The sequence below is a fragment of the Streptomyces sp. H27-H1 genome (assembly GCF_026627445.1).
Lineage (GTDB): Bacteria > Actinomycetota > Actinomycetes > Streptomycetales > Streptomycetaceae > Streptomyces.
In genome coordinates this window covers 56,789-111,932 of the sequence record NZ_JAPNLJ010000026.1, presented here as the reverse complement: position 1 = coordinate 111,932, position 55,144 = coordinate 56,789, and the positions used below count along the sequence as shown (strand labels likewise).

The following is a 55,144-nucleotide window of genomic DNA, read 5'->3' as shown; positions in this document are numbered from 1 at the left end:
GCGGACGGGTCAGGGCGTGAGCGTGATGCGGAAGACCGGGTGGTCGGGGGCGGCGGCCTGCAGCTCGGACTCCGAGGAGTTCACGGTGACTCCGTCGAAGAACCGGTTGACCTCCCAGCCCCACTTCTTCAGGTATCCGCGCAGGACCACGGCCTGCTCGGCGGGGTCGGTGAGCTCGGTGACCGTGAAGGCCTGCACCTTGCGGCCCAGCCGGAGCTCGCCGCCGCCCGCGGCGCGCATGTTGCGGACCCACTGGGAGTGGCCGCGGGCGGAAACGAGGTACTGGCTGCCGTCCTGGGTGTACGGGTTCACCGGGATCCGCTGCATCCGGCCGGAGGTGCGGCCGCGCACCGACAGTTCGGCCGTTCCGGCCAGGCTCATGCCGAAGCGGGCGAGCTTGCCGATGAGGGCGTTGAAGCGGATGCCGAGGGGGCTGCCCTGTACGTAGTACGGCTCGGGCGCGTTCATGGTGGCCTCCGAGGAGTTTGGGAGAGCACTGCTCTCGCTTGAGAACAGTGTGCACGGATCGCCGCTCCAAAACAAGAGCGGTGCTCTCGCACTGGATCGGCGCTCTTGTTGTTGGGCCGTGCTCTGCCCGCGTGGCACACTGACCTCCATGAGTACCGTGCGAGGGGCCAGGGAACGAGCCCGCATCGAAGTCACCGCCGCCATCAAGGACGAGGCGCGCCGCGCGCTCGCGGCCGAGGGCGCCGCCAAGCTCTCGCTGCGCGCCGTCGCCCGCGAACTGGGCATGGTCTCCTCCGCCCTCTACCGCTACTTCCCCAGCCGCGACGAGCTCCTCACGGCCCTCATCGTCGACGCCTACAACAGCGTCGGCGCCGCCGCCGAGGAGGCCGACGCCCGTTCGCTCGCCGCCGCCGGCGGTCCCCGCGCCCGCTGGGCCGCGGTCTGCGACCGCGTCCGCGGCTGGGCGCTGGAGCACCCGCACGAGTACGCCCTCATCTACGGCTCGCCCGTCCCCGGCTACACCGCCCCTCTCGACACCGTCGGCCCCGCCTCCCGGGTGGGCAACGCCCTCATCGGGATCGTCCGCGCCGCCTACGAGGGCCGTGGCATCGCGCTCCCGCCACTCCCCGCCGAGCTGCGCCCCGAAGCCGCCCGCATGGCCGCGGACTTCGCCGAAGGCCTGCCTCCCGAGGCCGCCGCGGCCCTGGTCGCCGCCTGGGCGCAGCTCGTCGGACTGATTTCCTTCGAGCTGTTCGGCCAGTTCGACCGGGTCGTCGAGGATCGTGCCGCCTTCTTCGCGCACGCTGCCGCACAGCTGGGGCAAGGGGTCGGCCTGCCCGCCGTGTAGGGCTGTACCGGGAGGGCGGTGGGACGGCCGTACGCGGGCCGTGCCGGCGGGGCGGGGAAAGGTCGCTTGTCAGTTCCTCCTATCGAAGCGCGGGAATCGTCCCTGGTGTGCACGGCCGCCCGTCTAGTGTTCCTCGGACCGGGCTCCCGCCCCGGTTGTCGTCCCCGGCGCCCGGCCATCGCCCCGGCGCCGCCCCGCCGTCGCCCCGAGGAGCAGTCATGACCCGCGCCGCGAAGGCCGTTTACGCCGTCCTGGCCATGCTCTTACTGGCCGCGCCGGCGCCCGCAGTCACCGCCTCGGCGAGCTCGGAGCCGGCGCGGGCCCGAACCGGGGGCCGTACCCCCGCCCCGGCCCCCGCCCCGACGCCCGAGGTGAGACCGACGCCCCGGGCTTCCGGCGTACGGGGCCTGGAGATAGCAGTCCCGGCCTATGTCTGGGCCGACGACCCGATGCTCGTCGACCTCACCGCCACCAGCCCGGCCACCTCGATCGTGGTCCTGAACCCGGGCAACGGCGACTCCCCGTTCGACGCCCCCTGGCGGGCCCGCGCCGACGTCCTGCGTACCGGCACCACCGCCACCGGCGAGAAGACCAAAGTGCTCGGCTACGTCCACACCGACCACGGCAACCGCGACATCGCCGCCGTCAAGGCCTCCGTGGACAACTACCTGAAGACTCCCGACGGGCGCCTCCACGTGGACGGCATCTTCTTCGACGTCGTCAGCCGCGACTGCGGCCCGGCCAACGCGGTCCGGGACTATTACGCGGAGCTGCGCCGCTACGTGCAGGACGCCATGGAAACGGCCGCGCCCGGCACGGCGGACCTGGTCGTCAACAACGCCGGTACGGCCATCGCCGATTGCTTCCTGGAGCCCGGTCGCCGCACCGCCGACGTCTTCGTCACCTTCGAGGACACCTACGCGGCGTACGCGGGCGGCGGCTGGCTCGGCGGCAATGTCTTCAACGAACTCACCGGCTACCGCTCCGGCGCCGAACTCGACCCGACCGGAACCGCGTTCTGGCACCTCGTGCACGACGTCCCGGACGTCGCCGCGATGCGTGCGACGCTCCGTACGGCGTTCGAGCGCGGCGCGGGCTACGCCTACGCCACCAGCGCGGAGATGCCGAACCCCTGGGACGCCCAGCCCAGTTGGAAGTACCGCGCCCAGACGGCGTACGCGTCGACCCTCGGGTGAACCGGTCCGTCGCGGACGGCTCCCGGGGACGATCGGCGAAGGAGACCGCGGCCTGGTTCCGCCGCCCGCGCTGACGGTGACGGCCGGGCACCGGTCACCGGCAACGACGGAAGCCCGACCGGGGCTACTTGCCGTCGTCCTGCGGGCGGCGGGCGAAGCGCCACAGGACGTGCGTGACCCGGAGCAGGAACACCGTCGCGGCCAGCACGCCGCCCACCGCCCACAGGATTCGGCCGGCGGCGGGGGAGAGGTCGAAGGCCCAGGCCGGGCCGTACACCGCCGCGAAGGCGATTCCGGCGGCGAAACCCCCGCTGACGAAGGCGTAGCCGATCTCGATGGTGATCGCGTCTCGGTCGGCCTGGCTGCGTGTCCCCATACGGGCAGTCTTGCCGCGGTGGCCGCACCACCGCAAGGATGCCGCCGGCACGCAGGGAGCGGGGTGCCCAGGGGTGCCGAGGGTGCCGAGGGGTGCCGAGGGGTGCCGAGGGGTGCCGAGGGGTGCCGAGGGGTCAGATCCCGGCCGTGTCCGCCCAGAGCCGGGCCAGTTCCGCATCGCCCGTGACGCCCGGACCGGTGAGCGGCCGCCGGTTCCACAGCGCCGAGTAGAGCCAGGAGGCCTCGCCCGTCAGCGTGCAGTCGGCCTCCTCGGCGTACGCGTCCCCGCGCACCGTACGCGCCGGCTCCTGGGACAGGTGCACGGTCCACACCGCGCCCGTGTCGGTGGCCCGTACGCGCATCACCCGCGGCTCCGCGGTCCGCACCCGGCTCTGCGGCCGCGCGTGGAACCCGGTCAGCAGTTCGTCGACCCCGTCCTGCGCGAGGTGGGGGTCCACCGCGCCGAAGGCCACGCCCAGCGCGGCTTCCGCGTCCATCCGGTGCACGGTGGTCTCGTGCGCCTGGCGCCGCGCCCAGAAGGCCAGCGGGGAGGACGGCGCGGTCGGCAGGAACGTCCAGCACCGCGCATCGGCCGGCGCCTCGCTCAGCGTCCGCACCAGCGTCGCGTGGCCCTCGCGGAACCAGGCCACCAGCTCCTCACCCGCCAGCTCCGGGGCGTCCGGGAAGGGAGTCCGCTCGCTCGGGCCCTGCGCCACGTACCCGGTCGCCCAGCGGTGCACGGAGCCGGTGTGGCGCAGCAGGTCGGCGACCCGCCACTCGGGGCAGGTGGGCACCAGGGCCTCCGTACCGGCCCGTTGTGCGGTGTCGGCGAGCTGCTCACCCTCGCGGGCCACGGTCTTCACGTAGCTGATGATCTCCATGCCGGGAGTCTCTCAGCCGCCCGTCGGGACGCACAACGGAGGATGATGGAGGCCATGGAGCACAGGGACGGCGAGCTCTTCCCACGGGAGCGGACCGAGATCGTACCCGGCGCCGTGCACGTGCCCGACTGGCTGGAGCCGGGCCGGCAGCGGGAGTTGGTGGAGGCCTGCCGGGGCTGGGCCCGGCCGCCCGCCGGGCTGCGCACGGTGCGTACGCCCGGCGGGGGGACGATGACCGCCCGGCAGGTGTGCCTGGGGCTGCACTGGTACCCGTACGGATACGCGTCCACCGCCGTGGACGGGGACGGCGCCCCGGTCAAGGCGATGCCCGACTGGCTCGCGCGGCTGGGACGCGGCGCCGTGGCCGCCGCGTACGGCCACGTTCCGGAGCGGGGCGTCGCCTACGACATCGCCTTGGTCAACTTCTACGAGGGCGACTCCCGCATGGGCATGCACCGGGACGCCGAGGAGCGCTCCGAAGCCCCCGTGGTCTCGCTGAGCCTGGGTGATTCCTGCCTCTTCCGCTTCGGCAACACCGCCTCGCGCGGGCGTCCGTATCGGGACGTCGAGCTGCGCAGCGGGGATCTGTTCGTCTTCGGCGGGCCGGTCCGACGGGCCTTTCACGGGGTGCCGAAAGTCCTGCCCGGCACCGCCCCGCCCGGCCTCGGGCTGACCGGACGGCTGAACATCACGTTGCGCGTCGGCGGGCTCGGCTAGCGGGCGGCGTCCGCGACGCTCCGATCATGCGAGGATCGCTGTCATGAACGGCAACGGGGCCCCGCGGCGGGTGGGGGATGCGACCACGGTGTCCGCTGGGACGGACAGGACAGGCGGGATGGACGGGGCGGGCGGGGTCGGCCGGACCGATGGGGAGTCGGCCTCGGCCACGGCATCCGCGTCAGTGTCCGCGTCCCCCTCCGCGTCCCCCTCCGCTTCCGCCGGCTCCGCGCGGACCAAGCTGGAACGGGGCCGCGGCGCGCTCGGGCCGGCCCTGGAGCTCGTCCACACCGGCCGGGCCCCGACCCGCGCCGTCCTGACGGCCGAACTCGGCGTCACCCGCGCCACCGCCGGCGCCGTCGCCGCCGAGCTGGAGGCGCTCGGCCTGATCCGCGTCGACTCCCGCCCCGGCGGGGCCGGCGGAGCCCAGGGGCGTCCCTCGCACCGGCTCTCCGTGGACGAGAACGGCCCGGTGGCGCTGGCCGCACAGGTGCACTCGGACGGGTTCCGGGCCGCGCTGGTCGGCCTCGGCGGCCGGATCGTCGCCACGGCCCCCGGCAGGGTCCCCGTGTCGGCCGACCCGGCGCAGGTGCTCCGCGCGGTCGTCGAAGCGGGGGCCGCGCTGCTCGCACAGACCGGCCGGCGCTGTGTGGGCGCGGGTCTGGCGGTGCCCTCGGCGGTCGCGGAGCCGGAGGGTACGGCCCTGAACCCGTTGCACCTGGCCTGGCCCGCCGGGTCCCCCGTTCGGGCCATCTTCGCCGACTGCGTGAAGGAGGCCGGCATCGACGGTCCGGCGCTGGCCGGCAACGACGTGAACCTCGCCGCGCTCGCCGAGCACCGCCACGGCGCCGGCCGCGGCGCGCAGCACCTGCTGTGCGTGGCCACAGGGCACCGCGGGGTCGGCGGGGCGCTCGTCCTGGACGGCCGCCTGCACAGCGGGAGTTCGGGCCTGGCCCTGGAGGTCGGCCACCTCACCGTGAACCCCGAGGGGCGCCCCTGCCACTGCGGCAGCCGCGGCTGCCTCGACGTGGAGGCCGACCCGCTGGCCTTCCTCACCGCCGCCGGGCGCATCCCGGGACCCGAGGTGTCCCTCCTCCAGCAAGCCCGTGACCTGTTGCGCGAGGAGTTCGCGGGCCCGGGGGTGCGGGCGGCCACCGAGGAGCTCATCGACCGGCTCGGCCTGGGTCTCGCGGGCCTGGTCAACATCCTGAATCCGGACCGGATCATCCTGGGCGGACTCCACCGCGAGCTGCTCTACGCCGACCCCGAGCGGCTGCGCGCGGTGGTCGCGGACCGCAGCCTGTGGGGGCGCAGCGGCGGCGTGCCGATCCTGCCGTGCACGCTCGACCACAACAGCCTGGTCGGCGCCGCCGAGCTGGCCTGGCAGCCGGTGCTGGACGACCCCCTCGGGGCCCTGGGCGCGGCGGCCTGACCTGTCGGCGGCCGCGCCGGGCGGATCCGGCGGCCGCGGGCTACCCGGGCCGGGCGCCGACCGAGGCCGTCACCGACAGGCCGGCGGAGACGCGCTCGAGGGGTACTGCCACGGGCGGGGCCGGGGCGAGGTCTCGTACCGGCTTCTCGGCCAGGAACACCGGGTGGTGTTCCGGCGCGGCCGGGCCCGGGGCGGCGCGCAGGGAGAACCACACCACCTTGCCCGGACAGTCTTCCTGCTGCCGCGCCCCCCAGGTCTCGCTGAGGGCCTCCACGAGCGCGAGCCCGCGTCCGGAGGTCTCCAGCGCGTCGATGCCGGAGATGCCGGCGGCCCGGATGGCCTCGGCGTCCCCGGAGGCCCGGAGCATCGGGAGGCGGGGGTCGCTGTCGTAGACGGAGACGGTCAGCCGGCCGAGGCGCAGCTCGATCTCGACCGTGCAGGTCTTGTCCGGCTGCGCGTGGCGGTGCACGTTGCTGAGCAGCTCGGTCACGCCGAGCGCGGCCCGGTCTATGAGCGGATCGAGCTGCCAGTGGCGCAGTTGCGCTGAAACGATTCGGCGGATCTGTCCGATCCGCATGGGCAGGGCCTGCAATTTGACCACGCAGTGCCTGCGGGAATGACTGATCACGGCTGCGACTCCCCGACATCAGTGTTACGGGTGCTGCACCCTCGGTGACGCCTCCCCAGGGTTACCCACTGTGCGCCGGTGCGCAACCGAACGCGACCGAAAGCGATCCGCATGGATCCCCAAAGTGACTGTTTGTGCAGGTGAGGGGGGTACATTGCGAAAGTGGGCGGCAAAGAGGCGATGCGGTGCGCCGCCCGCCGGGAACTCGGGACATCGGGAAGTACGAAGGAGCACGGCGCATGAGCACCACCGGTACGACCGCCACGACCATCGACGTCGACCGCAGTGACGCGGACTACCGCGCTTGGCTGAAGGAAGCCGTCCGCAAGGTGCAGGCGGACGCGAACCGCTCCGCTGACACCCACCTGCTGCGCTTCCCGCTCCCCGAGGCCTGGGGCATCGACCTCTACCTCAAGGACGAGTCCACCCACCCGACGGGGTCCCTCAAGCACCGCCTCGCCCGCTCCCTGTTCCTCTACGCCCTCTGCAATGGCTGGATCCGGCCCGGACGCCCCGTCATCGAGGCCTCGTCCGGCTCCACCGCCGTCTCGGAGGCGTACTTCGCCAAACTGATCGGCGTCCCGTTCATCGCCGTCATGCCGCGTACGACGAGCCCCGAGAAGTGCCGGCTCATCGAGTTCCACGGCGGCGAATGCCACTTCGTCGACGACTCGATGAAGATGTACGAGGAGTCGGCCGAACTCGCCGCCCGCACGGGCGGCCACTACATGGACCAGTTCACCTACGCGGAGCGGGCGACGGACTGGCGCGGCAACAACAACATCGCCGAATCGATCTACCAGCAGCTGCGCCTGGAGCGTTACCCGGAGCCCACCTGGATCGTGGCCACGGCCGGCACCGGCGGCACCTCCGCGACGATCGCGCGCTACGTGCACTACATGCAGCACGACACCCGCATCTGTGTCCCGGACCCGGAGAACTCCTGCTTCTTCGACGGCTGGACCCGCAGCGACCCGCACGCGACCAGCGACTGCGGCTCGCGCATCGAGGGCATCGGCCGGCCCCGGATGGAGCCGAGCTTCGTACCCGGGGCCATCGACCGGATGATGCGGGTCCCCGACGCCGCGAGCGTCGCCGCGTGCCGGGCGCTGGAGGGGGCGATCGGCCGCAAGGCGGGCGGTTCCACCGGTACCGGGGTGTGGAGCGCGCTGAAGATCATCTCGGAGATGGTGGCGGAGGGCCGCACGGGCAGCATCGTGACCCTGCTCTGCGACCCGGGCGACCGGTACCTCGACAAGTACTACTCCGACACGTGGCTGGCGGAGCAGGGGCTCGACATCGCCCCGTACACGCGGACGCTCGAGACGATGCTGGCGACCGGTGTGTGGAGCGAGCCCGTCGGCTGAACGCCTTCCCTCGGCCGAAGGTCGCCCCCGAAGGTTTTCCCTCGCCGGGGCCCGGTCCGCTGGCTACGCTGTGCGGACTTCGGGAATGGGCCGGGGCGGGGCGGGGCGGGGTCGAACGGGGCGGGGCGGGGAGCGATGGCGGAGAGCACGGACGGCGTTCGCGGTACCGGGAGCGAAGGCGCGGGCCCGGGTGGGCCGCCGGCCTGTCCCCGGTGCGGCCGGGAGGACGAGGTGCTCGGCGTGTCCGCCGCGTACCTGCGGGCCAAGGCCAAGATGAGGGTGGAGCGCACGCGCACCGAGGACGACAGCGTCACGATCCGCGAGGAGAACTCGGCGCTGGCCAAGGCCCTGGCGGTCGCCCCGGACGAGCCGGACAACGGCACCATCGGCTGCCTCGGGGCGGTGCTGGTCCTCGTGTCGATCGGCGCCTTCGTCTGGGGTGCGATCGAGGGGGAGTGGTTCGACGGCGACACGGCCCCGCGGCTCGGGGGCAGCGGCGACGGTGACATCTTGTTCGCGGCCGACGAGACCACGGGCTACCTGGGCTGGATCTCGGCCGTCTCGCTGCTCGTGGGCGTCGTCCTGTTCGCCCTGTCGGGCCGGGCCGTACGGACCTGGCGCCGCCGGACCGAACCGGGCCGGGTGGCCGCCGACCGCGTCTGGGCGGAGGGCTGGTATTGCGGCCGTTGCGGCACGGCCCACTTCGCGGGCGAACGGGCCCTGAGCCTGCAGGAGTTCCGGACCCGCGTCTGGTCGGCGGGCGGCTACGGGGACCTGGCCGTGCGACACCCCGCGATCTGAACCGCCTCGGAGCTGCCGCGACCGCCCCGACGGCCGGCCGCCGCGGCTCCGTGCGGACATCGACCACGGCGGAATCTCGGGGGAACCATGACGGGTGCCGGATACAGCAGACCGGAGCGGGACGCACGGACACGGGACCAGTTCCCGTCGTCCCCTTGGCGACCCCAGGAGGCGGACACGGGCGCGGGCGGCGGCTCCCTCCCCGTGTGTCCCAGTTGCGGCCGGGACGACGAAGTGCGGGCGGTTCAGGCGGTGTTCCTGGAGGGGCACCGACACGTCCGCATGCAGGAATGCGCCGGTGACCAGCGTCACGACGTCACCCGGGAGGTGGTTTCGCGCCTGGGGCGGGCCCTGGCGCCGGCGCCGCCCGCGCCGCGAGTCCAAGGGCGGGGAGGCCTGGGTGTGGTCCTGGCGCTGGTGGCGGTCGGCACCTTCCTGGCCGGCTCGCTGGCCGGGCACTGGTTCGGCAGGGATACGGGAGAGTTCCGGCCGGAGTATCCGTACCAGGGGTGGAACGAGGCCGCCCCGGCGCCCGAAGCCGACTTCCTGTTCCTCGGCGTGATCTCGGTGATCGCGCTGCTGGGCGCCGCCTGCCTCTTCGCGGCGGTGGCCAGGGCCAAGCGGGCGTACCGCGCGCGGACGCGGCCGGGCCTCGCCGCCGCCGAGCGGCTCTGGATCCGGGGCTGGTACTGCGGGCGTTGCGCCAGGGTGCGCTTCGATGGCGAGACCGCGGCCCTGACGCTGCAGGAGTTCCGGGTACGGGTGTGGACGGCCGGGGGGTACGGGGATCTGGCCGAAACGCATCCCGCGGTCGACCTGTTGGTCGCCCACAGGCCGGACGGGTCCTACTGATCGACTGCTGATCGGCTGCCGACCCGCTGTCGACCCATTGCCGACCCGCTGCGGATCCGCTGTCGACCCACTACGGATCCGCTACTGATCGGCCCCGCGGAGCCGCTCCGCCAGCCGGAGGTCCAGCGCACGGACCGCCGAGCGGAACGAGTGGCCGAGTCCCGGCCGGGCGGCGGTGAGGGCGAAGCGGACGGGGGCCGGGGCGTCCGCCGCGAAGGTCCACCGGACGTGGGTGCCGGAGCCGGAGGGAGCGAGCCGCCACTCCTCCAGCAGGGCCCGTATGCCGGGGGCGTTGGTCTCGTCGACGCGGTACGCGTAGCGCCGCTCCGGATCCGCGGCCATGATCGTCTCCTGGAACCGGACCCCGCCCGCGAGTTTGACCTCGCGTCCGGCGCCGCCGTGCGTGGGGCGGGCCAGGGTGACGGCCCGGAACCAGCTCGGCCAGCCCTCGACCTCCTCGGCCAGCGCCCGGTACACGTTCTCGGGAGCCGCCGTGGTCCGGGCGGTGAAGACCAGGCGCGTGGGGGCGACCTCGATGAAGTCCAGCCCCACGGGGCGGAGTCGGCGAGCCATGGCGGTACTCCCTCGGTTCGGCGGACTGCCGGCGGTGTACCCGGCGGGCGTGGGCTGCCACCCTAACTGTCGGACCGTCAGATGTCCGCCATGGGGCTCCACCGCATGACGCCACCGCATGACGCCACCGCATGACGCCACCGCATGACGCCGCCGCAAGACGCCGGCGCGTGACTCCGGCGCGGAGCGGCCAACCCGTTTCGCGGACCGGGCCCCGGCCGGGACAATGCCGCACATGCTTATCAGAGCAGCGCACATCGACGAGCTCTCCCTCCTCCAGGACATCGAGCGGGCCTCCGGGGAATGCTTCCGGGCCATCGGCATGCCGGAGATCGCCGACGACGAACCGCTTCCGCTGGAGGAACTCCTCGGCTACCGGCGGGCCGGGCTGGCCTGGGTCGCGGCCGACGGCGCCGGGACGGGAACCCCGGTCGGCTACCTCATCGCCGACCGGGTCGACGGGAACCTCCACGTCGAGCAGGTGTCGGTGCACCCGGACAGCGCGCACCGCCGCATCGGGCGGGCCCTGCTGGAGCACCTCGCGGAACGGGCCACGGCGGAGGGCGCCCCCGCGCTGACCCTGACGACCTTCACCGACGTACCGTGGAACGCCCCGTACTACGCCCGCCTCGGCTTCCGGGCCCTGGCCGAGAGCGGCCTCGGCCCCGGCCTGCGGGACATCCGCGACCGTGAGGCCCTGCACGGGCTCGACCGCTGGCCCCGCGTGTGCATGCGCCGGGACCTGTGAGGGCCGCCGGTCAGAGCTCCGGAAGGTCCGCCGGGTAGAGCAGGGTGAGGTCCTCCTTGCTCGGATCCGCCAGCTGCGCCACCCGCCCCGCGTGCCGCTCGACCATCGACTCGAAGGTCTGGCGGGCGGTGCGGCCGTTGCCGAAGGCGGGCCCCTTGGGCAGGTCGGTGAAGTACGTCAGCAGCGCCTCGGAGGTCTTCTCGCCGAGCAGGTACTCGTGCTCCTCGGCCTGCTGCTCCACGATCCGCAGCAACTCCCCGGGCCCGTAGTCCCCGAAGGTGATGGTCCGGGAGAAGCGGGAGGCCACCCCCGGGTTCACGGTGAGGAAGCGGTCCATCTCCGCCGTGTACCCGGCGACGATCACCACCACCGCCTCCCGGTGGTCCTCCATCAGCTTCACCAGCGTGTCGATCGCCTCGCGGCCGAAGTCGCGGCCCGAGTCCTCGGGCGCCAGCGCGTACGCCTCGTCGATGAACAGCACCCCGCCCCGCGCCCGGTCGAAGGCCTCCTGGGTGCGGATCGCGGTGGACCCGATGTGCTCGCCGACCAGGTCGACCCGGGACACCTCCACGAGGTGGCCGCGCTCCAGCACCCCGAGGGAGGCCAGGATCTCCCCGTACAGCCGGGCCACGGTGGTCTTGCCGGTGCCGGGGGAGCCGGTGAAGACCAGGTGGCGGCGGACGGAGGCGGCCTTGAGCCCCGCCAGCTGCCGGCGCCGGCCCACCTCGATCATGTCGGTGAGGGCGCGGACCTCGCGTTTGACGCTGTCCAGTCCCACCAGGGCGTCGAGGTGCCCCAGCACCTCGCCCGAACCGCGGCCCGGAGACTGCCCGGTGGCGCCGGGGTCCGTCTCGTCGGCCGGCCGCTGGGCCGGCACCCGCTCGGCCGTGCCCGTCGCCACGGGGCTCCGCTCGGCCGTGACCGTACGGATCCCCGCGTGGTCCCCGGCTGCCGCCACGCCCGAGCCCGAGCCGACGCCCGAGCCGAGGCTCGCGCCCGCGCCGGAGGCGGACCGGGCGGCGAGGCGCGGTCCGGACTCGTCGCTCGTGCAGTCCTCGGCGACCGGGCCGTCCTCCGCGAACTCGTAGCCCCCGCGCGCGCAGCGCTCGGTGTGGCAGCGGTGCAGGGAGGTGCGGCAGCCGTCGATGACGTGGAACCCGAAGCCCGCGCTGCCCGTGACCCGGCACGCCGTGAAGGTTCCGCGCCCGCCCGCCGACACGTAGAAGCCGGCTTCGGCGGGGGAGCTGACCGTGCACCGCTCCAGGGTGGGATCCGCGCCCTTGGTGACGATCACGCCGGTCTGCACGGAGTCGATGGCGCAGTTGGCGAGGGTGCCGCCGCTTCCGTGGTCGCGGAACCAGGCCCCCGTCGCCGCCTCCCGGATCCGGCAGTCGTCCAGCTGGGCCGTCGCCCCGTCGCTCACCGAGACGGCGGTGTTGCGCACTTGGGAGAGATCACTGTCCACGACATCCACCCGCGAGCCGCGGTCCAGGACGAACAGCGCGTCCGGAACGTCGTGCACCCGGCAGGAGTCCAGGGAGACCGCGGCCCCGTCGCTGATCCAGACGGCGGGATAGTCGCCGGTGCTGTCGTGGATCTCGCAGGAGTCGGCGACGACACGGGTGCCCGGATCCCACACCGACAGGCCGTTGCGGCCGAAGCGGCGGACGGTGGTGCGGCTGAGCGTGAGCACGGAGCGGGAACGCAGGTCCACCGCGTTCTCCGGGATGTCGTGGATGTCGCAGCCGGCGAGCGTGAGGACGGCGTCCGTGTCGAGGGTGACCCCGTCGGTGGAGGTGCGGTGGACCGCGCAGTCGGTGAGCACGGCCGTGGCCCGAGCGGCGATCTGCACGCCGGTGCCCTTGATCTCGTAGACCTCGCAGCCCAGCGCCTCCAGGCCCGAACCGTCGCCGGTCACGCCGATGCCGGCGCCCGTGGCGTGGTGGATCCGGCAGCGCTCCAGCCGGGGGTGGCCACCGCCGCGCACCGAGAATCCGGTCTGGCCTGCGGCCACCACCTCGCAGTCGGCGAACACCCCGCCGCCGCCGTCCAGTACGGCGATCCCGACCCCGGCCGCGTTCTCCACGGTGCAGCGCCGGACCAGGGGCCGGGCACCGTTCCCGCGGACCTCGATGCCGGCCGCCGAGCGGGTGCTCACCCGCAGGTCGGTGAGCTCGGGGGCGCCGTCCTCGACGAGCAGCGCGGGCGCCGTGGGGTCCTGGCCCTCCAGGTGGAGGTCCTGGATGACGGCCGAGGCGCGGACGGTCAGCGCGACCCCGTCGAGCGGTGCGATCCGCACCGAGCCCAGCGCGGCCTCCGGACCGCGCAGGATCACGGCGTGCTCCAGCACCAGGTTCTCGCGGTAGGTGCCGGGCGCGATGGACAGGACGTCGCCGTCACCCGCCACGGCCAGCGCGGCGGTCAGAGTCGGATATTCACCGGAGCGGCGACGCCACCGCGAAGAACCGCCGTGCGTCACCTGGACCGTGCCCTGAGCCATGGTGCTGTCGTGCCCCCACCCTCGTGTTCTGTATGTCCGCCTGCTGATCGTCCTGCTGATCGTCCGCGCGCCCGAACCGTCCGCGTGTCGACCCGTGCGCGTGCCCGACCGTGCGGGGGCCCACGCCGCCGAACCGGCCGCTTGGATCGGAGCAGCCGCTCCGGCGCTCCACCGTAGCGCGCGCGGGGCCGGTGAGTTGCCAGGTCAGCTGCCCGCACCTGCCCGGCCCCAGTCCGGTCCCGCCGCGGCCCACGCGCGGTCCAGCCGGATGTACCGCCGATGCATGAGCCTTCGTACGACCAGGCGGCGGATCGTCTCCACCAGTGCGGCCATGACCAGCGCCGCCGCGAGCCCCGCCATGACCGCGTGGAAACTGGCGGAGGAGGGATCGAGGGGCTGTCCGACCAGCCGTCCGCGCGTATCGGTCCATATCCGGAACCGGTCGCCGGGATGCGGCGGTTCCTCCGCGGCCGGCACCGTGCCCTGGTGGCTGCTGCCGTCGGGGGCCGTCCACGACGCGACGATCCGCGTACGCTGCGGGGTCTGGCGCTGCGCCGTGGGATCGGCGGCCGCTCCGACGACCGGCTCCGGTGTCGGCCGCACCACCACCGCCGGTACGAGATGACGCTCGTGCCGCTGTTCGCGCGCGGCCCGCTGCAGCGTGCCGTCCACCCGCAGGCCGGCGGCCCAGCCAATGGCCGGAGCCACCAACAGGACGCACAGCAGCGCCGCGAAGGCCACCCACGCCTCGAAAAGATCCGTCTGACGGCGCAGCGGATTGCGCCGCCAACGCCACACTCCCATTGCTGTCCGCACGATCCGGCTCCCCCTGCTTGTGCCAGTCTGCGCCTGCCTGCCGTCCCAGCCTCCCGCACGCCCCGCTCACCCGCATTCCGGGACGTGCGAGACGTGTGTCACCCGATCCGGTGCTCACGTCCCGAACGATCCAACGGGCAAGCGGTGGCGGTTGGTTCCAGGGTGGCGCGAGAGCCCCTCGAAGGTGTGATTCCGGGTGGTCTCACCGGTCCCCTCGCTCCGGATCCAGGCCCGGCTCCGGTCCCCTGGCTCCCCTGGCGCGAGCCCCCCGGCTTTCGTGCCTCCCGGCTCCGGGCGCCCTCACTCCAGGACGCGCACCTCGTCGCCGACCCGCACCGTCCCCAGCCGCACCGGCACCAGCTGGCGGCCGAAGGCCAGCGACTTCCCGATCCGCCGGTGCCTGGCCAGGGTCTGGAGCGGTTCCTTGCCCCGCAGCGCCGTCGTCTGGTCGGTGGTCGTGACGATGCAGCGCCCGCACTCGCGCGCCCCGCGGAAGACGGCGTCGCCGATCGCGAGGAGTTTCCAGCCGTCCTCGGCCCATGCCTCGGCTCCGGACACCACCACGTTCGGGCGGAACCGGTTCATCGGGAGCGGGCCCTCGTCGGGATGACTGCCCTGGGCGATCAGCGCGTTCAGCGCGTCCAGCGAGGCGAGGGTGGCGATCAGCAGCGGATAGCCGTCGGCGAGGCTCACGGTCTCGCCGGGCAGCGCGTAGGCGGGATCCACCGGCCGCCGTACGGCCGGGTCGTCCAGGTGCACGAGGCGCGCCGGTACCCCCAGGTACGCGGTGAACCAGTCGGCGGCGGCGTGCGCCGCCGCCACGGTCTCGATCTTCTTGCCGAAGAGCACCACCGGCTCCGGCGCCCCGCCCTGCGGGACCTCCACCGTCAGATCCGCCATGCCCGGCGCCGAGACCTCGAACCCGCCGCCCCCCAGCGGACGGGCTCTGGCCAAGGCCAGCCTCGGCTGCTGGCGTTGGGTGATGACCGTGCCCTCCCCGTCCACCACGGCCCACCGGCGGTCCCCGGACAGACCCCAGGGCTCCACGGCCACCTCGTCGGGAGCTGTCCCCGCTACCGATTTGACGGGATGGACGTGGAGTGCCTGGACGCGCAGTTTCACCATGGGGAAATTCTGCCAGCTGCTCTCAGCGACTCCGCGGCGACCTCGTCGGAGAGGGCTGGACGGGCACGGCGGTCAGTAACCGCGCCCCTGCGGCTGGTACGGACGCCCGTACGGGTCCTCGAACGAGGGGGCCGGGACGGGAGCGGGCTGAGCCTGCATCGGACGCGGCGCGGCCGGGCGCATGGCCTCGTACCCGGTGCCCGTGGCCACCGGGCGGGGCTGCTGCGGCTGGGGCTGCGGAACGTAACCCGTGCGGGCGGCGAACGGCTGCGGCGGCTGCTGCTGCGGCACGTACGGGACCGGCGCCTGCTGGAGCGGCATCGGCATCGACATGGGCTGCTGCATCTGCTGCATCTGCGCCATCTGCGGCATGGGCCGCATCTGCTGGGGCGCGGCCTGCTGCTGGTACGGGTACCCGTACGCCGGGGCGTGCTGCTGCTGTTGCGGGAGAGCGGGCGGCAGTGCGGCCGGCAGGGCGGGGAGCGAGGACGCGAGGGCCGGCAGGTACCCACCGCTCGAATAGCCGGAGCTCGGTGAGTCGTAAGCGGCCGGGACGCGGATCGGGGCGATCTGCGGAGTGCCGCGTTCGGCCACGAGGGAGTCGTAGATAGGGGTGTCCGGGAAGGAGGGCGCGGAGTAGTAACCGCCGCCATAAGTGGAGCGGGGGGAGGTCATGGACCTAAGTTAAGCCCACGACTTCACCGGGTCCATAGCGAGGTGCCGCCAACACCCCCCTGACCTGCATATTCGCAGGTCAGGGCCACAGCTCTCACTTCACGTTCACGTGCACGTTTTGGTCACTTCCGTCCCGTCTTGCTCCTACTCGTACTCACCGGTTGGGTGTTGCACGAATGATGAGCCGGCTTGTCGCTGACGAACCGTCATAACCGTGTGACCTCGAATGACGTGAATTCGTAGGGTGGGGTCCGGTTTCAGGCATCTCCGGGGCGGGCATAGGTACGCCCTTTCCATGCCGCTCCGTGTCCGCGGTAGTGCTGCACGGCCGAGTCGACGGTCATCAGGAGGTAGAGCAGCGCGGTGAGCGGGAGGAGCGGAGCGAGGGCGGCCGGCTGGCGGTAGTAGCGCAGCATCGGCAGGTAGGTGCCGGTCATCAGCAGCCAGGCCAGGCCACCCGCCCAGGCGACGGCGGGCCGGCCGGCGGCCAGGCCGGCGAGGAGCGCGGCCGGCGGCACGAGGTAGACGAGGAGCAGCCCGGCCACCGTCCCGGCCAGGACCGCGGGCCGGTGGCGCAGTTGCGCGTAGGCGCTGCGCGAGACCATCCGCCACAGGTCCGCGAGGGAGGCGTACGGGCGCACGCTGTCCACCCGCTCCGCGAGCCCGAGCCAGATCCGCCCGCCGCTTCGCTGCACCGCCCGGGCGAGCGAGACGTCGTCGATGACGGCCTGTCGGATCGACTCCGGGACCCCGGCCCGGACGGCCGCCTCGGTGCGCAGCAGGACGCACCCGCCGGCGGCGGCCGCGGTGCGGGCGGCGGGGCGGTTGATCCAGCGGAAGGGGTAGAGCTGGGCGAAGAAGTACACGAAGGCCGGCACGATCAGCCGCTCCCAGACGCTGACGGCCCGCAGCCGGGCCATCTGGGAGACCAGGTCGAGATCGGCCGCGGTCGCGGCGCAGACCAGCTCGCGCAGGCTGTCGGGTTCGTGGGCGATGTCGGCGTCGGTGAGGAGGAGGTAGTCGGGGGCGGCGGAGCCCGGGACGGGGCCGGACCCGGAGCGGGCGTGGGCGATGCCGTGCCGGAGCGCCCAGAGCTTGCCGGTCCAGCCGGCGCCGGGCTCGCCGGGGGACAGGACGGTGAGGGGCAGCCCGGGCTGCGCGTCGGCGAGCCGCCGGGCGAGGGCGGCCGTGCCGTCCGTACTGCCGTCGTCGACCAGGATGACTTCGACCTCGCCGGGATAGTCCTGCGCGAGCAGCGAGGGCAGGCTGCGCGGCAGCACCTCGGCCTCGTCCCTGGCCGGGACGACGATCGCGACGGACGGCCAGTGCGCGGGGGCGTGGCGGGGAGGAAGGCGCATGTCGGTCCGCCAGAACATGCCTTGGCCGAGGGCGAGCCAGAGCCAGACGGCGAGCGACGCGCACGCGGCGACGAGGAGGAAACCCATCCCGGCAGTGTGCCGCGAACGGCGCCGCACGGGGCGGCGGGACACCGCGGTTCGACGGCCGGGTCGCGGCCGGCCCCGGCGCCGCTGCGCGGGGCCGCTTCCCGGCGGGTGCGGGGCCGCGGCGAGGTACGGTGCCGGGCCGGGTGCGTGCCGCGGATGCGGACGGGGTTCCGGTGGGACGGGCTTCCGAGGGGATGCGGCAGTGCTGTCGCCCTGGAGGCGGCCGGGGGATCGATTAAGGTGACCAAGTGAAGATCGCCCTCATGGACTCCGGTATCGGCCTCATCGCGGCGGCTGCCGCGATGCGCCGGCTGCGGCCGGACGCGGACCTGGTGCTGTCCTGCGACCCCGACGGGATGCCCTGGGGTCCGAGGACCCCGCAGGACCTCACCGGTCGGGCCCTCTCCGTCGCGCGGGCCGCCGCCACGCACCGGCCGGGCGCGCTGATCGTCGCCTGCAACACCGCTTCCGTACACGCCCTGCCCGCGCTGCGCGCCGAGCTGGAGCCCGGGATCCCGGTCATCGGGACCGTGCCGGCGATCAAACCCGCCGCGGCAGCCGGAGGGCGCGTGGCCATCTGGGCCACCCCCGCCACCACCGGCAGCCCCTACCAGCGCGGCCTGATCCGCGACTTCGCCGGCGGGGCGCGCGTCACCGAGGTGCCCTGCCCGGGGCTGGCCGACGCCGTCGAGGGCGGCGACGAGGCCGCCGTCGTACGGGCCGTCGCCGCGGCCGCCGCGCTGACTCCGGCCGACGTCACCGACGTGGTGCTCGGCTGCACGCACTACGAGCTGGTCGAAGCCCCCATCCGGGCCGCGCTCGACCGGCGCACCGGCGGCGGGGCGTACGTCTTCCACGGCTCCGCCGAAGCCGTGGCCGTCCAGGCCCTGCGCCGGCTGGGCGCCCGCCCGGAGCCCGGCCTGCCGCACACCGGCAGTCTGACCGTCCTGCTCAGCGGCCGACCCGGCACGCTGCCCGAAGCCGCCCTCGGATACGGCGAAGGGCGCCTGCTGGCCGGCCGGAGCGTCGTCGGGGAAGCCGTCGGGAGAGCCGTCTCGGGATGACGCCCGAGGACACGGAACTCGTCGCGGCCGCGCGGGAACTCGCCCGCACCCGGTGCCGCGGCGAAGACCACACCGTGGCGGCGCTGGTCCGGGCCCGGGACGGGCGGACCGTCCCCGGCGTGAACGTGTACCACTTCACCGGCGGCCCCTGCGCCGAGCTCGTCGCCCTCGGTGCGGCCGTCGCCGCCGGAGTCGCAGAGCTCGACACGATCGTCGCCGCGGGCGACGCGGGGCGCGGCGTGCTCCCGCCGTGCGGCCGCTGCCGTCAGGTCCTGCTCGACCTGCACCCGGACATCCGGGTGATCGTCCCCGCGGGCGGGGGCCTGCTGCGTACCGTGCCCGTCACCGAGCTGCTCCCCACGAGCTACGCCGGGCCCGCCCTGCGGCCGGACTCCGGCTGACGCGCAGCCGTCGCGGCGGCGCCTCCGGCCGCCGAGAGGCGGCCGGCCAGTTCCCGTAGGCCGGCCGCGTCCAGCACACGGTCCCCGAAGCCCGGCAGTGGTACGTGCAGCAGGGCCGTCCACGACTCGGGCACCGCCGCCGAGCCGTACCGGGCCCCGGCCAGGGCTCCGGTCACCGCCGCCACCGTGTCGGTGTCCCCGCCCAGGTCCACGGCGGCCCGTACGGCGTCCGCGAAGCCCGTCGTGGTGCGCAGGGCCCACACCGCCGAGCCCAGGCAGGGCCACACCGCCCCGTTGAACTCGGTGGCCAGCCCCGGATGCCAGTCCGGGGCCAGGATCAGGCCGTACCGCTCGCGGTGGCCCGGGTGCACCTGCGCCAGCGTCGCGGGGAGCGCCGCGAGCGGGTCCCCGCCGTCCAGCGCCACCCGTACGAGCTCGTGCAGGACGGCCGTACCCTCCCAGGCGGCCCGGTCCCCGTGGGTGAGAGCGGCGATCCGCCGGGCGGCGGCCATGGTCGCGTCCCGGCCGGCCGGAGCGAAGTACACCGCCGAGGTCGAGGCGCGCATCAGGGAACCGTTGCCCGCCGCCCGCGCGTTGACCTGGAAGTGCAGCGCGGCGGCCAGGTCCCAGGGCTCGCCGTTCGTCAGTACGTCCTCGGTCTGGAGCCCGATGTCCTTGGGGTCCGCGGCCGCCCAGCGCCGGAACCGGTCGAAGACATCGGGGAGTTCGAGCCCGCCGCGTTCCAGCAGCGATTCGCCGACCAGCACCGCCATCTGCGTGTCGTCCGTGGCCTCGCCCGGATCCCACCCGCCGCCCCCGCGCATCTCCTCGCCGCGGGCGCTCAACTGCCCCGCGGGGCCGAACTCGTAGGGCGCGCCGAGCGCATCGCCGGCCGCCGAGCCGAGTACGGCTCCTACGGCGCGATCGAGCCGGGTGGTCATGCGTCCTCCTCGTACGGTCCGGGGCACACGCAGTCCAGCACACCGCGGGCGAAAGCGTCCAGGTCGTCCAGTCCGGCCGCGGCCAGTGTGCCCGGGGCCCCCGCCAGGAGGTGGGGGAGGGCTCCGTGCAGGGCGAGGGTGAGGGCGCGGGCGCGCTCCGGACCGGCCTCCAGTCCGGCCGTGCGCAGCAGGTGCCCGTACGCGGCGAAGTCCGCCGCCGCGATCGGGTCCAGCAGCGCGGCCAGCCACGGCCGCCGCGTCGCCTCCGCCTGGAGCTCCAGGTACGCCACCACACGCGGGCGCCCCGGCCCGGCCACGTCGCGCAGCAGCCCGGCGAGCAACGCGGCGAGCCCGGCCCGGCCGGCGGGTCCGGGACCCGCGGCCGCGAGGCGGTCGGCGAGCTCCCGGTACTGCTCCACGCAAGTCTCCGCGACCGCCCGCAGGAGCGCGTCCCGGGTCGGGAAGTAGTTCTTGGTCGTGCCGAGCGGCACGCCGGCGGCCGCGTCCACGGCCCGGTGCGTCAGGCCGCGCCCGCCCGCGTCCGCGAGTACCGCGGCGGCGGCTGCGCACAGCCGGTCCTTCCGGTGCTGGTTCACTCTGGCAGTTTAACCACACCTGTGGTACCACGGATGTAGTACCACAGGTGTGGTGGTCAAGGCTGTGAGCGAGAGAGCGAGAGGTGTGCCATGGACACGGATGCGTCGGATCCATCGGGTGCGGTGCGCGAAGCGCACAGGACGGGAACCGCGCTGGTCGTCGGCGCCGGGGTCGGCGGTCTCGCCACCGCCGTCGGACTGCGCCGCGCCGGCTGGGAGGTGACCGTACTGGAGCGCCGGGCGGCGCCGGAGAGGTACGGGACCGCCTTCGGCATCCACCCCACCGCCCAGGCCGCCCTCGACCGGCTCGGCCTCGGCGAGGCGCTCCGGGCGCGCGCGGTCCCCTACCGCCACGCACGGATCCGGCGCCCCGACGGACGGGTGCTGGCCGCGCTCCCGCTGGAGCGGATCGAGCGCAGGGCGGGCCGTCCCGAGCTGCTCATATCCCGGCCCCACCTGATCGACGCGCTGCTCGCCGAACTCCACCGGCTGGGCGGCACGCGCATCACGTACGGGCAGGCCTACGAGGCTTCGGCCGCACCCGGCGCCACCCTCCTCGTCGGCGCCGACGGGATCAACAGCGCCGTCCGCGCCACCCGCTTCGGGACGGTCAGCGGTCCGCGCGAGCTCGGTACCGCCGCGTGGATCGGGATCGCCGGATTCGAGACCGGAGTCCACGGCGAGACCTGGGGCGAGGGCCGGTTCTTCGGGATGACCCCGGTCGAGCCGGGCCGCACCAACTGGTACGCCGCTGTCCCGGGGGCCACCACCGCCGAGGAGCTGAGGGCCGCCTTCGCCGGCTGGCACGACCCGATCCCGCGCGTCCTGGCCGAAACCGACCCGCGGACGTGGATCCGCTACCCGATGCGCCACCTGCACCCCGCGCTCCCCGCCTTCATCCGGACGGCCGGCCCCACCGGCCCCGCCGGTCCCGTCGCGCTGGTCGGCGACGCGGCGCACGCCATGACCCCCAACCTGGGACAGGGTGCCTGCACGGCGCTCCTCGACGCCGAAGCCCTGGCCCGGGCCGTCGCCGTCCACGGACCCGGCGCCCTGCCCGCCGCGCTGCACGCGTACGAGGGCGAGCGCCGGCGCAGTGCCCAGCGGGTGGCGTTCGGTTCCCGGACCCTGCACCGGTTCGTGACGGCCCGCCGTCCGGCGCTGCGCGACGCCCTCGTCGGCCTGCTGCCTGGTTAGGGCGCGCCTTTCGGATCGGGCCGGATCACCTCGTGGTGCCCTGTGCCCTGTGCCCTGTGCCCTGTGCCCTTTGCCCTGTGTCCGGTGCCTGGGCCGTGCGGCCCAAGAGGTCGGTGGCATCCATGCGGAACGTGAGTACGCTGCTACACATGACGGTTCACCCCCCGGGTCCGCTCTGGACGGGCCGGGCTTCCAACCGGGCGCAGTGGGTCCTCGCCGGAGCCGGCGCGGCCTGCCTGGCGCTCGGCGTCCAGCTCGCCGTCGACCAGGCCTGGGACTCCGGATTCGTCGCGCTGCTCATGGCGGTGATCGGCTGCCTCGCCGCGGGCCTGCTCATCCTCTTCGGAACCCTCGCCTTCGTGCACGCCGCCGTCACCGTCGACGCCGATGCCATCGAGGTGCGGTGCGGGCACATCGGCCTGCCGCGACGCAGGATCCGGCTCGCCGATGTGGCCGCCGCCGAGTACGTACCCCGGATCACCCCGCAGCAGTGGGGCGGCTGGGGCTACCGCTGGCGCCCCGAGCGGGGCACCGCCGTCATCGTCCGGCGCGGCGAGGGCCTGGAACTCCGGCTCGGCGACGGCAAGCTCTTCACCGTCACGGTCGACGACGCGGAGAACGCGGTACGTGTGATCCGCACCCATCTGCGCGCCCTGGCCCACTGACTCCGCCACCGGCACAGCGAGGGGACGTACACTCCGCCAGATGAGCAGCAGTGCGACCCGCGCGGCCGGGAACGACGCCGGGAACGAGCCCGGGAACGAACCGCAAGGGCAAGCGGAAGCGGGCGTGCGGACACGGACACCGGAGGCGGGCGCCTTGGCGGGCTCCCCCGCGCGGCGGTGGGCCGGCCGGCCGGCCCGGGCCGCGGCCGCAGTCCTCTCCGGGGTGCTCCTCTACCTCAGCTTCCCGCCCCGCCCCCTGTGGTGGCTGGCCCCCCTCGCTCTCGCCCTGCTCGGCTGGTGCCTCTACGGGCGCCGCGCGCGGGCCGGATTCGGCCTCGGCGTCCTGCACGGCCTCGGCTTCCTGCTCCCGCTGCTCGTCTGGACAGGCGAGGGCGTCGGTCCCGTCCCGTGGCTGGCCCTGGGCACCCTCGAATCCCTCCTGATCGGCCTCACCACCCTCGGCATCGCCCTCGTCAGCCGCCTCCCCGGCTGGCCGCTGTGGGGCGCCGCCGTCTGGATCGCCGGCGAGGCCCTGCGCGCCAGGGCCCCCTTCGGCGGCTTCCCCTGGGGCAAGCTCGCCTTCGGCCAGCCCGACGGGGTCTTCCTGCCGCTCGCCGCGCTCGGCGGCACCCCGCTGCTCTCCTTCGCCGTGGCCCTGTGCGGATTCGGGCTGTACGAGGTACTGCGCGTCGGCGCCGGCACCCGCCGGGCCACCGCCGCGCTGCTCGCCGCCACCGCCGTGGCCGCCCCGCTCGCCGGGGCCCTCGCCGCCCGGCCGCTGGTCTCCGACGCGGCCGAGGACGGCACCGTGGTGGCCGCCGTGATCCAGGGCAACGTCCCGCGCGCCGGATTCGACTTCAACGCCCAGCGCCGCCAGGTACTGGACAACCACGCCAACCGCACGATCCAGCTCGCCCAGGACGTCAAGCTCGGCAAGGTCGCGAAACCGGACTTCGTCGTCTGGCCGGAGAACTCCTCCGACATCGACCCCTACACCGAGCCCGATGCCTACGCCGTCATCGACAACGCGGTCAAGATGATCGGGGTACCCGTCGCCATCGGCTCCGTACTGGCCCCGGAGACCGGCCCGCTGCGCAACACGATGATCCTGTGGGACCCGGTCAAGGGCCCCGTCGACACCTACGACAAGCGGAAGATCCAGCCCTTCGGCGAGCGCATCCCGATGCGCTCCTTCGTCCGGCTCTTCAGCTCCGACGTCGACCGGGTCCGGCGCGACTTCGGCCCCGGAAAGGAGCCCGGGGTCTTCGACATGGCGGGCAGCGGAGTCGGCTTGGTCACTTGCTACGAGGCCGCCTTCGACGACGCGGTCCGCTCCACCGTCCGGGCCGGCGCCCAGGTCATCGCGGTACCCAGCAACAACGCCACCTTCGGCCGCACCGAGATGACCTACCAGCAGCTCGCCATGGACCGGGTCCGGGCCGTGGAGCACAGCCGGACCGTGCTGGTGCCCGTCACCAGCGGGGTCAGCGCCGTGATCCGCCCCGACGGCGAGATCGTCCAGCAGACGAAGATGTTCACCGCCGACGCCCTGGTCGCAAAGATCCCGCTCCGCTCCACCGAAACCCCCGCCACCCGCTTCGGCCCGCTCGCCGAGTACCTCCTGCTGGCCGTGGCCGCGGCCGGACTCGGCTGGTCGTTCGCCCGCCGGTCTCCCCGGTCCGCCCGGTCCTCGTAGGGTCGGGGAATGACCACACCCGATTTCATCCGCACCCTGCGCGCCACCGCCGGGCACCAACTGCTCCTCCTGCCCGGCGTGACCGCCGTAGTCGTCGACGACCGGGGGCGGGTCCTGCTCGGGCGGCGCGCCGACACCGGGCGCTGGTCGGTCATCGGCGGAATCGCCGAACCGGGGGAGCAGCCGGCCGACACGGCGGTGCGCGAGGTGTACGAGGAGACCGCGGTGCGGTGCGTACCGGACCGTGTGGTGCTGGTGCAGATGCTCCCGCAGATGACCTATCCGAACGGGGACGTCTGCCAGTTCCAGGACATCACCTTCCGCTGCCGTGCCACGGGAGGGGAGGCGCGGGTCAACGACAACGAGTCGCTGGACGTGGCCTGGTTCGAGCCGGACGCGCTGCCGGAGCCGCTGGAGTCCTTCGCGGCCGACCGGATCCGCCAGGCCCTGCGCGACGAGCCGACCTGGTTCGAGGCCCCCGCCCCGGTGTGACCCAGGACCCCGGCGGCACGACACCCAGTCCCCGGACTCAGCCGTTGTCGGACGCCTCGCGGTACAGCTCCACCGCCTGGTCGCCCATGACCGCGCTGTAGGAGACCTCCGGAACGGTCCCGCCGCCCTCGTAGCCGCCGAGGACGCCCGCCAGGGCGCCGTCGACGAGCCACGGGCTGCCGCTGGTGCCGCCGCTCAGGTCCGGGCACTCGATGCGGCGCTGGGTGTCGGAGAGCAGGGTCGTGCCGTTGGCGCAGTGCAGCGGGGAATCCTCGCCGCTGGGGTAGCCCACGATGGACACGGTGGCGTCGGCCGGCTGCTCGGCGGCGACCGCGAAGCCCCCGACGGCGTCCTCGATCCGCCGGCCGTCCAACGGGGCCACCGTCGCGAAGGCGATGTCCTCGTCGGGGTCCTCGGAGTCCGTCCAGCCCGGGGCCACGTACATGTCGGTCAGCTTCCACAGACCGTAGGGAGTCTCGCCGTCCCGGTAGCCGGGGGCGAAATAGGTGGTGTCCAGGCTGCCCAGGCAGTGCGCGGCGGTGGCGATGACGTCACGGTCCGGGCTGCGCACCACGGAGGCGGTGCAGAAGTGTCCGCCGCCCTGCCCGCCCGCGAACAGCGCGCCGACCCGCCCGGCCGTGACATCGGCGGGTGCCGTGCCGGTGACACCGAGCGGCGGTACGGCCAGCGCCGCGGGGGCGTCGACACCGAGCAGGGCCGCCATCGCGGCCAGGGCGAACAGGATCCGCGAAGCGCGCCGGCCACGGGCACGGGCGCGGCTGCGGCGGTCCGGTCGGGAGGAGAGGCGCTGGATCATGCTCCGAGCCTTCCCGGGGAAGCTGTGACAGGAGCCGGGAAAACCTTGTGAATCCGCTGTGAATGTCAGCCGCGCCGCTCGTACACCGTCACCCGGCGGCCGCGGACCTCCCGGTCCTCCACCACCGTGAACTCCGCCCGCAGGACGGCCGCCTTCGCCCGGTCGGCCGCGGAGCCCGAGGGCTTCGGCGGCTTGCCCGCCCGCCCGGCGTCCGACACCAGCAGCACCCGCCGCTGCCCCCGCAGAGCCGCCGAGATCCGCGCCGGGGCGGCCTCCTCGCCCTTGAGGGTGCCCGACTCCACCGGGCCGCGGGCCAGCGCGATGTCCGTCAGGCCGGCGAACGCCCCGGGCGAGACCAGTGCGGCGTCCCGCCGGGCCGCCGGAACGAAGAGCACCGCGTCGCCCTCCCGTTTCAGCCCGGACACCTCCCCGGCCACCGCCAGTACGTCGTCCACCCGGCTGGCCGGGGACCTGTCGGCAAGCGAAACGGGCAGCAGGGCCAGCGCCGAGACCCCGACCACGGCCGGCACGAGCAGGCCCGCCGCCCTCGGGTACCGGGGCGCGAGGGCCCGTACGGCCGCGCCCAGCGCCGCACCGAGCAGCAGGGCCAGACCCAGCATGGCGAACAGCACGTACCGGTCCACGAACAGCGGCTGGACCAGGGAGGCGGCGGCCAGCCCCAGCAGGGGCACCGCCAGCAGCGGCAGCCCGACCGAAGCGGCCGTCAACCGGACCGGCAGACCGGTGCGCGGCCCGTTCCAGCGGTCCGCCAGGGCGCCCAGCGCGCCGACCGCCACCAGGACGGCCGGGCCGATCATCATGTGCCAGGTCAGCGGCGGTATCCAGGAGACCTGGCCGGACTGGGTCCGGCTGAACAGGATCAGCGGCAGCGCCCCCGCCACGGCCGTCGCCGACGCGAGCAGCCAGGGGGCGAGGACGCGGCGCCCGGGACGGACCCGCCACAGGGTCACCGCGTGCGCGGGCAGGATCAGCAGCGAGAGCCAGTTCAGCAGGGCGCAGACCAGCACGAGAGCCCCGTACGCCGTCCAGCGCGGCCAGGTCCGCCGCGCGGTCCCGGTCCCGGTACCGGTGGTCGCGATCAGCGAGACCAGCAGCAGGGTCGACAGCCCGGCCCCGCCCGCGACCAGCGCGTACGCCCGGCCCTCCTGGAGCTGGAACTGCACGGCCGGCAGCAGACCGAGGACAAGTCCGCCGCCCAGTCCCGCCCAGGGGCCGGCCAGCCGCCGCCCGATCAGCGCCACACAGCCGGCGGCGAGCGCCACCGCCAGGACAGAGGGCAGGCGCAGGGTGGTCGTGCTCGCCCCGAACACCTCGAAGAGCGCGTGCATCAGCAGGTAGTAGAGACCGTGCACCGCGTCCACGTTGCCGAGCAGGTGCCAGATCTCGCCGGGGGAGCGCTCCGCCACCTGCCACGTCGCCGCTTCGTCCCGCCACACGCTGTTCTGCCGGGAGAGCCCCCACAGGCCGAACATCAGCGTCCAGAGGACCGGAACCAGCCATACGAGATGCGGCCGTCGGATGTCGGCGGGTATGTGGGAAGTCATGAACTCGTACGGGTCCCCGGTCTGACGTTCGGGCGGAAACCACCAGTCTATGGACGACACGGACGGTTTCCGGACCGGCTGTTGTGCACGGCGGAGCGTGAGCACGGGGCCCGCCCGCCCCTAGCCTCGCCGCAGCAGGTGCGCAGCAGGCACGCAGGAGCACGAACGAGGGGCGGTACCCGGTGAACTGGCTGATCCACGACTACCGCGAGAGCGATCTCGCGGCCGTTGTCCATCTGATCGACACCACGGCCGAACTCGGCCAGGAGTCGGTCTTCTCACTCGCCGAATGCATCAGCGCCCTCACCGACCGGCAACCCTGTGTGGTCGCCGTCCATCAAGGCGTCCCCATCGGCGCCGCCCTCGCCTGCGTGACCGGCGAGCGCGCCTGGGTGATGCGCATCGCCATCGCCGCCGGCTGGCGCGGACGGGGGCTGGCCAGCGCGCTGCTCGTGGAGCTGGAGCGGCGGCTCATCGCCGCCCGCGTCGGGCGGATCGCCTACGTCCTGCCCGAGGAGGATCTGCTCGGCGAAGGCCTGCTCAACGCCGGCTACACCCGCCAGCCCGCCGTCGCCTACTTCGAGAAGACCGAGCCCCTGCACGGCCCGGCCGCCGGCCTCCTGGACGACCTCGGCGGCCGCTTCCTGCCGAACGACCTGTGGGCCGAGGTCGCCGGTATGGAGACGGAGAAGGACCTCATCGAGCGGCGGGTGGTGCTGCCGCTCGCCGAGCCCGAACGGGCCGCCGCGCACGGGGTGCGGCCGCCGCGAGCCATCACCCTCTTCGGCCCGCCCGGCACCGGCAAGACCACCTTCGCCCGGGCCATCGCCTCCCGGCTCGGCTGGCCCTTCGTGGAACTGCTGCCCTCCCGCCTCGCCGACGAGGGCAACCTCGCGACCGCGCTGCGCGACGCGTTCGCCCGGATCGCCGAGCTGGAGCGGGTGCTCGTCTTCATCGACGAGGTCGAGGAGATCGCGCCGGTGCGCACCGAGCCCGCGCAGCCCGGCGGCATCCACGGGGTGACCAACGAGCTGCTCAAGCTGATACCCGGCTTCCGCGAGGGCGACGAACGGCTGCTGGTCTGCGCGACCAACTCCATCCGCTCGCTCGACCCGGCCTTCCTGCGGCCCGGCCGCTTCGACTACCTGATCCCGATCGGCACCCCGGACCCGGGCGCCCGCTCCGCGATCTGGTCCCGTTACACGGCGGGCCGTCCCGACGTGGACGTGGCGGCGCTGGTCGAGTCGAGCGAGCTGTTCACCCCGGCCGACATCGAGCACGCGGCGCGGATCGCGGCGCAGGTGTCCTTCGAGCGGGACCTCGAGTCGGTGGTCGCGCGGGGCGCGGCGGCGGCCCAGCCGGGCGCGAGCACGGAGGACTACCTGGCGGCGGTCAAGCAGTGCCGGCCGACGGTGACCCCGGCGATGACGGGAGAGTTCGCCGCGGACATCACCGCGCACGCCCGCTTCTGAAAGGGAGGGGCTCCGGCCCTGGGGCCGGGGTGCCCGCCGGGGCCGGGCATGCAAGATGGCCCGCAGCCACTCCCCAAAGCAGCTGCGGGCCTCCCGCGCGGACTTGGCATCCGTGCGGGACAGCCACGTTCCGTTGGGGTGTATCGCCGGCTGGAACGTGGCAGCAAGGGTGCCGTGAGGGCCGCATCCCTGATGCCCTCGCCAACACATTCGAGTCAACCAGGACCGGGGGTGGGCGCGCCTCGGCCACACGGCCCCGATCGCCCCGGCCGGAAGGACCGGTCGCCAGGGCGTGGCCGTTGGCCGAAAGGAGGACCGGGCTTAGGGTCGGGCCATGGCCTTCGTCGTCTTCATGACCCTCCCGGGGCTGGCGCTGCTGCTCACCGGCATAGCGTTCCTCGACCTCACGCTCGAACGCGCGGGCCGCGCCGGCATGCTGCCCTGGCGCTGGAACGGCCGCAATGGGCAGATGTCCTCGACCGGCTTCGAGCAACTGCACGCGAGCTTCTCGCCGGGCAAGCAGAACGAGCTCAAAGAACGGCAGAGCGCCCTGATCATGCGCGACGACGAGGAGGACGGCGCCCCGCCCCGCTCCCGCGTGGGCCTCGACGGCGGGCGCGCGGTGATCCGGATGCCCGCTAAGGGCGGCAGCGGTACGTGAACTCCGCGGCGGCCGTCCGCCGTACGGGCGAGATCAGCTCGAGTTCCGCCTTCGCCGGGTAGGTGCCCGAGCCCTGGAAAGTCCACAACAGGTGCAGCCTGGCCTCCCGCCCGCCGCTGGGCACCCGCTCGGTGAGCTGCTCCGAGCGCGTGCCGTCACTGCGCAGCCAGCGGTAGGTGAGTACTCCCGGCCGCCCGTTGGTCCGTACGACGGCCACCACGTCGGCGGTCCCGTCGCAGCCGGGACCCTCCGGACCGGCGGACACCACCACGCCGCCGACCTCCAGGGCCGGGCCGTAGCGCTGCCAGCACAGGTAGCCGAGGACCCCGATCAGGATCACGGCGGCCAGGGTGTAGCGCCGCCATTCGCTCCGCCGCCGGCGGGGGGCCGGACCGGGGGACAGCGGGAACGGCAAGGGCAGCGCGGCCGTCACCCCCGGTCCGAAGCGCATGACCGAACCTTCGACCCGGTCCGGCGCGGGCCCGTCAGGCACGTCGAAACGTACGGTCCGCGCCGTGCCCTCGGGCGGCCCGGTGATCCAGTGGCTGCCGAGGACGGTGGCGCTGTAGTCGTCTTCGCCCTGCGGGGCGTGGGGAACGCTCATGCCGGATTGCACCCCCGGATGTAGATGCTCTGGACGGAACTCTGGTTGGCGGCCGCCGGATTGGTGGTGGCGCGGACGCTCCAGTAGCAGCCCGCGCCCCGCGCGAAGGTGTGCGTGAGGGTTGTCGTACCAGGGCTCCCGGGTCCGAACTCGACCGTCTGGCGCCCGTCGGGGGCGGTCAGGGCGCCCTCGGCATCACCGGTGAACCACTCGACGACCAGGCTGAACGGGCCCGCGCCGTCGCTGTCGACGGAGAAGACGGCCTCGGTGGTCCCCGGGCCCGTCTGCCGGAAGGAGCGGACGTTCACCGCGGAGATCGTGACCTTCGGGGTCGGGGACGGGGTCGGCGTGGGGGTCGCGGAGGGGGTCGGCGGCTGGGTCACCGTCCAGGTCGGTGTGGGCGTCGGTGTCGGTGTCGGCATCGTGTAGCTCGGGCTCGCCGACACGGACGCGGAGACGGACGGCGTCGGCGTGGGTGTCGGTGTCGGCGTGGGGGAGGCCGACGGGCCCGGACCGGGCGCCGGGCCGGACCCGACCGGCGCCGACGCGCTCGACGTCGCGAACGCGTTCAGCGCGCTCGCACCGCCCCGTTCCGAGCCCGCCGCCTGCGAGCCGAGTACGGCCACCAGGGCGAGCACGAGCGTAGCCCCGGCCGCGAGCAGTCCGCGCCGGCCAGGGGCCCAGCGCGCGGGTGGCGCCGGCAGGGTCGTCGTGGCGAGCGCGGTGACGCCCTGCGCCGGTGCGCCCGCCGAGGGGAACAACAGCGGCAGCAGGGCCGCCAGCGCGGCCAGCTTGCGCTGTCCGCGCTCCTCCCACTGGGGCCCGTACGCCGCCAGCGCCACCGCCTCCAGCTCCGCGACGAACGCGTCGGCGTTCTCCGGCCGTTGCTCGGGGGCCTTCGCCAGTCCCCGCCGGATCAGCGGGCGCACCGGCTCGGGAGCCTCGGTCTCCGGGACCGGAGCCTCGATGTGCTGGACCGCGAGCTCCGCGAAGTTCTGCCCGTCGTAGGGCTTGCGGCCGGTCAGGCACTCGAAGAAGGTCGCCGTCGCCGCGTACACGTCGGCCTCGGGCGAGGCGGGCCGGCCCTGCCACTGCTCCGGGGCCATGTACGCGGGCGTGCCCGCCGCCCCGGGGGTCGTGCCGAGGGGGGTGGCGATGCCGAAGTCGACCAGCTTGGACGTGCCGTCGGCGGAGACCAGTACGTTCGCCGGCTTGTAGTCCCGGTGGACCACACCGGCCCGGTGCGCGTCGCCCAGCCCCAGCAGGGAGCCCTTCAGCAGCACCAGCGCCGCCTCGGGTCCGGTCCGTCCGCACTGCCCCAGCAGGGCGTTCAGTGCGACGCCGTCCACGAGCTCCATCACGATGGCGGCGCCGCCGGGCGCCTGGACGTACTCGTACAGCCCGACCACGTACGGGGAGCGCAGATCGCCGAGGAGCTGGGCCTCAGCCCGGAACTCCCGGACGAAGACCGGGTTCTCGAGCATCCGGTCGTTCAGGTACTTCACCGCGACGGCCGTGCCGGTGCCCTCGTGGACCGCGAGCACCACGCGGCCGCTGGCGCCCGAACCGAGCTCGCGGACCTCCGAGTAACCGGGAACCGACCACACGCCGTTCATGCCTTCCCCCTTGCCGTGGCGTGACCGCGCCCCGGAGCCGGTCGTCCCAGGGGACCGGCCACCACCTGGGACACATTTGCGCCACCGCCGGTTCCCCGTCCCGCGCTCCGGGTGGGGAAGAGAGGGGGAGCGGGCGTCAGGCCGCCGCGGCCCGCGCCCCGATCATGGCGTGCAGCCGGTCGGCCGCCGCCCGCCCGAAGTCCGGATCGTTGATGTGGGTGTCGTAGTCGTAGAGCCGGGCGGCGCTGCCCCGCAGCCCGTCGCGCAGCGCCGAGAACAGCGCCCCGTCGGCGTCGGGGTCATGGTAGGGGCCGCCCGGGGCGCCGAGCGTGGACAGTCCGCGCAGGGGTACGCAGACGGCCGTGGGGCCGGTGGCCGCACGGAGTTTCGCGGCGACGCGGCGGCCGAGCTCCGTGCACTCGGCCTCGGTCGTACGGATCACCGTGATCGAGGGGTTGTGGACGCGGACCCGGCGGTAGCGGACCCGCTCCGGCAGGCTCTCCAGCGGGCCGAACTTCACCATGTCCAGCGCCCCCAGGCTCACCACTTGCGGAATCCCGGCCCGCCCGGCGGCGCTGAGCCGGTCGGGCCCGGCGGTGAGGATGCCGCCGCACAGGTCGTCGGCGAGCTCGCTGAGGGTGAGGTCGAGTACCCCCGCGAAGATCCCCTGGCCGGCCAGCGTCTCCAGGGTCCGGCCGCCGGTCCCGCTGACGTGGAAGACCAGTACCTCGTAGCCGAGTTCGGTCAGCCGTTCCCGGGCCGCGTCCACGCCGAGCGTGGTCACGCCCGCCATGCTCGCCGCGATCAGCGGACGGGCCCCCGCGCCCAGCCGGGCCGGCTGCCGCAGTTCGAGGGAGGCGCGTTCGAAGGCCCCGGCCATACCGGCGACGGCCGCGACGGCATTGGCCAGGACCGGCTCGGAGATGCTGTTGATCCCCGCGATGTCCACGACGCTGTACATCATCGTGATGTCCGCCGATCCGACGTACGGGGCCACGTCCCCGGACGCCATCGAGGAGACCATCACCTTCGGCACGCCCAGCGGCAGCGCGCGCATCGCCCGCGTGGCGATGGAGGTCCCGCCGCTGCCGCCGATCGCGAGCACTCCGTGCAGCCGCCCTTCGGCGTGCAGGCGTAACAGGGTCGCTTCGGCGCCCCGGGCCATCGTGGTCACGGCCGCACCCCGGTCGGCGGCCGCGCGCAGCTCGGACAGTTCCGTTCCCGCGGCCCGCGCCACCGCTTCACGCGGCACGTCGGCGGGCACCCGGGGCTCGTCCATGATTCCCGTGTCAACCGTGATCACTTCGACGCCGGCGCGCAGCAGCCTCTCGCGCAGCCAGCCGTACTCCACACCCTTGGTGTCCAGGGTTCCCACCAGCACGACGTTCGTCATACGTGCAATGTCCATGCAGGTGGGGTTTGTTGGCAAGTAAAGGTCGGGTCAACCCTGGTTCCTGAGAAGCTCCAACAGCCTCTCCAGGAAAGGAATCTGAGACACCACCAGCTTGTTTCTGGCCACCTGGGGAGCGAACCACTCCACCCGGTCCAGCTCGGGGAACTCCGCCGTCCGCCCCGACTTCGGCGGCCACTCCATGGTGAACGTGCCGGGCACCGCGAGCGCCGGATCCAGGTCCGCCCGTACCGCCCAGATGGTCACCAGCTTCCCGCCGATCATCCGCACCTCACCCAGCGGCAGGTACGGACCTTCCGGCGGCGGCAGCCCGATCTCCTCCTCGAACTCCCGGCGGGCCGCGTCGCGCGCGGTCTCCTCCGGCCCGTACTCGCCCTTCGGGATGGCCCAGGCGCCGGCGTCCCGGCGCTCCCAGAGAGGGCCGCCCATGTGGCCGAGCAGAATCTCCACCCCGGCCGCGGTATCGGTCCCGGGCGGTCGGCGGAAGCGGAACAGGAGCAGTCCGGCACTGCGCTTCGCGGTCATGGCCTCATGCATGCCCCGCCGGGGCCGCCTTGCACCGCACGCGCCCTTCGGCGCCGGCGCGGGCGGCCTGCCGGGCGGCCTGCAGGGCGGCGCGGGCGCCGCTCAGTGGTCGTGCGGGCCCTGGCGGTGGACCGGGCCGTGGGCGTCCGAGCAGTGCGTGTCCACCGGGTCCTCGCCCGGACGGCCGACCGTGAGGAGGGAATCGTGGGCGTGGTCCACCTGGAGGGTGGTGTGCGTGATCCCGTACTCCTTGGACAGCAGGGCCTCCAGGTCCCGGCGCACGGCGTGGCAGTCGCCCTCCGGGGCCACCAGCACGTGCGCGGACAGCGCGGCCTGCCCGGAGGTGATGGTCCAGATGTGCAGGTCGTGGACCTCGGTGACCGGAGGCTGCCCGACCAGGCGGTCGCCGACCGTGTCGGGGTCCACGTGGGCCGGGGCGGCCTCCAGCAGGATCCGGCCGGACTCGCGGACCAGTCCGTAGCCCGCCTTGAGCATCAGGACGACCACGACGAGCGAGGCGATCGAGTCGGCCTGCCGGAATCCGGTGGTGAGCACGATCAGGCCGGCGACGGCGGTGCCGATGAAGGCGAACAGGTCGTTGAGGATGTGCTGGTAGGCGCCCTCCACGGCCAGGGAGGTGCGGTTCGCCCTGGAGATGCACCAGGCCGCCGCGATGTTGACGACGATGCCCGCGAGCGCCGTCACCAGCACCAGCCCGCCCTCCACCGGTGGTGGATCCAGCAGTCGCCGTACGGCTTCGTACGCGAGCCAGACCGCCAGCAGCAGCAGGGTGAGGCCGTTGGCCTGGGCGGAGAGTATCTCCGCCCGCTTGAGGCCGAACGTGAAACCACCGCGCGCCGGCCGGGCGGCCAGCCGCATCGCGATCAGCGCGAGGACGATCGAGACGGCGTCCGTCAGCATGTGCGCGGCGTCGGAGATCAGGGCCAGGGAGTGCGCCATTACGCCGATGACCACTTCGACGGCCATGAAGCCCGCGATCAGGCCGAGGGCGATGCCGAGCCAGCGCCGGTCGGCGTCGGCGGCGACACCGTGGCTGTGACCCGCGTGGCCGTGGCCAGGCCCCTCATGTCCCTCGTGGCCGCCGTGCCCGTCGCTGCCGAGGGCGTCGACGCCGTCGGTGTCGTGCTGCGCGTGGTCGTGCGCGCTCATGGTGTCCCCCGTGAGTCGTGGCGTGTCGCTTGGATTCCGCTTCCGGACGTGTCGCATTTCGAACGTGTCGCTTTCGACGCGTATCGCTTGCCATGCGTACCGCCTGAAGTGAAGCGCACCTCGCGAAGATGGGCAAAGGCTGCAACGGGGACCGTTGTCATTACCTATAAGCCCATTCTGACCTGCGGTTATGCCGGGCGGCCCGGATCGTGGGAAAATTTCCCCATGGTCCAGCGCCCCGGTGTGCCGACCGCGCCAGAACTCCTCCTGGAAACGGACAGGGGTTCCACCGCGATGAGCCCGCGCCGGACGTACAACGTCGGCCGGGACCCCCTCTGCGAGATCTGCCTCGACGACGCCCGCGTCTCCTGGCACCACGCGGTGCTGCGCCCGGACGGCGACCACTGGACGGTGGAGGACGAGGACAGCACCAACGGCACGTGGATCGACGGCCACCGCGTCCACGAGTGGGCGGTCGGCGTCGGCAGCGAGCTGCGCTTCGGCAGCGCCGCCGACGGCCCGCGCGTCCGCTTCGCCGAACCCGTCGCCCCCTCCGGTCCCTCCTCGGTCTCCCGCCCGGACATGACCAGCACCTTCCGGCAGCCGACCTCGGTCCGCGCGCTGTCCGCCCAGGCCGCCGTCCGGATCGGCCGCGCACCCGACAACGACCTCGTCGTCGACGACCTCGTGATCTCCCGCCACCATGCCGAGCTGCGCGCCCTGCCCGATGGCAGGTACGAGATCGCCGACCTCGGCAGCCACAACGGCACCTACCTCAACGGCGCCCGCCTCACCCGGCCCGCCTCCATCGGCGAGGGCGACATCGTCGGCATCGGCCACTCCGCCTTCTGCCTGGTCGGCGACCAGCTGCAGGAGTACGTGGACACCGGTCAGGTCTCCCTCGACGTCCAAGGCCTCGGCGTGACCGTGGACCACGGCCGCAAGACCCTCCTCGACCACGTCTCCTTCCCCGTCGGAGCCACCTCCCTGCTGGCGGTGGTCGGCCCCAGCGGCGCCGGCAAGTCCACCCTGCTCGGCGCCCTGACCGGCCTGCGCCCCGCCGACCACGGCACCGTCCTGTACGACGGCCGCGACCTCTACAAGGACTACGCCGAACTGCGCAGCCGCATCGGCCTCGTCCCGCAGGACGACATCCTGCACGCGCAGCTCACCGTCCGCCGCGCCCTCGTCTACGCCGCCGAACTGCGCTTCCCGCAGGACACCGCCAAGGCCGAGCGCGAGGCCCGCGTCGACGAGGTGATCGGCGAACTCGGCCTCCAGCAACGCGCCGACCTGCCCATCCACAGCCTCTCCGGCGGCCAGCGCAAACGCGTCTCCGTCGCCCTGGAACTGCTGACCAAACCCTCCCTGCTCTTCCTGGACGAGCCCACCTCCGGGCTCGACCCGGGCATGGACCGCTCGGTGATGAACATGCTGCGCGGACTCGCCGACGACGGCCGCACGGTCATCGTGGTGACCCACAGCGTGCTCAACCTGAGCGTCTGCGACCGCCTCCTGGTCCTCGCGCCCGGCGGGCGCATCGCCTACTACGGCCCTCCCGACGAGGCCCTCGGATTCTTCGGCTTCGAGCAGTGGCCCGAGGCGTTCGAGGCCTTCGAGAACGACCGCGACCGCGACTGGGCCGGGGAGCACCGGGCCTCGCCGCTGCACCGCCGCTACGTGGACGTCGCCGGCCGGGTCCCGCTCACGGGGCCCGCCGGACAGGCGGCCGGCATCCCGCCGAAGCCACCGCCCAAGGCCCAGAGCTGGTTCTCCCAGCTCTCCACCCTGATCCGCCGGTACGCCGCCGTGCTCAGCGCCGACCGCACCTTCCTGATCATCATGGTCGCCCTGCCCTTCGTCATGGGAGCCATGGCCCGCGCACTGGCCGGCAGCGAACTCAACGCCGAGACGGCGCTCAACGCCCTGTTCATCCTGTGCGTGGGCGGAGTCCTGACCGGAGCGGCCAACGCCGTGCGCGAACTCGTCAAGGAACGCGTCATCTACCAGCGCGAACGCGCCGTGGGGCTGTCCCGGTCTGCCTACGTGATGTCCAAGGTGGTGGTCCTCGGCGCGATCACCGTCGGCCAGGCCGTGGTCCTCACCGTGGTCGGCCTCGCCGGAGTCAAGACCAACGCCCCCAAGGGCAAGGGCCTCTTCCTGCCCCCACTGATCGAGATCACCCTCGTCGTCGCCCTGCTGTCCGTCACCGCCATGGTGCTCGGACTGCTGATCTCCGCACTGGTGAGCAAGGAAGAGGTCACCATGCCGCTGCTGGTCCTGCTCACCATCGTCCAGGTGGTCTTCTGCGGCTCCCTGCTGAAACTCACCGGGGTCCCCGTCATCGAGCAGCTGGCCTGGTTCGTGCCGGCCCGGTGGGCCATGGGCGCGATGTCGGCCACCATCGACATCGGCGCCATCGTGCCAGGCAAGATCACCCAGGACCCGCTGTTCGACCACAAACCCGGCCTGTGGCTCCGCGAGGTGGGGATGCTGGCCGTCCTGTCCGGGCTGTTCGGCTTCCTGGTCGGCAGGGTGCTGCGCCGCCACGAGCCGGCCATCATGCGGAAGTAGCCGCGATGACCAGCCCCGCCCAAGCCGCGGACTTCCGGCCCACCCACATCGTCCCGCAGGACGGACTGCCCGCGTGGGAAACCCCGGACCTGTCCCGCCCCACGGTGGCACTCGACGCCTTTCTCCCCGTACGGCTGCTGTCCCGGCGCGGGGAGTGGGGGGAGATCCTGTGCGCCAACGGATGGTCAGCCTGGGTGGACGGACGCCTGCTGCTCGCCGTACCGCAGCCCCCGCCGACCGGCGGCCGCCCGCTGACGCGCACGGAGGACCCGCAGCCGCTGCTCGCCCGCTGCACCGAGGAGCTGGAACGCTACCGGCAGGCGGTGGCGGACCTCGCCGCCGACCGCATCGATGCCGAGTCCTTCCGGCGCTCCCTACGGGGACTGCGTGCCGGGGTCGTCGTCGACGGGGAGTCCGTGTGGCTCTACGACGAATCGGCGGGACGGTGGATGTACGGGGACGGGACCCGTCTGGCCACCTACGCGGTCGTCGCGGGACCGGGTGCCCCGCCCGCGCGGGAGGCCCCGCCGCATGAGGCGGACACCGAGGAAGGGGCCGACGTACAGGCCGTGAAGGACGCACCGCACGAACCCACGAGGATCGTGGACCTGCCCGGACCGGAGGCGGGGTGATGGGCCCGCCGCCGGGTGAGGACCCGCTGCGCCGCGCTTCCGACCTGCGGGGGCGGCGGATCGCCGGGTACCTGGTGGAGACCGAGATCGGGCGCGGCGGGATGGCGGTGGTCTACCGCGCGCACGACGTGCGGCTGGACCGGACGGTCGCGCTGAAGCTGCTCGCCCCCGGACTGGCGGGCAACGACGTCTTCCGGGCGCGCTTCGCGCACGAGTCCAAGGTCGCGGCGGCCATCGACCACCCGCACATCGTGCCCGTCTTCGAGGCCGGGGAGACGGACGGGCTGCTGTACATCGCCATGCGGTACGTCGAGGGCCAGGACCTGCGGGCCATGCTGGACCGGACGGGCCCGATGCCCGTGGAGACGGCGGCCCGGATCGCCGGCCAGGTCGCCTCGGCGCTGGACGCGGCGCACGCCCACAGTCTGGTGCACCGGGACGTGAAGCCAGGCAACATCCTGGTCGCGGGAGGCACGGACAGCGACCACCCGGAGCACGTCTACCTGACGGACTTCGGGCTGACGAAGAAGTCGCTGTCGCTGACCGGGTTCACGAGCATCGGGCAGTTCGTGGGCACTCTGGACTACGTGGCGCCCGAGCAGATCGCCGGAAAGCCGGTCGACGGGCGCTGCGACGTCTACAGCCTGGGGTGCGTCGTCTACGAGATGCTGGCGGGCGCCCCGCCGTTCCGTCGGGACGAGGACATGGCCCTGCTGTGGGCCCACCAGTACGATCCGCCGCCGCCCGTGACCTCGCTGCGGCCCGATCTGCCGCCGGGTGTGGACGAGGTGCTGGCGCGGGCCCTGGCGAAGGCGCCGGAGGACCGGTGGGGGAGTTGCCTGGAGTTCACCGGGGCGCTGCGGCGGGCGGGCACGGGTGAGGGCGTGCCCCCCCACCCGGCGGCCTTCGTCCGTGCGCCGCCCCGGGCCGCCGACGGGCCGCCACCACCACCGCCGAGGTGGGCCCTGCCGGTCTTCTAGGACCTGTCCGGCCGGTCATGTGACCAGTCACGTGCCCGGGCCGTCCACGTGGGCATGAGCGGGGGCAGGCCGTGTTCGACCTCGTGGTGCTCGAGCACGCGCGGAAAAGGGGGTGCCCCGGTAGGGAGGCGGCACCTGCGGCGTGCCGGTAGTCGCTGGGCGTCAGCCCGTACGCCGCGCGGAATGCGCGGGTGAAGTCGGCGGGGCGGGTGAAGCCCCAGCCTGCGGCGACGGAATGGATGCTGCGGGACGCCGGCAGCGGATCGCCGGGGCAGCGCTCCAAGCCCTCCCGGCGGAGATGGGCCGCCACCGTCGTGCCCTTCGGTCTGCGGCGGCGGTGTACGGACCGTGCCCACCCTCCCGCTGCGCACGATCCTCGTCGACCGGGCCCACGCCCTGGTGCCCCTGGACCCGGCCGGCACCCGGGCGGGAGCCGTCGTACTGCGCCTGCCGGGCGCGGTCGTCGCGTTGACCGCGCCCGGCAGGTCTGGGAGGCGTCGCTGCCCCTGGGCTGCGACCGGCCGCGCGACGAGGGCACCGGCCTGACCCCGCCCGAGCGGGAGCTGCTGCGGCTGCTGAGCCAGGCATGACCGACAGGGCGGCCGGCCACCAGCTGGGGGGTCTCGCTGAGCACGGTCCGCCGCTCCATGGCGGCCCTGATGGAACGGCTCGGGGCGCGCAGCCGCTTCGAGGCGGGCCTGCGCGCGGCGCAGCACGGCTGGGCTGTGACCGGGGAGAGCCACTGGAGCGGCGGGACCGGGGAGGGTCAGTCCTTGTCGGGGGAGGGCGCGCACACGACGTGGGCGGTGACCTCGGCGTGCGCTGCGGAGGCGTACCAGCCCTTGCGGCCGCTCGCGTCGACGACGGGGTGGGAGGCCAGGACGGTGTGCCGGAGCGTGCCGTCGCGGGCTTGGTCCCAGTGGGTGGTGGAGTACCCGCCGGACTGCACGGCCGTGCCGCGCGGGCAGTACACCCGGCTGACGGACACGGCCTCGGCGGTGGTGTCCTTGCGGCCGGCGTCCCCGGAGAGCTGGCGGGTGCCGGGGCCGGTCGCCTGGGTGGGGAGGGCGGTGGAGAGGGTCAGGGCGAGCGCGGAGAGGGCGAGCAGGCCAGCGGCGTGAAGCGGCCGGAACAGGCCTTTGGTCATGTTCACGGAAGTCAGCGTGTCATGCGGAAACGATCCCCCGATGAGCCGATTTGCGACTGTTCACCCGTACGGCTCAACGTGCGGCCGGGTCGGCCGGGTGGGCCGGGCCTGCTGTATCGGCAGGGGCCTGGCGGCCCGGTCCGCGACGGCGCCGGGGGAGCAGGGAGCCCAGGAAGCCCGCCACGGCGCCCGCGACGAAGGCCAGGCCGACCGTGCGCCAGAGGAGCGGGCGCAGCTCCACCTTTCCGCTGAGGTCGTCGCTCTCGCCGATGCCCAGCAGGGAGAGGCCGAACTGTGCCTGGATCCGGGCCAGCAGGCAGACCACCAAGGTGGCCAGTGCCAGGGCGACGGCCAGGTGGAGGGCGTGCTTCCAGGGGCGTACGTGCGCCGGTGAACGGGCGGCCGCCAGCGCGCCCGCCCCGAGCAGCAGGACGACGGCCAGCGCGACGAGCCACCACGCCCGGGGGTCCTGCTCCGCGAGCGAGGCCACGTCGATGGTGGACAGGTCGGAGGCGGAACCGGAGTCGGAGCCCGTGGCGCGCAGCACTCCGTCCAGAACCTGCGGTACGGGCAGCCCGAAGGGTCCCTCGGCCTTGCCCTCCCAGGCCCCGCCGAAGCCGAGCGTGAGGGCGGGCCAGACCAGGTTGGGCAGGCCCAGCAGGATCACCGCCAGGGTGCGGTCCGCATGTCCCCGGGTCGCCGCCACCACCAGGCCGATGCCGATGCCGATGACGACGTACGCGAGGAGCAGCGCGACCACGGCGAACGCCGCCGGCCGGACACCCGCGTGGAAGCGGACCAGTCCTGCCGGGAGCGGCGCGCGGCGGGACACCAGCAGGGCGATCAGCAACAGGCCCAGGATCCACAGCAGTCCGAATCCGAGGGTGGCGGGGATCGCGGCCTCGAAGCCCACCGTCGGGGTGGAATCGAGGATTTCGCCGATGTCCCCGATGATCGAATCGCCGGTGGAGACCGCGAAGTTCTGGTGGGCCAGCAGGGCGAGTCCGGTCAGCGCCGCCAGCCACAACAGGACCATGGGCACGGCGCGGGCGAGGAGTTCGCGCGCGCCGGCCACGGCCCGGTTGTGCAGGGGGCGGAGGAAGAGCCAGCCGGCGGTCAGCGCGCCGGCCAGGCTGACGGAGAGGGGGAGCAGGGACAGGCTCGCGTCGGCCCCGGCCAGGAAGCCGGCCCCGCCCGTCACCTCGAGCGAGCCGCCCGCGGCCATCACCACGACGGCGGCGACCACGTGCGGAAACGCGCCGCCGGGCAGATCGCCGGCGCCGGCGAGGGTGAGGCCCGCCGAGGCCACGACGGCCATCACCGCGAAGCCGGCCAGTACGGCGATGACAGCGTCGCGCCAGGCTCGCGCGGACGGTCCCGCTTTAGCACTCACCCTGCCACCGTAGGCACGCTCACTGGCGGCCACCACCCGAACGGCCCACACGCTCCGCTTGCGGCCACCACCCGGACGGCGCACACAATGGTCGCCAGGAGTGCAAGAAATCCGAACATTTCCGCCGATGATCCGCGGAACGTCCATAGCGGGATGTCCGACGCGAAGCGTCCACCGCCAAACGTTCGCCGCCTCACTTCCACCCTCCACCGCCAAACGTCCGCCGCGCATCGTCCACAGCGGAACGTCCACAGGGGACCGGAACCCCTCCGCCTGGGAAGAAGAGCCCGTGACCACTCAACCCTCCGGCCAGCAGCCGCCGTGGCCGACGCAGCCGTCACAGCCGCCCTCGCAGCCGCCGTCGTCTTCGTCCGGGCGCCCGACCGGCCCACCTTCCGGCCCCCTCTCCGGCGGGCAGGAAGGCCCTCCGCCGCCTCCGCCCCCGGCCCCTCCCGGAGGCTCCGGGTCCGGGGTGCCCCCCGGACCCCCTGAGCCGCCGCACAAGGCCTGGTGGCGTTCCGTACCCCGGCTTGCCACCACCATCGTCGCCATCGCGGCCGCCGTGACCCTGGCCGTCGTACTGACCCGGCCGGGCGGCGGCGGGGGCACCACCACCTCTGCGGGCAACGAGGTGTTCCTGCAGCCCGCGGCGGCGTCCGGGCCCGACCCCTTCACCCAGTCCACCGCGGCCAAGCAGGCCACACCGCCACCAGAGAGCCCACCGCCGTCGACATCGGAGACGAAGAAGCCCGAGTCGAAGGCCCCGTCGGCCCCCTCGGGCACCGCGACGATGGCCACCCGCAGTATCAGCGGCTCCTCGCCCACCCTGTACACGGGCAGGAGGGACGTGCCCAGCTGCGACGTCGAGAAGCAGATCCAGGTGCTCTCGGCGCAGCCCTCGAAGAACGCCGCGTTCGCCTCCTCGCTCGGCACCCAGCCGACCGCCGTGCCGGGGTACCTGCGCTCCCTGACCCCGGTGCAGCTCCGTGAGGACACCAGGGCCACCAACCACGGCTACCGGGACGGCAGCCCCACCAACTACCAGGCCGTGCTCCAGGCCGGGACGGCCGTGCTCGTGGACGACCGCGGGGTGCCGCGGGTCCGCTGTGCCTGCGGAAACCCGCTCGGAGCGCCGGTGGCGCTGCAGGCCAACCCGAAGCGGTTCGGACAGCCTTGGACCTCCTACCAGCCCTCGCAGGTGGTGGTCATCGCGCCGTCCGTGACCATCGTGAACCAGTTCGTGATCTACGACTTCCATGACGGCCGCTGGTTCGAGCGCGACCGGGGAGACCATCGCGGCCGGCACGACAAGCCCGTTCCCCCGCCGCCCATCCCGACCCCGACGTTCACCACCCGGCCGCCTTCGCCGTCGTTCACTTCCCCGTCGCCGACGCTGACTTCCCCGTCCCCGACGGTGTCGCCGTCCCCGTCCCCGACGGTGTCGCCGTCGACGTCCCCGACGGTGTCGCCGTCGACGTCCCCGTCGACCTCGCCGTCCACATCGCCCTCGACATCCCCGTCGACATCGCCCTCGCAGTCCCCGTCGCAGTCCCCGTCGGTGTCGCCTTCGGAGTCCGTGTCCCCCTCGGAGTCACCGTCCGCGTCGCCGTCCGTGTCGCCTTCCGTGTCGGCTTCCAACTCGCCCTCCGCGGACCGGGCGAAGTCGCCGACGCCGTCCGCGTCACCCTCGAGGCCGAAGGTTCCCCCGTCACCCACGCCCCCGCCCAAGCCCTCCTCGGCGGTGCCCGAGCTCCCGCCGCCTCCGCCTCCGCCCTCCTCCGCGGCGCCTGAGCCCCAGCTCCCGCCGCCTCCGCCCCCGCCGCTGACCTCGGCGCAGCCCCAGCTCCCCCCGCCCCCTCCCCCGCCTCCGCCTCCGCCCCCGCCTCCGCCGGCCCCGACGACCTCGCTGATCGCACCTCTGCCGCCCGGAGTGGGTAGCGACGCGGGTGCGGACGGAGGTCCGGGCGCCGGGAACGGCGGCCAGTAAGGTCCCGCCCGTCACGAAGACCTCCCCGAGGGCCACCGGCCCTCGGGGAGGTCTGGTACTTCTCCAGTGCTGACAGACCCATGCGATGGCGGCCATGGGATGCGAGAGAATGCTGCGCATGACGACTTGAAGAGCACGGGCGGGGCGGGAGCACTGGGTCAAGGTCGCGACCTGGGACACGGTCGGGGACGGTGATCGCCAGATCTGCGCTACCTGCATGACGCCGGTCCGCTCCTACCAGTTCCGCCTCCATCCGCCCGAGTCCTCGATGTTCGAGCGGTGCGTCGGCTTGGCATGGTGTTCCGGGTGCCGGATCTACTCCGGTGCGATGGTCTACATTCCCCGGACACGTGCCCTCGTCGACGCGCTGGGGTCCTTGCCGCCGGACGAACGTGTTCGACTGCGCCGCAGCGAAGTGAAACTGGTCGACCATCTCGATCGCCAAGGCGACCGGTAGCCGTGATCCACTTCCGAGGGGGGCCGGTGATTGGCTTCGCTGTTCAGGATTTTCCGGACGCGTCCGGAAAGTGGCCGAGGCGGACTGGACAGCGGTGCCCCGGCAAGACGCCGGGGCACCGGACCGAGTGGAGACTCAGTCGGGGGCGGCCGCCTAGCGGACGCGCCCGTACATGTTCGGGTTGTACGCGCTGAAATTGGAGACCCGGACCTGCTTGCCCGGGCGGGGGGCCTCGATGTATTTGCCGCCGCCGAGGTGGACGGCGACGTGGTGGATGCCCGACACGCTGCCGTTCGAGGTCCAGAACACCAGGTCTCCGCGGCGCAGTTCGGAGCGGGAGATCGGGGTGGTGGCCCGGTACTGGTCGGCGGCCACGCGGGGCAGGGTGATGCCCGCGGAGCGGTACGCGGCCTGGACCAGGCCCGAGCAGTCCCAGCCGTGGGGGCCGTTGCCGCCCCAGACGTACGGGTCGCCGAGGTGGCTGTTGGCGAAGGCGATGGCGCCCTCCGTGCCCTGCCGGATGGGGGTGCCGGAAGAGCCGGAAGAGCCGGAAGAGCCGGAGGAGCTGGACGAGCCGGAGGAGGATCCGGAGCCGGAGCCGCCGGCGAAGCGCTCGTACTTGTCCTTGTGGCTGGTCCAGCGCCACCAGCCGGTGGCGTCCTTGTACCAGTACACGCGGTCCGACGCGTCCCAGCCCGCACGGCCTCGGAAGGTCGGCTCGGAGGTGCGTACGGAGGAGGACGAGGACGAGGAAGCGGAAGACGAGGAGCCGGCGGAGGAACCTCCGCTGTTCCCGACGTACTTGCTGTAGTGCGAGGTCCAGCGCCACCAGCCGGTCGCATCCTTGTACCAGTACTTCGAGCCGTCCCACCCCGCGTGCGCCGGCGCCGGTTCGGCGGACGCGGCGCCCGCTCCGGTGCCCACCAGCATCGTGGCGCCGACGGCCGCGACCACGGCGCCGCGCAGGGTGCAGCGGCGGCGGCGGGCGGCGGCGGCCGTCATGGCCGTCGCACCGCGCGCGCAGCCGGCGCAGTCACAGCTGTCGGGTATTTCCTCGGTGAACTCGGGCGTGCGCATGCAAGGTTCCTTTTCCATCGGGGGTGTTTTCAGCGGGCGTCGGCGGCAGGGCCGCGCGCCGTGTAGAAGGCCACGGTCAAGTCCTTGACCAGGGCCTTGCGTTCGTAGTCGTCCAGGCCCACGAGCCCGCGGTCCGACATCCGGTGGACGGTGTCGTCGACCGCGTCGACCGCGTCGAGCACGGAGGTGAGGACGGAGTCCCGGTGCCGGGCGTCGATCGAGGCGATCCGGCGGCGCTGCATCGCGGCGGCGACCTCGGGGGCGTAATCGACGTGCAGGGGCCGGGCGGAGAAGACTTCGACGCCGACCGCCTTGCATTCGGCGGCGAGCAGCCGGGTCAGCTCGTTGCCGACGGCCTCGGTGTCGCGCAGGGTCTCCGGTTTCGCCGGCTCCGGGCCGAAGGAGTCGGCCGGCATCCGGGAGAGCACCCGGGCGGTCGCGGACTCCACCTGGCCGCGCAGGTACGCGGTGTGGTTGTCGACCGCGAGCAGTGCGCGGGCGGTGTCCTTGACCCGCCACACGACGAGGACGACGGTCCGCAGCGCGGTGCCCTCGGAGTCGAAGACGCAGAGAGGCTCGCTGCGCCAGTGGCGCAGCCGTACGTCGACGCGGGTGTACCGGGGCAGCGGGTTGGACCAGATGAGGCCGGTACGCCGGATCGTGCCCCGGTAGCGGCCGAAGAGGGCCAGCGACCAGGCCTGGCCGGCGCGCCCGCGCCGCAGTCCGGCGAGCGCGGTGAGGGTGAGGAGTGCGCAGGACACGACGACGGCCAGGGGCCAGGCCTCGGCGGGGGAGGCGGAGAGGCGGAGCTCCTCGAACCGCGGGAGGGCGGCGGCGCCTGCCGCGGACGGCGCGGCGGTGAGCAGGGCCCACCAGCCGGAGCAGGCCCGCGCGGGATGCTCGGTGAGCTCGGGGCCGAGCACGGCGGGCAGCGTCCGCGGCTGGGCCGGCGCCTCCGTCGCCGGTGCGGCGGGGCGGGGTATCACCGCGCGCACGGCGGCCTGCCGAAGGGTGTCGGGGTCCGCCTGGCCGCCGGGTCGGCGGACTCCGCCCGGGCCCACGGGAGCGGCCGGGCCGTTGGGGGAGGCGGGGTTCGCGGCGGGGGTGTCGGCCGGTTCCTCGTCACGGAAGAGCGGCCCGAGGACGAGCGGATCCCGGTACGGCCGTACGACCAGGCTCGCGCGACCGGCGCGGGCCCCAGGGGAGCCGGCGGGGCCGGGGCCGGAGCTGTGGCCGGGTCCGGAGTCCGCGCCGTGGCCGGAGTCCGCGTCCTGCGGTGTGGCGGGGCCGTGCCGCGTGGCGGCTTCGAAGTGGGCGGAGCCGGTGAGCGGGGCGGATATTCGTCCGGGGGTCCGTGCGGCTCCCGCTGCTGTTCCCGTTCCTCCTTCGGCCCCCGCCTTCGGTCCCTCGGCCGGTTCTCCGGTCCTCTTCGGCGCTTGCGACAAGCCACACCCCACACAGCCGTGGGCGTCAACGAACCCGCACCCGGGGGTTCCTGACGCCAGCAAAGATGATCATGAACGAATCGATCTTCGAGAGATCGTACAAGTCGCCTATTGGGTGAAAGTCGCGACAGGCCGGGACTTTGGTCCCTTTTCGCGCCGAATCTCCACGCTCCGGGGTGTGAGGAGCGCAGCCGGAGGGGGCCGGCCCCCTCGGCGGGACCGGCACGGACCGGCACGGACCGCCGAAGGGTGAGACCCTGAAGCTGTGGCCGAAAGGGGAGTGACCCCGCCGGTCGAGTGGCCTGCCCGGACGGACACGAGCCTCTCGCTCAACCGCATGGGCACCTTCGACTGGGACCTCGACAGCGGGCAGATGCATTTGGACACCACCGCCTTCGAGGTCCTCGACCTGCGTCCCGAAGAGTTCACCGGCACCCCCGACGGCCTGCGGGCACGCCTGGCGCCCGGTGAGGAGATCCGGCTCGACGCCCGGGTCGCGCAGGCGCTGAAGGCGGGCCGCAGCCACTACGGCGCCTACGTGCGCAGCCGCGGCCGGGACGGATCCCCGGGCTGGATGCACGTCCAGGGCCGCATCCTGCGGGACCCGCGCGGGCATCCGTACCGGATCATCGGGATCATCCGCGACGCCGCCCATGACCCGGGCGAGCCCGGCGCGGCCGGGGAGCGCGACGAGGGCCGGCGCAGGATGACCGGGGTCGTCGAGCGGACCACGGCGATCCTCGCGCACGCCCGCACCGTCAACGACGTCACCGACGTCCTCAAGGACCCCGAGGCCCTCGGTCACCTCGGCGCGGTCAGCGTCATGCTCGGCGTCGTCGACGGCGGCCGGATCCACCTGGTCGCGGAGGGGCAGCTGGGCGCGTACGTTCCGGAGATCGAGTACACGCGGATCGACGCACCCCTGCCCATGAGCGAGGCGGTACGGACCCTGCGGCCGGTGTACCTGGGCTCCCGCGAGGAGTTCCAGGACCGCTACCCGGGCCTGTGGCCGTACATCGAGCCGCTGTCCGTCCGCAGCGGGGTCTACCTGCCGCTGATCGCCCAGGGCCGGCCCGTCGGCGCGCTCGGGCTGCTCTACACCCGGGACGGGGACTTCGACGCCGAGGAACGCAACGTGCTGATGGCCCTCGGCAGCGGCATCGCGCAGAGCCTCCAGCGGGCCATCCTCTTCGAGCAGGAGCACGACCTCGCCGAAGGCCTCCAGAAGGCCATGCTGCCGCGCCGGATCCCGGAGGTGGCGGGTGCGCTGATCGCCGTACGGTACCGGGCCGCCCGGATGGGGCGGGACATCGGCGGCGACTGGTACGACGTGGTCCCGCTCGGCGCGGGCCGGGTCGGCGTGATGATCGGCGACGTGGAGGGGCACGACACGGACGCCGCCGCCGTCATGGGCCAGCTGCGCATCGCGCTGCGCGCGTACGTCGCCGAGGGCCACACCCCCGGCACGGCCATGGCACGGGCCTCGGCCTTCCTGCGGGACCTGGAAACGGAACGCTTCGCCACCTGCACCTACGCCCAGATCGACCTCACCAGCGGCATGGCCGAGCTGGTCCGCGCCGGGCACCTCGACCCGGTGGTGCGGCGCGGCGACGGCAGCTGCCACCGGGTCCGGGTGGCGGGCGGGCTGCCGCTGGGCCTGGCGGCGCACGAGCCGGGCGCGGCCGGCGCCCCGGACGCCTCTGCCGCCACCGGTACGGGATACCCCGTCACCAGCCTCGAACTGCACCCCGGAGACACCCTGTTGCTGTGCACGGACGGTCTGACCGAGCGGCCCGGCGGGGATCTCGACACCGGGATGAGCGAGCTCATGGAGGCGGTCCGGAGCGGTCCGGCCGACGTGGAGGAACTCGCCGACGTCCTGTGCGAGCTGGTCGGCGACTCGGGCGGCGGGGACGACATGGCCCTGCTCCTGCTGCGCCGGCGCGGCACCCCGCTCCCGCGCGGCGGCGGCCCGCTGCGCCACCGCCTCACCCCCGGGGACCCGGACGCCCCGGCGATGGCCCGCCACCTGATCCGGGCGGCCGCCGCGGCGTGGGGTGCGCGGGGTCAGGCCGACGAGATCGAGCTGGCGGCGGACGAGCTGATGACCAACGCGCTGGTCCACACGGACGGTGTCGGCGGAGTCAGCATGCGGCTGACCCCGGAGGGCCGGATCCGGATCGAGGTGGATGACACCAGCAGCGCCCTGCCGCGGCGCCGGGAGGCCGACGACTGGGCGGTGTCGGGACGCGGGCTGATGCTGGTGGACCGGCTCGCGGATACCTGGGGCGTGGAGCCGCGGGGCAGCGGGAAGTGCGTGTGGTGCGAGTTCGCGATCCCGGGCGGGCCCGACGGAGCGGGCGAACCGGACGGATCCGGCGGACCTGACGGGCAGGGCCGAGCGGGCGAACCGGGCGAACCGGGCGAACCCGGCGGACCTCACCGGGAGAGCGGAGCGGGCCAGGGCGGCGCCGTCGCGGGGTCGCCCCTCCCGCCCCGGGAGCCCGGCACGGTGTAGGCGCGGGCCCGCCGGGGCGGACGGTACATCGAGGGCCGGAAGGGTTTCGCGGTCTACTCGGCCGCGTAGGGGCCCTCCGCGCCCTTGGTGATCTGCAGCGCCGTCAGCCCGCGCACGAAGCGGATCGCGAGGGCGGAGGCCGCGAGGAGCACCACTCCGTACACGGCGGCGGCGGTCGCGGCGGTGGCGAGCCCGTCCGCATCGGTGGCGCGGCCGTACAGGGTGTCGTAGACGCGGCTGGCCAGCAGTGCGGTGATCCACACCAGCCACCATGCGGTGATGGGTGCGGTCGAGACGTGCCGGTAGGCGCCGTCAGGTCCGCGCTGGAGGCTGGCCGTCCAGATCTCCTTCGCCATCTTGTATGGGATGCGGAGGAAGGCGAAGGGCACGAACCAGCCACCGATGGCCCAGGCCCCGGACCGGGTGACCGCGTCCTGGCCGAGGATCCGGGCGTTGTGGTGGACACGGTGGAACCAGGTGACGAACACGGCCGCCGTGGCGATCAGGATCGGAATCTCCAGGAGGCCGGTCAGGGCCATCAAGGTGTCCGGGAGGGTGTTGCCGTCCTCGGCGCCCGCGCCCGGGTAGCTCCCGGCGCGCAGGACCGCACCGGCGTACAGGCCGGTTCCGGCCATGAGCAGGGCGTACAGGCCGCAGAGCGAGAGCAGGACGGTCAGGGCCGCCGCGAGACTCCCGGGCGGGCGCAGCGAGGTGAGGGGCCGCGAGGTGAGGGGCTGCTTGGCGAAGTCCGGCGACGGCTGTACCGCGGCGGCCTGCGGCGGCGCCTGCTGGTAGGGGTCGACGGGTGGCGGCGAGTTGGTCGCGCTGAAGGACATGAAGTTGTACCCCCCGGGGACAAATGGCATGTGAAGAAGGCCCGCTGACATGCGGACACGGTCGAAGATATGGCAGACACAAGATCCCGGTACAGGGCCTTCGGGCGGCTCGGAGGGGTTCTGGAGGCGGGTGCGGGCGAATGGCTGACAGTTGCCGGACTCGCGCTGTGTTCATGTACTCATATGCGCGCGGCCGGATGATCCTGCTCGGATGGCCACCCTTCGCCCGCTGTTGCCGGTCTTGCTGCCGACCCTGCTCACCGCGCTGCTCGTGGCCCCGGCGCCACCGCCGGCCCACGCCTCCGGCGGCGGCCAGATCGCGGGGATCGAGACGGCTCGTACCGCCCGGCAGATCGCTCCCGGGGTGCGGCTGGAATCGTACGACCGGCTCGAAGCCGACCGGTGGCTCCGCATCGACGAGCTCGACGTCCAGATCGCGGGTACGGGTACGGGTACCGGTACCGGGGCGGGTACGGCTGCGGCTGCCGGCTCCGGCGTGCGCGCGGAGTACCTCGGCGGCCGGGGCGCCGCCACCGTCTCCGACTCCGCCGCCCGCCACCCCGCCGGGCCTGGCCGCCGGGTGGTCGCCGCGGTGAACGGGGACTTCTTCGACATCCGGGGTACGGGCGCCCCGCTCGGCCCCGGCATCGGCGCCGGACGGCTGCTGCACGCGGCCTCGCCCGGCTCCGGCCGGGCCGTCGCCTTCGACGCCGGCGGGCTCGGGCGGGTGCTGCGCCTGGCGCTCGACGGGAGCGTCACCCTGCCCGGCGGCGCGGTCCGCCCGCTCGCCGGATTCAACACCGCGCGCCCGCCGGCCGAGGGCTTCGCCGCCTACACCGCCGACTGGCCGGCGGAAGGGCTCCCCGCGTCCGGACCGGCGGTGGAGCTGCGCGACGGCCGGGTCGCCGCCGTGCGCGCGGCGCTGCGGCGGCCCGCGCGCCGGGAGCGCCCCGCACCCGGCACCATCCTGCTGTTCGCGGCCGGCGCCGCGGCGCCGGAACTCGCCGCCCTGCGCCCCGGGGACGCGGTTGCCGTAGCGGCCCGGCCGGTGGCGGCCGGGGGTGGACCGCTCCCCGTGAGCGCGGTCGGCGGCCGGGAGGCGCTCGTGGTGGCCGGGGTCCCGCAGAACCACGACGGCGAGCCGAACAACGCGGCCGCCCCGCGCACCGCAGTCGGTTTCTCCCGCGACGGCCGCCGGGCGCGCCTGGTCACCGTGGACGGCCGCCAGCGCGACAGCGGCGGGCTGACCCTGACGGCGCTCGGCCGGATGATGCACCGGCTCGGCGCCTACGAGGCCCTCAACCTCGACGGCGGCGGCTCCTCGACCCTGCTCGCCGCGCTCACCGGGGAGACGGCCCTGACCTTGGAGAACTCCCCGTCCGACGGCCGCCAGCGCCCGGTCCCCAACGGCCTCGTCCTGACCGTCCCGGCCGGCTCCGGCCGCGCCGCCGGCTACCGGATCGAGCCCGTCGGCGGGGCCGCGCGCGCCTTCCCCGGCCTCACCCGGACGCTCAGGGCGATCCCGCACACCGCGCACCTCGGCCCGGTGCCCGCGCCGCAGAAGGCTCCGGTGTGGTCCCTCTCGGGGGGCGCGGGCCGGATCGACTCCGGCGGGGGGCTGCGTGCGTCCGCCCCCGGCCCGGTCGAGGCCCGCGCGGAGCTCGGGGCGGCGCGCGGTGCGCTCCGCCTCGACGTCCTCGGGCCGGTGACCCGGATCCGGGCCGTCCCGGAACGGATCGGGCTCGCGGAGGTGGGGGAGCGGGCGCGGTTCGTACTGACCGGGTACGACGCGCAGGGCGCCGCCGCCGTGGTCGAACCCCGTGACGTGCAGCTCGATTTCGACCGCTCCCGGTGGAGCGTCGCCGATGACGGGCGCGGCGGATTCACGGTGACCGCCCGAGTCCCGAACGCCGCGGGGCAGCTGCGCGCCACGGTACGCGGCGCCTCCGGTACCTCCCCGGCCCGGGCCGAACTGGCCCTCGGGGTGGGCCTGTCGGACCGGCCGCTCGCGGATCTGCAGGACGTCGCACGCTGGACCGGTCCGGGCGCCGCGCCCGGGGAGGGCCGTCCGGGCCGGGGGCTCGCCCTCGCACCGCCCACCGGGGGCGGGGCCGCCGCGGCGGCCCCGCCCCGGCCGCTGTGGATCCCCGAACTGGCCCGGTCGCTCTCCGTGTGGGTCAAGGGCGACGGCTCCGGAGCCCGGCCCGCCGTGGAACTCGCCGACGGCGACGGGGCCGCCACCACCCTGCGCGGGCCCGCCGTGGACTGGACCGGCTGGCGGGAGATCAGCCTGCCGCTCCCGGCGATGGCGGAGCGCCCGTTCACCGTGACCCGGCTCTCGGCCACCGCCCCCGCGGCGGCCCGCGCCAGAGCCGGGGTCGCCGCGCCCCCCGCCGCCGCCCGGCTGGTGGTGGACACCCTGGCGGCGCGGACACCGCCGACCGGGGTCGTCCGTACCGCCGACGCCCCGGATCCGATCGTGGCCACGGCGGCCCGGGTGGATTCCCGGCCCTGGCGGTTCGCGGTCGAACCCGCCGGGGTCCGGACGGCCCCGGCCGGAGCCGCCCGGACCACCGCCGTCGACTTCGCGCTGACCGGCACCGGCCGCCCGGCCTTCGTCCACCGGGGCGTACGGTTCCTGCCGCCCGGCTCCACGCGCCGCACCCTCGACGGCGGCGGGCTGGAGCGGATCAAGGCCCTGCGCGCGGCCCTCGCGGCGGCCGCCGGGGAGCCGGGCACGGGCGCGGTGGCCGTCGTACAGCCGTACGCGCCGCAGGCCGTCGACCGCAAGGAGGCCGCCCTGCGACTGCGCTGCCTCGCGGAGTTCCGACGGACCACCGGCAAACGGGCCGTCGTCATCACCGTCGGCGCCCCCCGTTTCGCCGCCGGCCGCACCGAGGGCGTGCTCACCCTCGCCGCCCCGCGCACCGGCCGCACCGTGGTCGGCGCCGACGCCTTCGCGGCGGGCGACTGGCTCTCCGTACTGCCGGCCGCCGGCCCGTGATCCCGAGGGCGCCGACCGGCGGCCGGCATTCCGGTCAGGAATGGAGAAGCGCCGGCCGCCCACCCGCCCGTAGCGTGAAACCCATGGACATCAGCCTTTCGCAGTGCTTCATCGCCGTCGACGACCACGACAGGGCGATCCCCTTCTACCGGGACGTTCTCGGTCTGGAGGTCCGCGACGACGTCGGGTTCGAGGGCATGCGCTGGGTGACCGTCGGCTCGCCCGCACAGCCCGATGTGGACATCGTCCTCGAACCGCCCGTCGCGAACCCGAACGCCTCGTCCGCCGACCGGGAGGCCATGACGGAACTCCTGGCCAAGGGGCTGCTGCGCGGTGTCATCTTCAGCACCGACGACTGCGACGCCACCTTCGAACGCATCCGGGCCGCCGGCGGCGACGTACTGCAGGAGCCGATCGACCAGCCGTACGGCGTCCGCGACTGCGCCTTCCGTGATCCGGCCGGCAACATGCTGCGGTTCCACCAGCCCCGCAAGCGCTGAGTTCCACCACCCCTCCTACCTGGCGCCGTACCCGGAAGACACCGCCGATCGGGTAGACAGGGGAGCGTTGCCGCGACCGAGAAGGCGGCGCCGGCCCGGCAGAGCGGCGTCGGCCCAACAGTATGGAGACACGATGAGCAAGGTCACGAGGTCGGGCGCGCAGCCCCCCGAGCCGCACGCAGCCGACGTCCACGACCTGATCCGCGTACACGGCGCGCGGGTGAACAACCTCAAGGACGTCAGCGTCGAGATCCCCAAGCGCCGGCTCACGGTCTTCACCGGCGTGTCCGGGTCGGGCAAGAGCTCACTGGTGTTCGACACGATCGCCGCCGAGTCGCAGCGGCTCATCAATGAGACCTACAGCGCGTTCGTACAGGGCTTCATGCCGACCCTGGCACGGCCCGAGGTGGACGTCCTCGACGGCCTGACCACCGTGATCACCGTCGATCAGCAGCGGATGGGCTCCGACCCCCGCTCCACGGTGGGCACCGCCACCGACGCCAACGCGATGCTGCGCATCCTCTTCAGCCGGCTCGGCAAGCCGCACATCGGCTCGCCCAAGGCCTTCTCCTTCAATGTCGCCTCGATCAGCGGGGCCGGCGCGGTCACCGTGGAGCGCGGTGGGCAGACGGTCAAGGAACGGCGCAGCTTCAGCATCACCGGCGGCATGTGCCCGCGCTGCGAGGGCCGGGGCTCGGTCAACGACATCGACCTCACCGCCCTGTACGACGACACCAAATCGCTCAACGAGGGCGCCCTCACCATCCCCGGCTACACGATGGAGGGCTGGTACGGCCGCATCTTCACCGGCTGCGGCTTCTTCGATCCCGACAAGCCGATCCGCAAGTACACCAAGCGCGAGTTGAGCGACCTGCTCCACAAGGAGCCGACCAAGATCAAGGTCGACGGGATCAACCTGACGTACGAAGGCATCATCCCGAAGATCCAGAAGTCGATGCTCTCGAAGGACGTCGACGCGCTGCAGCCGCACATCCGGGCTTTCGTGAAGCGCGCCGTGACCTTCACCGTCTGTCCCGACTGCGAGGGCACCCGGCTCAGCGAGGGGGCCCGGTCCTCGAAGATCAAGAAGATCAGCATCGCCGACGCCTGCACCATGCAGATCAGCGACCTGGCGAAATGGGTCCGCGACCTCGACGAGCCCTCGGTCGCCCCGCTCCTGGCGACGCTCCGCCAGACCCTCGACTCGTTCGTGGAGATCGGGCTCGGCTACCTCTCGCTGGACCGGCCCTCGGGCACCCTGTCGGGCGGCGAGGCCCAGCGCGTCAAGATGATCCGCCACCTCGGCTCCTCGCTCACCGACGTCACCTACGTCTTCGACGAGCCCACCGTCGGCCTGCACCCCCACGACATCCAGCAGATGAACCGCCTCCTGCTGCGGCTGCGCGACAAGGGCAACACGGTGCTCGTCGTGGAGCACAAGCCGGAGACGATCGCGATCGCCGACCACGTCGTCGACCTCGGCCCCGCCGCGGGCCAGGGGGGCGGCACCATTTGCTACGAGGGCACCGTGGAGGGCCTGAAGGCGGGCGGCACCATCACGGGCCGGCACTTCGGCGACCGCGCGAGCCTCAAGGACACGGTGCGCGAGCCCAGCGGAAAACTGGAGATCCGCGGCGCCGAGACGCACAACCTGCGGGGTATCGACGTGGACGTACCGCTCGGGGTCCTCGTCGTGGTCACCGGCGTCGCCGGCTCCGGCAAGAGCTCGCTCGTACACGGCTCGATCCCCGCGAGCGAGGGCGTGGTCTCGGTGGACCAGGGCGCCATCCGCGGTTCCAGGCGGAGCAACCCCGCGACGTACACCGGACTGCTCGACCCGATCCGCAAGGCCTTCGCCAAGGCCAACGGGGTGAAGCCGGCCCTGTTCAGCGCCAACTCCGAGGGCGCCTGCCCCGGTTGCAACGGCGCGGGGGTCATCTACACCGACCTGGCGATGATGGCCGGGGTCTCCACCACGTGCGAGGAGTGCGAGGGCAAGCGCTTCCACGCCTCGGTCCTGGAGCACCACCTCGGGGGCCGCGACATCAGCCAGGTCCTCGCGATGCCGGTGACGGAGGCCGTGGAGTTCTTCGCCGACGGCGAGGCACGCACCCCGGCCGCTCACCGCATCCTGGAGCGGCTGGCGGATGTCGGTCTGGGCTACCTCAGCCTCGGCCAGCCCCTGACCACGCTCTCCGGCGGCGAGAGGCAACGGCTCAAGCTGGCCACGCACATGTCGGACAAGGGCGGGGTCT

The 55,144-nt window shown here is 73.7% G+C and carries 49 protein-coding genes and 2 pseudogenes (1 of these 51 only partly in view); 26 read left to right on the top strand and 25 right to left on the bottom strand.

The annotated features are described in order from the left end of the window. Window positions 1–9: 9 nt before the first annotated feature. Window positions 10–468 (bottom strand): nitroreductase/quinone reductase family protein, encoded by a 459-nt coding sequence (locus tag OTB20_RS26080; protein ID WP_267821019.1) that lies wholly within the window; start codon window positions 466–468, stop codon window positions 10–12. A 148-nt stretch (window positions 469–616) separates the two neighbouring features. Here OTB20_RS26080 and OTB20_RS26075 point away from each other — a divergent pair, with 148 nt between their 5' ends. Further along, complete coding sequence (locus OTB20_RS26075) at window positions 617–1,315, top strand: TetR/AcrR family transcriptional regulator (RefSeq protein WP_267821017.1); 699 nt, start codon at window positions 617–619, stop codon at window positions 1,313–1,315. A gap of 218 nt (window positions 1,316–1,533) precedes the next feature. Beyond that, the gene (locus tag OTB20_RS26070) at window positions 1,534–2,511 is read left to right on the top strand and encodes a spherulation-specific family 4 protein (protein ID WP_267821015.1); all 978 of its coding nucleotides are present in this window, start codon (window positions 1,534–1,536) and stop codon (window positions 2,509–2,511) included. Window positions 2,512–2,635: 124 nt separating this feature from the next. Here OTB20_RS26070 and OTB20_RS26065 read toward each other — a convergent pair whose 3' ends face one another. Together OTB20_RS26065 and OTB20_RS26060 are read right to left on the bottom strand one after the other, a co-directional pair. Further along, entirely contained in the window at window positions 2,636–2,887 is a 252-nt protein-coding gene (locus tag OTB20_RS26065) for a DUF6332 family protein (RefSeq protein WP_267821013.1), read from the bottom strand. Window positions 2,888–3,020: 133 nt separating this feature from the next. Beyond that, a complete protein-coding gene (locus OTB20_RS26060) occupies window positions 3,021–3,767 on the bottom strand; it encodes a maleylpyruvate isomerase family mycothiol-dependent enzyme (protein WP_267821011.1) in 747 nt (248 codons plus the stop codon). Window positions 3,768–3,821: 54 nt separating this feature from the next. Between OTB20_RS26060 and OTB20_RS26055 the strand changes: the two genes are divergently transcribed. Together OTB20_RS26055 and OTB20_RS26050 are read left to right on the top strand one after the other, a co-directional pair. Next, window positions 3,822–4,484 carry an alpha-ketoglutarate-dependent dioxygenase AlkB family protein gene (locus OTB20_RS26055; RefSeq protein WP_267821009.1) on the top strand — a complete coding sequence of 221 codons (663 nt, stop codon included), beginning with the start codon at window positions 3,822–3,824 and terminating at the stop codon, window positions 4,482–4,484. Window positions 4,485–4,668: 184 nt separating this feature from the next. Beyond that, a complete protein-coding gene (locus OTB20_RS26050; protein WP_267821007.1) occupies window positions 4,669–5,916 on the top strand; it encodes an ROK family transcriptional regulator in 1,248 nt (415 codons plus the stop codon). A 40-nt stretch (window positions 5,917–5,956) separates the two neighbouring features. Here OTB20_RS26050 and OTB20_RS26045 read toward each other — a convergent pair whose 3' ends face one another. Next, window positions 5,957–6,544 carry an ATP-binding protein gene (locus OTB20_RS26045; RefSeq protein ID WP_267821005.1) on the bottom strand — a complete coding sequence of 196 codons (588 nt, stop codon included), beginning with the start codon at window positions 6,542–6,544 and terminating at the stop codon, window positions 5,957–5,959. Window positions 6,545–6,783: 239 nt separating this feature from the next. Here OTB20_RS26045 and OTB20_RS26040 point away from each other — a divergent pair, with 239 nt between their 5' ends. The 3 genes from OTB20_RS26040 (at window position 6,784) to OTB20_RS26030 (ending at window position 9,564) form a co-directional block, all read left to right on the top strand. Beyond that, a complete protein-coding gene (locus OTB20_RS26040; RefSeq protein WP_267821004.1) occupies window positions 6,784–7,911 on the top strand; it encodes a PLP-dependent cysteine synthase family protein in 1,128 nt (375 codons plus the stop codon). A gap of 240 nt (window positions 7,912–8,151) precedes the next feature. After that, entirely contained in the window at window positions 8,152–8,712 is a 561-nt protein-coding gene (locus OTB20_RS26035) for a hypothetical protein (protein ID WP_267821002.1), read from the top strand. A 402-nt stretch (window positions 8,713–9,114) separates the two neighbouring features. Beyond that, window positions 9,115–9,564 (top strand): hypothetical protein, encoded by a 450-nt coding sequence (locus OTB20_RS26030; RefSeq protein WP_267821000.1) that lies wholly within the window; start codon window positions 9,115–9,117, stop codon window positions 9,562–9,564. 81 nt (window positions 9,565–9,645) lie between these two features. On the opposite strand, the gene OTB20_RS26025 is transcribed toward OTB20_RS26030, so the two are convergent. Continuing rightward, window positions 9,646–10,137: an SRPBCC family protein gene (locus OTB20_RS26025; RefSeq protein ID WP_267820998.1), complete on the bottom strand. Its 492-nt coding sequence runs from the start codon at window positions 10,135–10,137 to the stop codon at window positions 9,646–9,648. Between the two features lie 235 nt (window positions 10,138–10,372). Between OTB20_RS26025 and OTB20_RS26020 the strand changes: the two genes are divergently transcribed. After that, window positions 10,373–10,885 carry a GNAT family N-acetyltransferase gene (locus OTB20_RS26020; protein ID WP_267820996.1) on the top strand — a complete coding sequence of 171 codons (513 nt, stop codon included), beginning with the start codon at window positions 10,373–10,375 and terminating at the stop codon, window positions 10,883–10,885. A gap of 10 nt (window positions 10,886–10,895) precedes the next feature. Here the strand turns inward: OTB20_RS26020 and OTB20_RS26015 are convergent, their stop codons facing one another. From OTB20_RS26015 to OTB20_RS25995, 5 genes are all read right to left on the bottom strand, one after another. Next, window positions 10,896–13,385: a right-handed parallel beta-helix repeat-containing protein gene (locus OTB20_RS26015; protein ID WP_267820994.1), complete on the bottom strand. Its 2,490-nt coding sequence runs from the start codon at window positions 13,383–13,385 to the stop codon at window positions 10,896–10,898. Between the two features lie 204 nt (window positions 13,386–13,589). After that, window positions 13,590–14,201 carry a hypothetical protein gene (locus OTB20_RS26010; protein ID WP_267820991.1) on the bottom strand — a complete coding sequence of 204 codons (612 nt, stop codon included), beginning with the start codon at window positions 14,199–14,201 and terminating at the stop codon, window positions 13,590–13,592. Between the two features lie 300 nt (window positions 14,202–14,501). Then, window positions 14,502–15,326: an MOSC domain-containing protein gene (locus OTB20_RS26005; protein ID WP_267820989.1), complete on the bottom strand. Its 825-nt coding sequence runs from the start codon at window positions 15,324–15,326 to the stop codon at window positions 14,502–14,504. A 72-nt stretch (window positions 15,327–15,398) separates the two neighbouring features. Next, window positions 15,399–16,001 carry a DUF6643 family protein gene (locus OTB20_RS26000; RefSeq protein WP_267820988.1) on the bottom strand — a complete coding sequence of 201 codons (603 nt, stop codon included), beginning with the start codon at window positions 15,999–16,001 and terminating at the stop codon, window positions 15,399–15,401. A gap of 257 nt (window positions 16,002–16,258) precedes the next feature. Continuing rightward, complete coding sequence (locus tag OTB20_RS25995; RefSeq protein ID WP_267820986.1) at window positions 16,259–17,446, bottom strand: glycosyltransferase; 1,188 nt, start codon at window positions 17,444–17,446, stop codon at window positions 16,259–16,261. Window positions 17,447–17,694: 248 nt separating this feature from the next. Between OTB20_RS25995 and OTB20_RS25990 the strand changes: the two genes are divergently transcribed. Next, window positions 17,695–18,510 carry a glutamate racemase gene (locus OTB20_RS25990; RefSeq protein WP_267820984.1) on the top strand — a complete coding sequence of 272 codons (816 nt, stop codon included), beginning with the start codon at window positions 17,695–17,697 and terminating at the stop codon, window positions 18,508–18,510. Further along, window positions 18,507–18,911, top strand: a complete 405-nt coding sequence (locus OTB20_RS25985) for a cytidine deaminase family protein (RefSeq protein WP_267820982.1) — start codon at window positions 18,507–18,509, stop codon at window positions 18,909–18,911. Before OTB20_RS25990 ends, OTB20_RS25985 begins: the two co-directional genes overlap by 4 nt. On the opposite strand, the gene OTB20_RS25980 is transcribed toward OTB20_RS25985, so the two are convergent. Both OTB20_RS25980 and OTB20_RS25975 read right to left on the bottom strand, forming a co-directional pair. Continuing rightward, a complete protein-coding gene (locus OTB20_RS25980) occupies window positions 18,875–19,852 on the bottom strand; it encodes an ADP-ribosylglycohydrolase family protein (protein WP_267820980.1) in 978 nt (325 codons plus the stop codon). The genes OTB20_RS25985 and OTB20_RS25980 overlap by 37 nt on opposite strands. Further along, window positions 19,849–20,448: a TetR/AcrR family transcriptional regulator gene (locus OTB20_RS25975; protein WP_267820978.1), complete on the bottom strand. Its 600-nt coding sequence runs from the start codon at window positions 20,446–20,448 to the stop codon at window positions 19,849–19,851. The genes OTB20_RS25980 and OTB20_RS25975 overlap by 4 nt, the downstream gene beginning before the upstream one ends. Window positions 20,449–20,538: 90 nt before the next feature. Between OTB20_RS25975 and OTB20_RS25970 the strand changes: the two genes are divergently transcribed. The 4 genes from OTB20_RS25970 to OTB20_RS25955 all read left to right on the top strand — a co-directional run bounded on the left by OTB20_RS25970 (window position 20,539) and on the right by OTB20_RS25955 (window position 24,498). Next, window positions 20,539–21,645 (top strand): FAD-dependent oxidoreductase, encoded by a 1,107-nt coding sequence (locus tag OTB20_RS25970; protein ID WP_267820976.1) that lies wholly within the window; start codon window positions 20,539–20,541, stop codon window positions 21,643–21,645. Between the two features lie 149 nt (window positions 21,646–21,794). After that, window positions 21,795–22,310: a hypothetical protein gene (locus OTB20_RS25965; protein WP_267820974.1), complete on the top strand. Its 516-nt coding sequence runs from the start codon at window positions 21,795–21,797 to the stop codon at window positions 22,308–22,310. A 40-nt stretch (window positions 22,311–22,350) separates the two neighbouring features. Continuing rightward, window positions 22,351–24,006, top strand: coding sequence for an apolipoprotein N-acyltransferase (gene lnt / locus OTB20_RS25960; RefSeq protein WP_267820972.1), 1,656 nt, complete (start codon window positions 22,351–22,353; stop codon window positions 24,004–24,006). A 9-nt stretch (window positions 24,007–24,015) separates the two neighbouring features. Then, the gene (locus OTB20_RS25955) at window positions 24,016–24,498 is read left to right on the top strand and encodes an NUDIX hydrolase (RefSeq protein WP_267820970.1); all 483 of its coding nucleotides are present in this window, start codon (window positions 24,016–24,018) and stop codon (window positions 24,496–24,498) included. Window positions 24,499–24,535: 37 nt separating this feature from the next. On the opposite strand, the gene OTB20_RS25950 is transcribed toward OTB20_RS25955, so the two are convergent. After that, window positions 24,536–25,315, bottom strand: a complete 780-nt coding sequence (locus OTB20_RS25950; RefSeq protein ID WP_267820968.1) for a trypsin-like serine peptidase — start codon at window positions 25,313–25,315, stop codon at window positions 24,536–24,538. Between the two features lie 65 nt (window positions 25,316–25,380). Further along, a complete protein-coding gene (locus OTB20_RS25945; protein ID WP_267821029.1) occupies window positions 25,381–26,880 on the bottom strand; it encodes a glycosyltransferase family 39 protein in 1,500 nt (499 codons plus the stop codon). Window positions 26,881–27,062: 182 nt separating this feature from the next. Between OTB20_RS25945 and OTB20_RS25940 the strand changes: the two genes are divergently transcribed. After that, complete coding sequence (locus tag OTB20_RS25940; protein WP_267820966.1) at window positions 27,063–28,352, top strand: ATP-binding protein; 1,290 nt, start codon at window positions 27,063–27,065, stop codon at window positions 28,350–28,352. Between the two features lie 334 nt (window positions 28,353–28,686). Then, window positions 28,687–29,013, top strand: a complete 327-nt coding sequence (locus tag OTB20_RS25935; protein ID WP_267820964.1) for a DUF6191 domain-containing protein — start codon at window positions 28,687–28,689, stop codon at window positions 29,011–29,013. Here OTB20_RS25935 and OTB20_RS25930 read toward each other — a convergent pair. The 5 genes from OTB20_RS25930 to OTB20_RS25910 all read right to left on the bottom strand — a co-directional run bounded on the left by OTB20_RS25930 (window position 28,991) and on the right by OTB20_RS25910 (window position 34,339). After that, the gene (locus OTB20_RS25930) at window positions 28,991–29,617 is read right to left on the bottom strand and encodes a hypothetical protein (protein WP_267820962.1); all 627 of its coding nucleotides are present in this window, start codon (window positions 29,615–29,617) and stop codon (window positions 28,991–28,993) included. The genes OTB20_RS25935 and OTB20_RS25930 overlap by 23 nt on opposite strands. Next, window positions 29,614–31,233, bottom strand: a complete 1,620-nt coding sequence (locus OTB20_RS25925; protein ID WP_267820961.1) for a serine/threonine-protein kinase — start codon at window positions 31,231–31,233, stop codon at window positions 29,614–29,616. Before OTB20_RS25925 ends, OTB20_RS25930 begins: the two co-directional genes overlap by 4 nt. Before the next feature lie 136 nt (window positions 31,234–31,369). Then, window positions 31,370–32,626, bottom strand: a complete 1,257-nt coding sequence (locus tag OTB20_RS25920; RefSeq protein ID WP_267820958.1) for a Tm-1-like ATP-binding domain-containing protein — start codon at window positions 32,624–32,626, stop codon at window positions 31,370–31,372. A gap of 48 nt (window positions 32,627–32,674) precedes the next feature. Further along, complete coding sequence (locus tag OTB20_RS25915; protein WP_267820957.1) at window positions 32,675–33,169, bottom strand: NUDIX domain-containing protein; 495 nt, start codon at window positions 33,167–33,169, stop codon at window positions 32,675–32,677. 102 nt (window positions 33,170–33,271) lie between these two features. After that, a complete protein-coding gene (locus OTB20_RS25910; protein ID WP_267820956.1) occupies window positions 33,272–34,339 on the bottom strand; it encodes a cation diffusion facilitator family transporter in 1,068 nt (355 codons plus the stop codon). Between the two features lie 225 nt (window positions 34,340–34,564). On the opposite strand from OTB20_RS25910, the gene OTB20_RS25905 reads away from it, so the two are divergent. The 3 genes from OTB20_RS25905 to OTB20_RS25895 are packed head-to-tail and all read left to right on the top strand — an operon-like array spanning window position 34,565 to window position 38,525. After that, complete coding sequence (locus OTB20_RS25905; protein WP_267820955.1) at window positions 34,565–36,913, top strand: FHA domain-containing protein; 2,349 nt, start codon at window positions 34,565–34,567, stop codon at window positions 36,911–36,913. Between the two features lie 5 nt (window positions 36,914–36,918). Further along, window positions 36,919–37,545, top strand: a complete 627-nt coding sequence (locus OTB20_RS25900; protein ID WP_267820953.1) for a hypothetical protein — start codon at window positions 36,919–36,921, stop codon at window positions 37,543–37,545. Then, entirely contained in the window at window positions 37,545–38,525 is a 981-nt protein-coding gene (locus tag OTB20_RS25895) for a serine/threonine-protein kinase (protein WP_267820951.1), read from the top strand. Before OTB20_RS25900 ends, OTB20_RS25895 begins: the two co-directional genes overlap by 1 nt. A 154-nt stretch (window positions 38,526–38,679) precedes the next feature. On the opposite strand, the pseudogene OTB20_RS25890 reads toward OTB20_RS25895, so the two are convergent. Continuing rightward, window positions 38,680–38,835 (bottom strand): annotated as a pseudogene (locus tag OTB20_RS25890) (AraC family transcriptional regulator); the annotation flags it as partial. A 38-nt stretch (window positions 38,836–38,873) separates the two neighbouring features. Between OTB20_RS25890 and OTB20_RS25885 the strand changes: the two are divergent. Beyond that, window positions 38,874–39,071: a hypothetical protein gene (locus OTB20_RS25885; protein ID WP_267821031.1), complete on the top strand. Its 198-nt coding sequence runs from the start codon at window positions 38,874–38,876 to the stop codon at window positions 39,069–39,071. A gap of 220 nt (window positions 39,072–39,291) precedes the next feature. Here the strand turns inward: OTB20_RS25885 and OTB20_RS25880 are convergent, their stop codons facing one another. Both OTB20_RS25880 and OTB20_RS25875 read right to left on the bottom strand, forming a co-directional pair. Further along, window positions 39,292–39,678 (bottom strand): hypothetical protein, encoded by a 387-nt coding sequence (locus OTB20_RS25880; RefSeq protein ID WP_267820950.1) that lies wholly within the window; start codon window positions 39,676–39,678, stop codon window positions 39,292–39,294. 67 nt (window positions 39,679–39,745) lie between these two features. Then, window positions 39,746–41,065: a streptophobe family protein gene (locus OTB20_RS25875; RefSeq protein ID WP_267820949.1), complete on the bottom strand. Its 1,320-nt coding sequence runs from the start codon at window positions 41,063–41,065 to the stop codon at window positions 39,746–39,748. A gap of 289 nt (window positions 41,066–41,354) precedes the next feature. On the opposite strand from OTB20_RS25875, the pseudogene OTB20_RS42525 reads away from it, so the two are divergent. Together OTB20_RS42525 and OTB20_RS25865 are read left to right on the top strand one after the other, a co-directional pair. Continuing rightward, window positions 41,355–42,680, top strand: a pseudogene (locus OTB20_RS42525) (DUF6777 domain-containing protein); the annotation flags it as partial. A gap of 589 nt (window positions 42,681–43,269) precedes the next feature. Continuing rightward, window positions 43,270–43,509, top strand: coding sequence for a hypothetical protein (locus OTB20_RS25865; protein WP_267820947.1), 240 nt, complete (start codon window positions 43,270–43,272; stop codon window positions 43,507–43,509). Between the two features lie 153 nt (window positions 43,510–43,662). Here the strand turns inward: OTB20_RS25865 and OTB20_RS25860 are convergent, their stop codons facing one another. Further along, window positions 43,663–44,586 (bottom strand): C40 family peptidase, encoded by a 924-nt coding sequence (locus OTB20_RS25860; protein ID WP_267820945.1) that lies wholly within the window; start codon window positions 44,584–44,586, stop codon window positions 43,663–43,665. Window positions 44,587–44,615: 29 nt separating this feature from the next. Continuing rightward, the gene (locus tag OTB20_RS42870; protein ID WP_420716487.1) at window positions 44,616–46,031 is read right to left on the bottom strand and encodes an SPFH domain-containing protein; all 1,416 of its coding nucleotides are present in this window, start codon (window positions 46,029–46,031) and stop codon (window positions 44,616–44,618) included. A 337-nt stretch (window positions 46,032–46,368) separates the two neighbouring features. On the opposite strand from OTB20_RS42870, the gene OTB20_RS25850 reads away from it, so the two are divergent. Then, window positions 46,369–48,549 (top strand): SpoIIE family protein phosphatase, encoded by a 2,181-nt coding sequence (locus OTB20_RS25850; protein ID WP_267821027.1) that lies wholly within the window; start codon window positions 46,369–46,371, stop codon window positions 48,547–48,549. A gap of 53 nt (window positions 48,550–48,602) precedes the next feature. On the opposite strand, the gene OTB20_RS25845 is transcribed toward OTB20_RS25850, so the two are convergent. Beyond that, on the bottom strand, window positions 48,603–49,385 hold the full coding sequence (locus OTB20_RS25845) for a DUF4328 domain-containing protein (protein ID WP_267820944.1): 783 nt from the start codon (window positions 49,383–49,385) through the stop codon (window positions 48,603–48,605). 211 nt (window positions 49,386–49,596) lie between these two features. On the opposite strand from OTB20_RS25845, the gene OTB20_RS25840 reads away from it, so the two are divergent. From OTB20_RS25840 to OTB20_RS25830, 3 genes are all read left to right on the top strand, one after another. Beyond that, complete coding sequence (locus OTB20_RS25840; protein WP_267820942.1) at window positions 49,597–52,389, top strand: phosphodiester glycosidase family protein; 2,793 nt, start codon at window positions 49,597–49,599, stop codon at window positions 52,387–52,389. Window positions 52,390–52,472: 83 nt separating this feature from the next. Next, window positions 52,473–52,889 (top strand): VOC family protein, encoded by a 417-nt coding sequence (locus OTB20_RS25835; protein ID WP_267820941.1) that lies wholly within the window; start codon window positions 52,473–52,475, stop codon window positions 52,887–52,889. A 133-nt stretch (window positions 52,890–53,022) separates the two neighbouring features. Next, window positions 53,023–55,144, top strand: partial view of an excinuclease ABC subunit UvrA gene (locus tag OTB20_RS25830; protein ID WP_267820939.1) — the 5' portion only. It continues 269 nt past the right edge of the window; only the first 2,122 of its 2,391 coding nucleotides appear in the window; its start codon is at window positions 53,023–53,025; its stop codon lies beyond the right edge, outside the window.

Coding starts and splice junctions, on each gene's coding strand:
- OTB20_RS26055 (WP_267821009.1), top strand. CDS start 3,822: ATGGAGCACAGGGACGGCGAGCTCTTCCCACGGGAGCGGACCGAGATC.
- OTB20_RS25835 (WP_267820941.1), top strand. CDS start 52,473: ATGGACATCAGCCTTTCGCAGTGCTTCATCGCCGTCGACGACCACGAC.
- OTB20_RS25955 (WP_267820970.1), top strand. CDS start 24,016: ATGACCACACCCGATTTCATCCGCACCCTGCGCGCCACCGCCGGGCAC.
- OTB20_RS25850 (WP_267821027.1), top strand. CDS start 46,369: ATGGGCACCTTCGACTGGGACCTCGACAGCGGGCAGATGCATTTGGAC.
- OTB20_RS25860 (WP_267820945.1), bottom strand. CDS start 44,586: ATGCGCACGCCCGAGTTCACCGAGGAAATACCCGACAGCTGTGACTGC.
- OTB20_RS26000 (WP_267820988.1), bottom strand. CDS start 16,001: ATGACCTCCCCCCGCTCCACTTATGGCGGCGGTTACTACTCCGCGCCC.
- OTB20_RS26040 (WP_267821004.1), top strand. CDS start 6,784: ATGAGCACCACCGGTACGACCGCCACGACCATCGACGTCGACCGCAGT.
- OTB20_RS25895 (WP_267820951.1), top strand. CDS start 37,545: ATGGGCCCGCCGCCGGGTGAGGACCCGCTGCGCCGCGCTTCCGACCTG.
- OTB20_RS26080 (WP_267821019.1), bottom strand. CDS start 468: ATGAACGCGCCCGAGCCGTACTACGTACAGGGCAGCCCCCTCGGCATC.
- OTB20_RS26005 (WP_267820989.1), bottom strand. CDS start 15,326: ATGGTGAAACTGCGCGTCCAGGCACTCCACGTCCATCCCGTCAAATCG.
- OTB20_RS25905 (WP_267820955.1), top strand. CDS start 34,565: ATGGTCCAGCGCCCCGGTGTGCCGACCGCGCCAGAACTCCTCCTGGAA.
- OTB20_RS25910 (WP_267820956.1), bottom strand. CDS start 34,339: ATGAGCGCGCACGACCACGCGCAGCACGACACCGACGGCGTCGACGCC.
- OTB20_RS25865 (WP_267820947.1), top strand. CDS start 43,270: ATGACGCCGGTCCGCTCCTACCAGTTCCGCCTCCATCCGCCCGAGTCC.
- OTB20_RS25920 (WP_267820958.1), bottom strand. CDS start 32,626: ATGACGAACGTCGTGCTGGTGGGAACCCTGGACACCAAGGGTGTGGAG.
- OTB20_RS25900 (WP_267820953.1), top strand. CDS start 36,919: ATGACCAGCCCCGCCCAAGCCGCGGACTTCCGGCCCACCCACATCGTC.
- OTB20_RS25980 (WP_267820980.1), bottom strand. CDS start 19,852: ATGACCACCCGGCTCGATCGCGCCGTAGGAGCCGTACTCGGCTCGGCG.
- OTB20_RS25945 (WP_267821029.1), bottom strand. CDS start 26,880: ATGACTTCCCACATACCCGCCGACATCCGACGGCCGCATCTCGTATGG.
- OTB20_RS26070 (WP_267821015.1), top strand. CDS start 1,534: ATGACCCGCGCCGCGAAGGCCGTTTACGCCGTCCTGGCCATGCTCTTA.
- OTB20_RS25995 (WP_267820986.1), bottom strand. CDS start 17,446: ATGGGTTTCCTCCTCGTCGCCGCGTGCGCGTCGCTCGCCGTCTGGCTC.
- OTB20_RS25925 (WP_267820961.1), bottom strand. CDS start 31,233: ATGAACGGCGTGTGGTCGGTTCCCGGTTACTCGGAGGTCCGCGAGCTC.
- OTB20_RS26065 (WP_267821013.1), bottom strand. CDS start 2,887: ATGGGGACACGCAGCCAGGCCGACCGAGACGCGATCACCATCGAGATC.
- OTB20_RS25915 (WP_267820957.1), bottom strand. CDS start 33,169: ATGACCGCGAAGCGCAGTGCCGGACTGCTCCTGTTCCGCTTCCGCCGA.
- OTB20_RS25970 (WP_267820976.1), top strand. CDS start 20,539: ATGGACACGGATGCGTCGGATCCATCGGGTGCGGTGCGCGAAGCGCAC.
- OTB20_RS25840 (WP_267820942.1), top strand. CDS start 49,597: ATGGCCACCCTTCGCCCGCTGTTGCCGGTCTTGCTGCCGACCCTGCTC.
- OTB20_RS25845 (WP_267820944.1), bottom strand. CDS start 49,385: ATGTCCTTCAGCGCGACCAACTCGCCGCCACCCGTCGACCCCTACCAG.
- lnt (WP_267820972.1), top strand. CDS start 22,351: ATGAGCAGCAGTGCGACCCGCGCGGCCGGGAACGACGCCGGGAACGAG.
- OTB20_RS25985 (WP_267820982.1), top strand. CDS start 18,507: ATGACGCCCGAGGACACGGAACTCGTCGCGGCCGCGCGGGAACTCGCC.
- OTB20_RS25965 (WP_267820974.1), top strand. CDS start 21,795: ATGACGGTTCACCCCCCGGGTCCGCTCTGGACGGGCCGGGCTTCCAAC.
- OTB20_RS26025 (WP_267820998.1), bottom strand. CDS start 10,137: ATGGCTCGCCGACTCCGCCCCGTGGGGCTGGACTTCATCGAGGTCGCC.
- OTB20_RS26020 (WP_267820996.1), top strand. CDS start 10,373: ATGCTTATCAGAGCAGCGCACATCGACGAGCTCTCCCTCCTCCAGGAC.
- OTB20_RS26060 (WP_267821011.1), bottom strand. CDS start 3,767: ATGGAGATCATCAGCTACGTGAAGACCGTGGCCCGCGAGGGTGAGCAG.
- OTB20_RS25935 (WP_267820964.1), top strand. CDS start 28,687: ATGGCCTTCGTCGTCTTCATGACCCTCCCGGGGCTGGCGCTGCTGCTC.
- OTB20_RS25930 (WP_267820962.1), bottom strand. CDS start 29,617: ATGAGCGTTCCCCACGCCCCGCAGGGCGAAGACGACTACAGCGCCACC.
- OTB20_RS26075 (WP_267821017.1), top strand. CDS start 617: ATGAGTACCGTGCGAGGGGCCAGGGAACGAGCCCGCATCGAAGTCACC.
- OTB20_RS26015 (WP_267820994.1), bottom strand. CDS start 13,385: ATGGCTCAGGGCACGGTCCAGGTGACGCACGGCGGTTCTTCGCGGTGG.
- OTB20_RS25950 (WP_267820968.1), bottom strand. CDS start 25,315: ATGATCCAGCGCCTCTCCTCCCGACCGGACCGCCGCAGCCGCGCCCGT.